The organism is Pseudomonas sp. PI1, assembly GCF_000812405.1.
GTDB lineage: Bacteria > Pseudomonadota > Gammaproteobacteria > Pseudomonadales > Pseudomonadaceae > Pseudomonas > Pseudomonas citronellolis.
This window is the reverse complement of the sequence record NZ_JWMC01000022.1, coordinates 1-55,341: the sequence shown is the minus strand read 5'-3', so window position 1 is coordinate 55,341 and position 55,341 is coordinate 1. Positions and strand designations below refer to the sequence as shown.

The 55,341-nt window shown below is 67.6% G+C and carries 55 protein-coding genes (1 of these 55 only partly in view); 21 read left to right on the top strand and 34 right to left on the bottom strand.

Translation table 11 applies throughout. From position 1 onward, the window contains the following. The 4 genes from hrpA to fadD2 form a co-directional block, all read right to left on the bottom strand. Positions 1-732 carry the 5' portion of an ATP-dependent RNA helicase HrpA gene (hrpA, locus tag RN02_RS09260; RefSeq protein WP_043314189.1) on the bottom strand. The gene continues 3,321 nt to the left of window position 1, outside the view, so 732 of the gene's 4,053 nt are visible here — the first part of the coding sequence; it begins with the start codon at positions 730-732; its stop codon lies beyond the left edge, outside the window. A gap of 140 nt (positions 733-872) precedes the next feature. Beyond that, on the bottom strand, positions 873-2,558 hold the full coding sequence (locus RN02_RS09255) for a methyl-accepting chemotaxis protein (protein ID WP_043314188.1): 1,686 nt from the start codon (positions 2,556-2,558) through the stop codon (positions 873-875). Positions 2,559-2,629: 71 nt separating this feature from the next. Then, positions 2,630-4,315: a long-chain-fatty-acid--CoA ligase FadD1 gene (gene fadD1, locus RN02_RS09250; protein ID WP_009618515.1), complete on the bottom strand. Its 1,686-nt coding sequence runs from the start codon at positions 4,313-4,315 to the stop codon at positions 2,630-2,632. A gap of 337 nt (positions 4,316-4,652) precedes the next feature. After that, entirely contained in the window at positions 4,653-6,341 is a 1,689-nt protein-coding gene (gene fadD2, locus RN02_RS09245) for a long-chain-fatty-acid--CoA ligase FadD2 (protein ID WP_043314187.1), read from the bottom strand. Between the two features lie 221 nt (positions 6,342-6,562). Here fadD2 and RN02_RS09240 point away from each other — a divergent pair, with 221 nt between their 5' ends. Further along, on the top strand, positions 6,563-7,513 hold the full coding sequence (locus RN02_RS09240) for an alpha/beta hydrolase (protein ID WP_009618519.1): 951 nt from the start codon (positions 6,563-6,565) through the stop codon (positions 7,511-7,513). After that, on the top strand, positions 7,510-7,980 hold the full coding sequence (locus RN02_RS09235) for a MaoC family dehydratase (protein WP_009618521.1): 471 nt from the start codon (positions 7,510-7,512) through the stop codon (positions 7,978-7,980). The genes RN02_RS09240 and RN02_RS09235 overlap by 4 nt, the downstream gene beginning before the upstream one ends. A 415-nt stretch (positions 7,981-8,395) precedes the next feature. On the opposite strand, the gene ccoM is transcribed toward RN02_RS09235, so the two are convergent. Continuing rightward, positions 8,396-8,506 carry a cytochrome c oxidase subunit CcoM gene (gene ccoM / locus RN02_RS34565; RefSeq protein ID WP_009618523.1) on the bottom strand — a complete coding sequence of 37 codons (111 nt, stop codon included), beginning with the start codon at positions 8,504-8,506 and terminating at the stop codon, positions 8,396-8,398. A 275-nt stretch (positions 8,507-8,781) separates the two neighbouring features. Next, entirely contained in the window at positions 8,782-9,339 is a 558-nt protein-coding gene (locus RN02_RS09225) for a class I SAM-dependent methyltransferase (protein WP_236695169.1), read from the bottom strand. A gap of 372 nt (positions 9,340-9,711) precedes the next feature. Here RN02_RS09225 and RN02_RS33190 point away from each other — a divergent pair, with 372 nt between their 5' ends. Further along, positions 9,712-11,187 carry a beta-galactosidase gene (locus RN02_RS33190; protein ID WP_152623738.1) on the top strand — a complete coding sequence of 492 codons (1,476 nt, stop codon included), beginning with the start codon at positions 9,712-9,714 and terminating at the stop codon, positions 11,185-11,187. A gap of 96 nt (positions 11,188-11,283) precedes the next feature. On the opposite strand, the gene RN02_RS33885 is transcribed toward RN02_RS33190, so the two are convergent. The 3 genes from RN02_RS33885 to RN02_RS09215 are packed head-to-tail and all read right to left on the bottom strand — an operon-like array spanning position 11,284 to position 12,384. Then, positions 11,284-11,445: a hypothetical protein gene (locus RN02_RS33885; RefSeq protein WP_009618525.1), complete on the bottom strand. Its 162-nt coding sequence runs from the start codon at positions 11,443-11,445 to the stop codon at positions 11,284-11,286. Between the two features lie 2 nt (positions 11,446-11,447). Then, positions 11,448-12,041 (bottom strand): alpha-ketoglutarate-dependent dioxygenase AlkB family protein, encoded by a 594-nt coding sequence (locus RN02_RS09220; RefSeq protein WP_043314186.1) that lies wholly within the window; start codon positions 12,039-12,041, stop codon positions 11,448-11,450. 49 nt (positions 12,042-12,090) lie between these two features. Beyond that, the gene (locus RN02_RS09215; RefSeq protein WP_043314185.1) at positions 12,091-12,384 is read right to left on the bottom strand and encodes a hypothetical protein; all 294 of its coding nucleotides are present in this window, start codon (positions 12,382-12,384) and stop codon (positions 12,091-12,093) included. A gap of 230 nt (positions 12,385-12,614) precedes the next feature. On the opposite strand from RN02_RS09215, the gene rapA reads away from it, so the two are divergent. Both rapA and RN02_RS09205 read left to right on the top strand, forming a co-directional pair. Further along, positions 12,615-15,470 carry an RNA polymerase-associated protein RapA gene (rapA, locus tag RN02_RS09210; protein ID WP_177331048.1) on the top strand — a complete coding sequence of 952 codons (2,856 nt, stop codon included), beginning with the start codon at positions 12,615-12,617 and terminating at the stop codon, positions 15,468-15,470. An 892-nt stretch (positions 15,471-16,362) separates the two neighbouring features. After that, positions 16,363-16,812, top strand: a complete 450-nt coding sequence (locus RN02_RS09205) for a universal stress protein (RefSeq protein WP_009620619.1) — start codon at positions 16,363-16,365, stop codon at positions 16,810-16,812. Positions 16,813-16,911: 99 nt separating this feature from the next. Here the strand turns inward: RN02_RS09205 and RN02_RS09200 are convergent, their stop codons facing one another. The 3 genes from RN02_RS09200 to RN02_RS09190 form a co-directional block, all read right to left on the bottom strand. Next, the gene (locus RN02_RS09200) at positions 16,912-18,576 is read right to left on the bottom strand and encodes a phosphoethanolamine transferase (protein ID WP_043314183.1); all 1,665 of its coding nucleotides are present in this window, start codon (positions 18,574-18,576) and stop codon (positions 16,912-16,914) included. 132 nt (positions 18,577-18,708) lie between these two features. Continuing rightward, positions 18,709-19,500: a hydroxypyruvate isomerase family protein gene (locus tag RN02_RS09195; RefSeq protein WP_043314182.1), complete on the bottom strand. Its 792-nt coding sequence runs from the start codon at positions 19,498-19,500 to the stop codon at positions 18,709-18,711. A gap of 11 nt (positions 19,501-19,511) precedes the next feature. Continuing rightward, positions 19,512-20,399 carry an NAD(P)-dependent oxidoreductase gene (locus RN02_RS09190; protein WP_043314181.1) on the bottom strand — a complete coding sequence of 296 codons (888 nt, stop codon included), beginning with the start codon at positions 20,397-20,399 and terminating at the stop codon, positions 19,512-19,514. Between the two features lie 169 nt (positions 20,400-20,568). Here RN02_RS09190 and RN02_RS09185 point away from each other — a divergent pair, with 169 nt between their 5' ends. From RN02_RS09185 to phnE, 4 genes are read left to right on the top strand one after another with little or no spacing between them, the layout of a single operon-like run. Then, the gene (locus tag RN02_RS09185; RefSeq protein WP_043272540.1) at positions 20,569-21,426 is read left to right on the top strand and encodes a putative selenate ABC transporter substrate-binding protein; all 858 of its coding nucleotides are present in this window, start codon (positions 20,569-20,571) and stop codon (positions 21,424-21,426) included. Further along, the gene (locus RN02_RS09180; RefSeq protein ID WP_043314180.1) at positions 21,423-22,226 is read left to right on the top strand and encodes a phosphonate ABC transporter ATP-binding protein; all 804 of its coding nucleotides are present in this window, start codon (positions 21,423-21,425) and stop codon (positions 22,224-22,226) included. Before RN02_RS09185 ends, RN02_RS09180 begins: the two co-directional genes overlap by 4 nt. Further along, positions 22,220-23,041 carry a PhnE/PtxC family ABC transporter permease gene (locus RN02_RS09175; protein ID WP_043314179.1) on the top strand — a complete coding sequence of 274 codons (822 nt, stop codon included), beginning with the start codon at positions 22,220-22,222 and terminating at the stop codon, positions 23,039-23,041. Before RN02_RS09180 ends, RN02_RS09175 begins: the two co-directional genes overlap by 7 nt. Then, positions 23,038-23,820 (top strand): phosphonate ABC transporter, permease protein PhnE, encoded by a 783-nt coding sequence (gene phnE / locus RN02_RS09170; protein ID WP_052267681.1) that lies wholly within the window; start codon positions 23,038-23,040, stop codon positions 23,818-23,820. Before RN02_RS09175 ends, phnE begins: the two co-directional genes overlap by 4 nt. Positions 23,821-24,008: 188 nt before the next feature. Here phnE and RN02_RS09165 read toward each other — a convergent pair whose 3' ends face one another. Further along, positions 24,009-24,374: a DUF5064 family protein gene (locus RN02_RS09165; protein WP_043314178.1), complete on the bottom strand. Its 366-nt coding sequence runs from the start codon at positions 24,372-24,374 to the stop codon at positions 24,009-24,011. 65 nt (positions 24,375-24,439) lie between these two features. Then, positions 24,440-24,757, bottom strand: coding sequence for a DUF2288 domain-containing protein (locus RN02_RS09160; protein WP_043272537.1), 318 nt, complete (start codon positions 24,755-24,757; stop codon positions 24,440-24,442). 304 nt (positions 24,758-25,061) lie between these two features. Here RN02_RS09160 and RN02_RS09155 point away from each other — a divergent pair, with 304 nt between their 5' ends. The 7 genes from RN02_RS09155 to vapC all read left to right on the top strand — a co-directional run bounded on the left by RN02_RS09155 (position 25,062) and on the right by vapC (position 30,770). Then, complete coding sequence (locus RN02_RS09155) at positions 25,062-26,183, top strand: branched-chain amino acid ABC transporter substrate-binding protein (RefSeq protein WP_009620634.1); 1,122 nt, start codon at positions 25,062-25,064, stop codon at positions 26,181-26,183. Positions 26,184-26,302: 119 nt separating this feature from the next. Further along, positions 26,303-27,223, top strand: coding sequence for a high-affinity branched-chain amino acid ABC transporter permease LivH (livH, locus tag RN02_RS09150; protein WP_009620635.1), 921 nt, complete (start codon positions 26,303-26,305; stop codon positions 27,221-27,223). Continuing rightward, a complete protein-coding gene (locus tag RN02_RS09145) occupies positions 27,220-28,473 on the top strand; it encodes a high-affinity branched-chain amino acid ABC transporter permease LivM (protein ID WP_043314177.1) in 1,254 nt (417 codons plus the stop codon). Before livH ends, RN02_RS09145 begins: the two co-directional genes overlap by 4 nt. Beyond that, a complete protein-coding gene (livG, locus tag RN02_RS09140; RefSeq protein ID WP_009620637.1) occupies positions 28,470-29,237 on the top strand; it encodes a high-affinity branched-chain amino acid ABC transporter ATP-binding protein LivG in 768 nt (255 codons plus the stop codon). The genes RN02_RS09145 and livG overlap by 4 nt, the downstream gene beginning before the upstream one ends. A gap of 3 nt (positions 29,238-29,240) precedes the next feature. Beyond that, positions 29,241-29,942 carry an ATP-binding cassette domain-containing protein gene (locus RN02_RS09135; protein WP_009620638.1) on the top strand — a complete coding sequence of 234 codons (702 nt, stop codon included), beginning with the start codon at positions 29,241-29,243 and terminating at the stop codon, positions 29,940-29,942. 184 nt (positions 29,943-30,126) lie between these two features. Beyond that, positions 30,127-30,357 (top strand): type II toxin-antitoxin system VapB family antitoxin, encoded by a 231-nt coding sequence (vapB, locus tag RN02_RS09130; protein ID WP_009620639.1) that lies wholly within the window; start codon positions 30,127-30,129, stop codon positions 30,355-30,357. Then, entirely contained in the window at positions 30,357-30,770 is a 414-nt protein-coding gene (gene vapC / locus RN02_RS09125) for a type II toxin-antitoxin system tRNA(fMet)-specific endonuclease VapC (protein ID WP_043314176.1), read from the top strand. The genes vapB and vapC overlap by 1 nt, the downstream gene beginning before the upstream one ends. 440 nt (positions 30,771-31,210) lie before the next feature. Here vapC and RN02_RS09120 read toward each other — a convergent pair whose 3' ends face one another. Both RN02_RS09120 and RN02_RS09115 read right to left on the bottom strand, forming a co-directional pair. Beyond that, positions 31,211-31,900 (bottom strand): GntR family transcriptional regulator, encoded by a 690-nt coding sequence (locus tag RN02_RS09120; RefSeq protein WP_043272533.1) that lies wholly within the window; start codon positions 31,898-31,900, stop codon positions 31,211-31,213. 64 nt (positions 31,901-31,964) lie between these two features. Continuing rightward, a complete protein-coding gene (locus RN02_RS09115; RefSeq protein ID WP_043314175.1) occupies positions 31,965-32,699 on the bottom strand; it encodes an SDR family NAD(P)-dependent oxidoreductase in 735 nt (244 codons plus the stop codon). Between the two features lie 152 nt (positions 32,700-32,851). On the opposite strand from RN02_RS09115, the gene RN02_RS09110 reads away from it, so the two are divergent. Together RN02_RS09110 and RN02_RS09105 are read left to right on the top strand one after the other, a co-directional pair. Continuing rightward, positions 32,852-33,916: a phosphotransferase gene (locus RN02_RS09110; protein WP_043314174.1), complete on the top strand. Its 1,065-nt coding sequence runs from the start codon at positions 32,852-32,854 to the stop codon at positions 33,914-33,916. Continuing rightward, complete coding sequence (locus RN02_RS09105) at positions 33,913-35,235, top strand: aspartate aminotransferase family protein (protein WP_043314173.1); 1,323 nt, start codon at positions 33,913-33,915, stop codon at positions 35,233-35,235. Before RN02_RS09110 ends, RN02_RS09105 begins: the two co-directional genes overlap by 4 nt. Positions 35,236-35,248: 13 nt before the next feature. Here RN02_RS09105 and RN02_RS09100 read toward each other — a convergent pair whose 3' ends face one another. The 3 genes from RN02_RS09100 to RN02_RS09090 all read right to left on the bottom strand — a co-directional run bounded on the left by RN02_RS09100 (position 35,249) and on the right by RN02_RS09090 (position 37,243). After that, a complete protein-coding gene (locus RN02_RS09100) occupies positions 35,249-35,707 on the bottom strand; it encodes a hypothetical protein (RefSeq protein WP_043314172.1) in 459 nt (152 codons plus the stop codon). Between the two features lie 23 nt (positions 35,708-35,730). Next, positions 35,731-36,213: a glycine zipper 2TM domain-containing protein gene (locus RN02_RS09095; protein ID WP_043314171.1), complete on the bottom strand. Its 483-nt coding sequence runs from the start codon at positions 36,211-36,213 to the stop codon at positions 35,731-35,733. 115 nt (positions 36,214-36,328) lie between these two features. Next, entirely contained in the window at positions 36,329-37,243 is a 915-nt protein-coding gene (locus RN02_RS09090) for a LysR family transcriptional regulator (protein ID WP_043314170.1), read from the bottom strand. Positions 37,244-37,345: 102 nt separating this feature from the next. Here RN02_RS09090 and RN02_RS09085 point away from each other — a divergent pair, with 102 nt between their 5' ends. After that, entirely contained in the window at positions 37,346-37,945 is a 600-nt protein-coding gene (locus tag RN02_RS09085) for a short chain dehydrogenase (RefSeq protein ID WP_043314169.1), read from the top strand. A gap of 328 nt (positions 37,946-38,273) precedes the next feature. On the opposite strand, the gene RN02_RS09080 is transcribed toward RN02_RS09085, so the two are convergent. Further along, positions 38,274-38,672 (bottom strand): DUF488 domain-containing protein, encoded by a 399-nt coding sequence (locus RN02_RS09080; RefSeq protein ID WP_043272526.1) that lies wholly within the window; start codon positions 38,670-38,672, stop codon positions 38,274-38,276. A 97-nt stretch (positions 38,673-38,769) separates the two neighbouring features. On the opposite strand from RN02_RS09080, the gene RN02_RS09075 reads away from it, so the two are divergent. Continuing rightward, positions 38,770-39,438 (top strand): COG3650 family protein, encoded by a 669-nt coding sequence (locus RN02_RS09075; protein WP_043314168.1) that lies wholly within the window; start codon positions 38,770-38,772, stop codon positions 39,436-39,438. Between the two features lie 9 nt (positions 39,439-39,447). Here the strand turns inward: RN02_RS09075 and RN02_RS09070 are convergent, their stop codons facing one another. The 9 genes from RN02_RS09070 to RN02_RS09030 form a co-directional block, all read right to left on the bottom strand. After that, on the bottom strand, positions 39,448-40,545 hold the full coding sequence (locus RN02_RS09070) for a PLP-dependent cysteine synthase family protein (protein ID WP_043314167.1): 1,098 nt from the start codon (positions 40,543-40,545) through the stop codon (positions 39,448-39,450). 19 nt (positions 40,546-40,564) lie between these two features. Beyond that, a complete protein-coding gene (locus RN02_RS09065; RefSeq protein ID WP_043314166.1) occupies positions 40,565-41,467 on the bottom strand; it encodes a DMT family transporter in 903 nt (300 codons plus the stop codon). 359 nt (positions 41,468-41,826) lie between these two features. Next, on the bottom strand, positions 41,827-42,156 hold the full coding sequence (locus tag RN02_RS09060) for a Na+/H+ antiporter subunit G (RefSeq protein WP_043314165.1): 330 nt from the start codon (positions 42,154-42,156) through the stop codon (positions 41,827-41,829). After that, a complete protein-coding gene (locus RN02_RS09055) occupies positions 42,153-42,422 on the bottom strand; it encodes a K+/H+ antiporter subunit F (protein WP_043272521.1) in 270 nt (89 codons plus the stop codon). The genes RN02_RS09060 and RN02_RS09055 overlap by 4 nt, the downstream gene beginning before the upstream one ends. Beyond that, the gene (locus RN02_RS09050) at positions 42,407-42,907 is read right to left on the bottom strand and encodes a Na+/H+ antiporter subunit E (protein ID WP_043314164.1); all 501 of its coding nucleotides are present in this window, start codon (positions 42,905-42,907) and stop codon (positions 42,407-42,409) included. The genes RN02_RS09055 and RN02_RS09050 overlap by 16 nt, the downstream gene beginning before the upstream one ends. Continuing rightward, positions 42,904-44,403, bottom strand: a complete 1,500-nt coding sequence (locus tag RN02_RS09045) for a monovalent cation/H+ antiporter subunit D (RefSeq protein ID WP_043314163.1) — start codon at positions 44,401-44,403, stop codon at positions 42,904-42,906. Before RN02_RS09045 ends, RN02_RS09050 begins: the two co-directional genes overlap by 4 nt. Continuing rightward, on the bottom strand, positions 44,400-44,732 hold the full coding sequence (locus tag RN02_RS09040) for a Na+/H+ antiporter subunit C (RefSeq protein WP_009620662.1): 333 nt from the start codon (positions 44,730-44,732) through the stop codon (positions 44,400-44,402). The genes RN02_RS09045 and RN02_RS09040 overlap by 4 nt, the downstream gene beginning before the upstream one ends. Then, positions 44,732-47,527, bottom strand: coding sequence for a monovalent cation/H+ antiporter subunit A (locus RN02_RS09035; RefSeq protein ID WP_043314162.1), 2,796 nt, complete (start codon positions 47,525-47,527; stop codon positions 44,732-44,734). Before RN02_RS09035 ends, RN02_RS09040 begins: the two co-directional genes overlap by 1 nt. Positions 47,528-47,741: 214 nt before the next feature. Next, positions 47,742-48,206, bottom strand: coding sequence for a glycine zipper 2TM domain-containing protein (locus RN02_RS09030; protein ID WP_009620666.1), 465 nt, complete (start codon positions 48,204-48,206; stop codon positions 47,742-47,744). 185 nt (positions 48,207-48,391) lie between these two features. Between RN02_RS09030 and RN02_RS09025 the strand changes: the two genes are divergently transcribed. Continuing rightward, complete coding sequence (locus RN02_RS09025; protein WP_009620668.1) at positions 48,392-48,628, top strand: hypothetical protein; 237 nt, start codon at positions 48,392-48,394, stop codon at positions 48,626-48,628. Here the strand turns inward: RN02_RS09025 and RN02_RS09020 are convergent. The 5 genes from RN02_RS09020 to RN02_RS09000 form a co-directional block, all read right to left on the bottom strand. Beyond that, positions 48,613-49,752 (bottom strand): glycerate kinase, encoded by a 1,140-nt coding sequence (locus RN02_RS09020; protein ID WP_043314161.1) that lies wholly within the window; start codon positions 49,750-49,752, stop codon positions 48,613-48,615. The two genes, RN02_RS09025 and RN02_RS09020, sit on opposite strands and share 16 nt — an antisense overlap. A gap of 401 nt (positions 49,753-50,153) precedes the next feature. Next, complete coding sequence (gene pdxH / locus RN02_RS09015; RefSeq protein WP_043314160.1) at positions 50,154-50,801, bottom strand: pyridoxamine 5'-phosphate oxidase; 648 nt, start codon at positions 50,799-50,801, stop codon at positions 50,154-50,156. An 83-nt stretch (positions 50,802-50,884) separates the two neighbouring features. Next, the gene (locus RN02_RS09010; protein WP_043314159.1) at positions 50,885-51,673 is read right to left on the bottom strand and encodes an OmpA family protein; all 789 of its coding nucleotides are present in this window, start codon (positions 51,671-51,673) and stop codon (positions 50,885-50,887) included. 264 nt (positions 51,674-51,937) lie between these two features. Beyond that, positions 51,938-53,083, bottom strand: a complete 1,146-nt coding sequence (locus RN02_RS09005; RefSeq protein WP_043314158.1) for an EstA family serine hydrolase — start codon at positions 53,081-53,083, stop codon at positions 51,938-51,940. 107 nt (positions 53,084-53,190) lie between these two features. Beyond that, the coding region (locus RN02_RS09000) for a beta-galactosidase (protein WP_052267680.1) at positions 53,191-55,341 on the bottom strand (2,151 nt) is incomplete at its 5' end.

Here is a 55,341-nt window from a genome sequence, read left to right as displayed (position 1 = left end):
GACTTCGACAATAGGCGCGTCCCCGAAGTGCTTGGAGAAGCGCTCCAGGTCGATAGTCGCCGAGGTGATGATCAGCTTCAGGTCCGGCCGGCGCGGCAGCAGGGTCTTGAGGAAGCCGAGCAGGAAGTCGATGTTCAGGCTGCGCTCGTGGGCCTCGTCGACGATGATGGTGTCGTAGCGCTCCAGGTAGCGGTCGTGCTGGGTCTCGGCCAGCAGGATGCCGTCGGTCATCAGCTTGACCAGGGTGCTGTCGTCGCTCTGGTCCTCGAAGCGCACCTGGTAGCCCACCAGCGAACCCAGCGGCGTGCCGATCTCCTCGGCCACCCGCGTGGCGACGCTGCGCGCGGCCAGGCGGCGCGGCTGGGTGTGGCCGATCAGGCCGTGGCTGCCGCGGCCCAGTTCCAGGCAGATCTTCGGCAGCTGGGTGGTCTTGCCCGAGCCGGTCTCGCCGGCGATCACCACCACCTGGCTCTTCAGCAGCGCGGCCTTGATCTCGTCGCGCTTGGCGGCGATCGGCAGGCTGTCGTCGTAGCGGATCGCCGGGACGCTGGCGCGGCGCGCCTCGACCTTGGAGCAGGAAGCCTGGAAGCGCTCCACCCATTGCGCCAGCTTGCCGTCGTCGGGGTGCTTGCGCAGTTCGTGGAACTGCCGGCGCAGGCGGTGGCGGTCGCGGATCAACGCGTGGTCGAGGCGTTGCAGGAGCTGTTCGGGGCTGGGCGTTACGTCGGTCATCGGCTGCGCTGGCGTCTGTGCGAAAGGCGGCCGCGCGCCTGGCGGCGGCCGCTTCCGGAAAGGGGCAAAGACGGGATTGTCGCAGAGTAACGCCCCGCGTCGCCACGCCCAGTGCGTGGCGGCGGGGTTTCAGGCGCGAATCAGATGCGGAACTGGCCGACCAGCTGGCGCAGGCGCTCGCCCAGGCCGCTCAGCTCGCTGGCGGTGCGCGCGCCCTGCACGGCGTCCTCGGCCACCCGGTCCACGCCGTCGGCGATCTGGTGCACGCTGCGGTTGATCTCCTCGGCCACCGCGGTCTGTTCCTCGGCGGCGCTGGCGATCTGCGCGTTCATCGAGTTGATGGTGCCGATCAGGTTGGCCATGGCGTCCAGCGACTGCCCGGCCTGGTCGGCCTGGCTGCGGGTGCGCCCGGCCATCTCGCTGGCGCGCTGCATGGCCTGCACGGAACCGGCGGTGGTGGCCTGCAGGCGGTCGATCATCTGCTGGATCTCGCCGGTGCTCTGCTGGGTACGGCTGGCCAGCGCGCGCACTTCGTCAGCGACCACCGCGAAGCCGCGCCCGGCCTCGCCGGCGCGGGCCGCCTCGATGGCGGCGTTGAGCGCCAGCAGGTTGGTCTGCTCGGCGATGGAGCGGATCACTTCCAGCACGCCGACGATGCCGCGCACGTCCTGGCTGAGGGTGTCCAGGGCCTCGCTGCTGCTGCTCACCTCGCCGGCCAGGTCGTTGATCTGCGCCACGCACAGGTCCACCTCGCGCTTGGCCGCCTGGCCCTCGCGGTCGGTGTCGCGGGCGGCGTCGGCGGCGCGCTGGGCGCTGCGCGCCACTTCCTGGGCGGCGGCGGTCATCTCGTTGATCGCCGTGGCCACCTGGTCGGTCTCGCTGCGCTGGCCGGCCATCGCCTGCTCCGAGCGCTGCGCCTGCTGGGCGACGTTGCCGACCAGCCCGGACAGTTGCCCGGTGGTGCCGGCCACCTGCTGCACCAGGGTGTGGATCTTCTCGACGAAGCGGTTGAACGACTGCGCCAGCTCGCCCAGTTCGTCGCGGCTTTCCACCGGCAGGCGGTGGGTCAGGTTGCCGTCGCCGGCAGCCATGTCGTCGAGGTTGGCCTTGACCCGCAGCAGCGGGCGGACGATGGCGTTGCCGGTGGGCACCGCCACCAGGGCGATGATCACCAGCAGCGCCAGGGCCGAGCCGATCATCAGCGTCAGCAGGCTGTTGATCTGCCCGTGCAGTTGTTCGCGGGCCTTGGCCACGTCTTCCTCGATGTCGTCCAGGTTCAGCGAGGTGCCGAACACCAGGTTCCACTTCGGCAGGTACTGCGCGTAGCCGATCTTCGGCACGACGGCGCTGTTGCCCGGGCGGGTGAAGCTGTAGTGCACGTAGTGGCTGTCGTCCTGGCCGGCGCGCACCAGCTCGCGGATGGCGTAGACGCCGTTGGGGTCGCGGAAGCTGCTGAAGTCTTCGCCGATGCGCTCTTCGCTGGTGCCCTGGAAGACGCGCACCGAGCGGGTGTCGTAGCCCCAGAAGTAGCCGCCGTTGCCGTAGGCCAGGCGCTTGAGCAGCGCCACCCCGGCCTCGCGCGCCGCCGCATCGCCTTCGGCCGCGGCCTGGTACTGCGGGCCGACCGCCGCCAGGGCGACGTCGACGAACTGCTTGAGCTGGACCTGGCGGTCTTCGATCAGGCTCTGGCGGATCTGCTCTTCCTGCTGGCCGGACAGCCGCTGCAGCGCCACCAGGGTCACGGTGCAGAGCACCAGGGTGAGGATCAGGATCGGGAGTAGCGCCAGGCTCAGGACCTTGGCGCGCAGGCGCAGGGAGGGAATCACGGTGGCAGCCTCCATAGGCAGGGGCGACGGCATCAAAAAACCCGCCGTGGGGCGGGTTTCTTGTTATCGGCTCAGGCCTGGGCCTTCTTTAGCTCCTGGTCGCGCAATTCGCGACGGAGGATCTTGCCGACGTTGGTGGTCGGCAGGCTCTCGCGGAACTCCACGTACTTCGGACGCTTGTAGCCGGTCAGGTTGTCGTGCATGTGCTTGACCACCTGCTCCTTGGTCAGGGTCACACCCGGGCGCGGCACCACGAACACCTTGATCACCTCGCCGGAACGCTCGTCCGGCACGCCGATGGCGGCGCACTGCAGCACACCCGGCAGGGTGGCGAGGACGTCTTCCAGCTCGTTGGGGTACACGTTGAAGCCGCTGACCAGGATCATGTCCTTCTTGCGGTCGACGATGCGCATGTAGCCGTCTTCCTGGATGATCGCCACGTCGCCGGTGCGCAGCCAGCCGTCCTTGTCGAGGATCTCGTCGGTGGCCTCCTGGCGCTGCCAGTAGCCCTTCATCACCTGCGGGCCCTTGACGCACAGCTCGCCGCGCTCGCCCAGGGGCAACTCGTTGCCGGCGTCGTCGACGACCTTGCACAGGGTCGACGGAACCGGAATGCCGATGGTGCCGATCTGGATGTTCTGGAACGGGTTCACCGACACCACCGGGCTGGTCTCGGTCATGCCGTAGCCTTCGCAGATGGAGCAGCCGGTGACTTCCTTCCAGCGCTCGGCCGCGGCCTGTTGCAGGGCCATGCCGCCGGAGAGCGTCAGCTTAAGGCTGGAGAAGTCCAGCTTGCGGAACGCCTCGTTGTTGCACAGGCCGACGAACAGGGTGTTCAGGCCGACGAAGCCGGTGAACTTCCACTGCGCCAGTTCCTTGGAGAAGGCGTTCAGGTCGCGCGGGTTGGTCACCAGGATGTTGTGGTTGCCGGTGAGCATCATCGCCATGCAATGGAAGGTGAAGGCGTAGATGTGGTACAGCGGCAGCGGCGCGATGAGGATCTCGCAGCCTTCGTTGAGGTTGGCGCCCATCAGTGCCTTGCACTGCAGCATGTTGGCCACCAGGTTGCGGTGCGTCAGCATGGCGCCCTTGGCCACCCCGGTGGTGCCGCCGGTGTACTGCAGCACGGCCACGTCGTCGCTCTTCGGCGAGGACTCGCGCACGCTCTTGCCGCGGCCCTTGGCCAGGGCGTCGTTGAGCTTGACGGCGTTGCCGATGTGGTAGGCCGGGACCATCTTCTTGACGTACTTGACCACCGCGTTGATCAGCAGGCGCTTGAGCGGCGGCAGCAGGTCGGCGACCTCGGTGATGAGCACGTGGCGGATGCCGGTGCGCGGCAGCACTTCCTCGGCCAGGTGGGCCATGTTGGCCAGGCACACCAGCGCCTTGGCGCCGGAGTCGTTGAACTGGTGTTCCATCTCCCGCGCGGTGTACAGCGGGTTGGTGTTGACCACGATGAGGCCGGCGCGCATGGCGCCGAACACCACGATGGGATATTGCAGGACGTTGGGCAGCTGCACCGCGATGCGGTCGCCCGGCTGCAGGTCGGTGTCGTTCTGCAGGTAGGCGGCGAAATCACCGGAGAGGCGGTACAGGTCGCCGTAGGTCAGGGTCTTGCCAAGGTTGCTGAAGGCAGGCTTGTTGGCAAAGCGTTGGCAGGACTCCTTGAGCACCGCGAGGATGTTCGGGTACTGGTCGGCATTGATCTCGGCAGCGATACCTGCTGGGTATTTGTCCTTCCAGAAATTGTCGATCATGGAAGCCCACTCCTAAGCAACAGCTTATCTTTACCGCGTACGCGGTTCTTTGTTGTGTTTGTGCCGCTTTCCCCGGGTCGGGGAGCGAAAAGCGGGCCGAGATTAACAGCTTTGCCAAAACCCGACCAGCACCAAACACAGCCTACCCAGTCATAAAAATGACCAAGAGCAGGTAAATCGGTCACAACCCGCCCATCGGTCGGAAAAGCCCGTGCCAGAAGGGCTGCGGCCTTGTTGGATTGTCTGACAAAGACACTGCCGGGGAAAGCGAGACGAAAAAAACGGAGGCGGGTCGGCGGACCAGCCTCCGTTCGGAGGGTTGCGAGGGCTGATGCGGTCAGGCGCTTTCGCGCAGCTCGCGGCGGAGGATCTTGCCCACCGGGGTCATCGGCAGGGCCTCCTTGAGGACGATCTGCTTGGGCACCTTGTAGCCGGTGAAGTTCTCCTTGCAGTAGGCCTTCAGCTCCTCCACCGTCAGACCCGGCTCACGGGCCACGACGAAGAGTTTGACGGCCTCGCCGGAACGTTCGTCCGGCACCCCGACCGCGGCGCAGTTGGCCACCTTCGGGTGGGCCATGACCACGTCCTCGATCTCGTTGGGGTAGACGTTGAAGCCGGAGACGATGATCAGGTCCTTCTTGCGGTCGACGATGCGCACGAAACCGTCCGCGTCGATCACCGCGATGTCGCCGGTGCGCAGCCAGCCCTCGGCGTCCAGCACCTCCTCGGTGGCCTCCGGGCGCTGCCAGTAGCCCTTCATCACCTGCGGGCCCTTCACGCACAGCTCGCCGCGTTCGCCCAGGGGCTGCTCGTTGCCCTCGTCGTCGATCACCTTCAGCGCGGTGCCCGGCACCGGGATGCCCACGGTGCCCAGGCGCGCCAGCTCGCCGTAGGGGTTGGTGCTGACCACCGGCGAGGTCTCGGTGAGGCCGTAGCCCTCGACCACGGTGCAGCCGGTGGCGGCCTTCCAGCGCTCGGCGGTGGCCGAGACCAGCGCGGTGCCGCCGGAGTTGGTGACCTTGAGGTTGGAGAAGTCCAGGTCCTTGAACTCCGGGTGCTCCATCAGCGCCACGAACAGGGTGTTCAGCCCCAGCAGCGAGGAGAAGCGCCACTTCTTCAGCTCCTTGATGAAGCCGGGGATGTCCCGCGGGTTGCTGATCAGCACGTTGTGGTTGCCGTTGTGCATCATGCACATGCAATTCGCGGTGAAGGCATAGATGTGGTACAGCGGCAGCGGCGCGATCATCACCTCGCCGCCCTCGTTCATCAGCGGGCGGCCGTCGGGGCCGTGCTGCGACAGGCAGGCGTCCACCTGCAGCATGTTCGCCACCAGGTTGCCGTGGGTGAGCATGGCGCCCTTGGCCACGCCGGTGGTGCCGCCGGTGTACTGCAGCACGGCGAGGTCCTCCAGGCCGACCTTGACCGGCTGCAGCGCATGGCCGCGGCCCTGGCGCAGCACCTCCTTGAAGGGCACCGCCTGGGGCAGCCGGTAGTCCGGGACCATCTTCTTCACGTACTTGACCGCGGCGTTGACCAGCAGGCCCTTGAGCGCCGGCTGCAGGTCGCCCATCTGCGCCTCGATCAGGTATTCGATGCCGGTGTCCGGCAGCACTTCCTGCACCAGCTTGCCGAACAGGTTGACGTAGACCAGCGCCCGCGCACCCGAGTCCTTGAACTGGTGGCGCATCTCGCGGGCGGTGTACAGCGGGTTGGTGTTGACCACCACCAGGCCGGCGCGCAGGGCGCCGAACACGGCGATGGGGTATTGCAGGATGTTGGGCATCTGCACGGCGATGCGCTCGCCGGGCTTGAGGTCGGTGTTGCGCTGCAGGTAGGCGGCGAAGGCGGCGGACAGGCGGTCCAGCTCGGCGTAGGTGAGGGTCACGCCCATGTTGCTGAACACCGGGCGGTCGGCGAAGCGCTTGCAGGAGCGCTCGAACACTTCCACCACCGATTTGTAAGCGCCCAGGTCGAGCTGGCTGGGCACGCCGGCGGGACGTTTGTCGTTCCAGAATTCCGCTTGCATTGGCTGTTGTCCTCTTTATTACCTGCAAGGCTGTTCCCGGCCGGCTCCCTCGGGCATCCGGCGCAGGGGCATCCGTCGCAAAGTAGCAGTTGCCCGGTGCAGCGCAAATACTTCGGCCGTTCCCATTTACTTCGTGAATCTTGCGCCACCGCCGGCGGGATGCTGCGCGGCGCCAGGCGCTGCTAGAATGCCGCCACCCCGAGCCGGCACAAGGATTGCCCATGCCGTACGCCGCCTACTGGCTGACCGCCAGCGACCAGACCCCGCTGTACACCCACCATTGGACCGCAGACGCAGCCAAGGGCGTGGTGATGCTCTCCCATGGCATGGCCGAGCACGCAGGGCGCTACGCCCGCCTGGGCGAGGCGCTGAACGCCGCCGGCTGGTCGCTGCTGGCCATCGACCAGCGCGGCCACGGCCGCACCGCCGAGCACGGCGACCTGGGCCACTACGCCGACCAGGGCGGCTGGGGCAAGGTGGTGGGCGACCTGCTCAGCCTCAACCGCCACGCGCGCGAACAGCACCCCGGCCTGCCGGTGGTCCTGCTCGGCCACAGCATGGGCAGCTACATCGCCACCGCCTACCTGCTGCAGCACAGCGCCACGCTGCAAGGCGCGGTGCTCTCCGGCTCCAACTACCAGCCGATAGCGCTGTACCGCGCCGCGCGCCTGGTGGCCCGCTTCGAGCGCTGGCGCCAGGGCCCGCTGGGGCGCAGCGCGCTGATCGAGTTCCTCTCCTTCGGCTCGTTCAACAAGGCCTTCAAGCCCAACCGCACGGAATTCGACTGGCTCAGCCGCGACACTCGCGAGGTGGACAAGTACATCAGCGACCCGCTGTGCGGCTTCCGCTGCAGCAACCAGCTGTGGCTGGACCTGCTCGGCGGCCTGGAGGACATCACCCCGGTGCAGCACCTGGCGCGCATCGACAAGGCCCTGCCGCTGCTGATCATCGGCGGCGAACGCGACCCGGTCAGCCAGGGCAGGCGCCTGCGCGACCTGGCCGCGGCGCTGGGCCGCGCCGGGCTGCGCGACGTGCAGACGCAGATCTACCCCGAGGCCCGCCACGAGTTGTTCAACGAGACCAACCGCGACGAGGTCACCCGCAACCTGATCGCCTGGCTGGACGGAGTCCTTTCCGCAGGCCAAGGCGCGAACCACGAGGAAAAGCCATGACCCAGGTGCAGAACGTTCCCTACGCCGAGCTCGAAGTCGGGCAGAAGGCCAGCTTCCAGCGCCCGGTCGGCGAGCGCGACATCCAGCTCTTCGCCGAAGTCTCCGGCGACCGCAACCCGGTCCACCTGGACGCCGACTACGCCGCCACCACCCTGTTCAAGGAGCGCATCGCCCACGGCATGCTCAGCGGCGCGCTGATCAGCGCGGCGATCGCCACCACCCTGCCCGGCCCGGGCACCATCTACCTGGGCCAAAGCCTGCGCTTCACCCGCCCGGTGAAGATCGGCGACGTGCTCGACGTGGAACTGGAAGTGCTGGAAAAACTGCCGAAGAACCGCGTGCGCATCGGCACCCGCGTGCTCAACCAGAACGGCGAGGCGGTGGTGGAAGGCGAAGCCGAGGTGCTGGCGCCGAAGCAGAAGCTGGACATCGAACTGCCGGCGCTGCCGCCGATCACCATCGGCTGATCCGCGCCCACAAAAAAACGCCGCTTTCCCCGGGGAAAGCGGCGTTTTTCATTGGCCAACCGTAGGGCGCATAACGCCTAGGGCGTTATCCGCCGCCTGGCCCTGGTCTCCGGCACCTTCGGGGCCAACCTTGGCATCGACTGTGGCCCCGGCGTATCGGCGGATAACCGCGAACGGTTATGCGCCCTACTCTTCAGGGACGCACGGTCGTAGCCGACTGCGCCGAGATGCTCTTCGTAGGATGGGTTGAGCCTGCGAAACCCATGCGGTCGTGGCGATGGATATCGCTTCGCTCAACCCATCCTACGACGGCGTTTCTCCTGCCCTACCCGGCCCCATGAAAAATCGCAGGCAAAAAAAACGGGCGACCGAAGTCGCCCCAAGTGCCTTGCGTGCTCTGTGATCGGGAAGGAGATCAGCCCTTCTTGTGGCTGTCCTTCCAGATGAAATATCCGACTCCACCGCAGAACAGGACCATCAGACCAACGGTGACAATGCCGGCGAGAACCACTTCGTCGATGAACATGATGCTGGCCTCCTGATTCCCTGTGCGTTTTGAAGATGGGCTCAGGTTAGCGTCGGCCGGGGGCGCGATATTGACCTGGATCAATGGCCGCAAAGCCCCGGTTCACGGGGCTTCGGATAACTGATCCAGATCAAGTTTGAAGGTAACCCGGGTGCGGTGCGTAGACGCGTAGAGCTTGGGATCGCGGGGTGATGTCAGAAGCCCAAAAAAATACCTGTAGGTACCTCCCGGCCCAGCGAAACGCTTGACCGGCAGGTTCTTGTCCGATTGGACTCTCAGAATTGCGCACGGAGGTAGTGCCGGAAATCACAATGCTCGCCATCCTCCCGGGTGAAGGAGTCGACCTTGAACCCCTGGGCCCCTAGGAGCTTCAGCACATTGACCAACTGGTCATGATTGAAGATCTGCGTATGTCCCGGCGCCGGCACGCCGCGAGAATCAGTGATCAGCAGTAGCTCACCGCCCTCTTCGAGTCGCGAGACACAATCTATCAGGAAGCTGATCCAGTCTCCGGTGTGGTCCAGTACATTCGAGCACACAACGAAATCGAAGCGTTCCACGATATCCGCGACCGGGGTATCGATGTAGAGCACCGCCCCCCGCTGCCCGAGGGACGAGAAATCGAGATTCGATGCGTAAAGCGCCATCAGTGAATCTTGGGAGACGACCGACACGCCTTCCAACTTCTCGAAGAACCCCATGGGGCCACAACCTACCTCCAGCACACGGCCCTCAAACCCCTGATAGGCATAGTCGCTCCCAGCTTTGGTGAAACCCATGTTGCCGAGCAACCACATGGCGTCCCTGTGCCGGACCTCCTGAATTTCACTCACGGATAGATGCCTGTGGGGCCACTGGTTGCGCCAGAAGTCCAACTCGTATCTTTGAGACTCCGGCCAGTTCGACGGGTCCGCTGATACCACAGATTCAGCCCCTCCATTCCGGGCAACTACGGAAATGTCATCGCTCATACAACCCCCTACCTCACACGACTATGTTCCAGGGAATTTTTACTCCCCCATGAAAGCCACAAGACAATATAAGAAAGCCAACAGGAACACCCCGAAAGCAGACGAGGGAAAATTCCTCACAACACTAGGAAAAATCCTAAAACCAAAGATGCATCTCAAAAGCTAAATTCAAAATGGAGACAGAAAACAAAGAACTAGAGCGCATGAAAAAAATACATTATCGTATTAGCACTGATGCCAATCATATTCCATGCGAACACACACTCCGCAATTAAGCCTAAACTTTCAACTCAGACAGAATACGGATTCACCAGCGGAATCGATTTACACAAACCAGGAGGAATGGCCGCAGCCCGCAGGATGATAGACAGACTTTCATCTCACGACATTAGATGGTTAAGAATGAGCTTAAATATTAATGTAAAGCTCTACCAGAACCCCACAAAAATAACATTCAACGAATACGAATGGAAACCCTACATAGAGTTATATGAGTACGCAAGGTCCAGAAACATGAAAACAATAATAACCACTTATCCAGCCTATGAGCTAGCACAACAAAAACTAGCAACCAACGAATTCCTACAATCGGTAAAATACCAATACAAGCGTTTAACCCTGTCTTTCCCTCAGGCTGATGTTTGGCAAATTTACAACGAAGCCAACACTCACCATAAAGATGACTACCTCAGTGTCTGTAGGTTCGAAGAGTTCGCTTGCATAGGTAACGTCCCAACACGACTGCCTGCCGACTACATGAATTCTCTTTATCAAACAATAGCAATAGCAAGAGAAGCGATAAAAGAGATATCTCCAAACTCAAAAATCACAACAAACGCGGAAAATGGAAGCGCCCATTCAATTGAGTACATGCAAAGACTGAAGCGCACGCTAGATATCTATTCATTCGACCTGTATCCTGACGACTATGACCACTCCAGAAATTTCCCAAGACTAAAAAACAACCTAAGCCTTCTAAAACGAGAGTTCGGAGACGGACTCTGGATAGCGGAAACAGGAAGACCCTCTGCTCAAGGTAATTGTACTTACCGCATGTCTGATGCCAGAAAACAGCATCTCTTTCTGCTAGACCTCATTCCCGCCATTGCAGAACTCGGAATTCGTAACGTCAACCTATACGAATATCAAGACAAAGATATCGACTGGTATAGCGAATGTGAAAAGCATTTCGGCATCACCGACAAGCGGGGAATCGACAAACCCGCCTCCCCTTCCATTTTAAAGCTAACTCAACTTTACTCTTACATGCCTCTGAATGCACAGACTGAAACGTCTAGCAAGGGGCTAAAAGCTCTCTTTAATTCCTTCCAAGACTCATTTGGCCGAGCGCCTACCCTATGGGAAGCCTACGGAATTTCTTACGATGGCTGGCTAGCAACAATAATCGATAAGAACCTGACCTACGAGAGCTTAAACCTTGAGCATGAAAACTGGCTAATGAGCCAGCCCGGAGCAGACGAAAGGAAAGCAGTTGTAAGTAGATCTTATCAGGTAGCCTTTGGTCGCCCACCAAAAGCCGAAGAAACAAAATGGGCAAATGCGAACTTCAGGAACTACCGATCAATCCTCAACTCCCATATGAATTGGATAGGCTCTTACAATGGAAGAGCCGAGCGCATTGACATAGTCAGGCGCTCATATAAAGCCGTACTCAATCGGGAGCCAATTAGCTCAGAGATCTCAGAGTGACTTTCGATACCACCTAAAACCTATGCCGAGCTTATTGAAGAGCATAGAAACTGGATGGATTACAACGTCAACTAAGATGAAAGACATCACCACGCATCAGCGCTTCTTCGGCTTGCCCTTGCCCTTCTTGCGTGCCTTGCCCAGCGGCAGGGCCTGCTCGAAGGCCTTGCGCACTTCCTGCAGGCGCTTCTCGTGGACGTCGTGGATGCGCTTGTCGCGCTCGGCGTTGAAGTCGATCAGCTTGTCGTCGTTGCTCATGATCAGGCATGCACCAGGCGGAAAGTCAGGTTCAGGCGGGGGGCGACCGGGCGCCGCGTCTTGGCCACCTGATGCTGCCAATAATGCTGCGTTGCGCCGGACATGACCAGCAGGCTGCCGGAATCCAGTTGCAGGGAGTGTTCGATGGCCGCGCGGCCCTTGCGGCGCAGGTCGAAGCGCCGCGTGCCGCCGAGGTTCAGCGAGGCCACCAGCGGGTTGCGGCCCAGCTCCGGCTCGTCGTCGCTGTGCCAGCCCATGGAATCCTGGCCGTCGCGGTAATAGTTGAGCAGCACGCCGTTCAGGCGCTGGCCGACCTCGGCCTGCACGCGCTCGCGGATTTCCGCCAGCAGCGGCGTCCACGGCAGCGGCCGGTGGACCAGGCCGGAATAGCGGTAGCTGGCCTCGGCGTCGCCGTACCAGGCCAGCAGGCGCGGCACCGGGTAGTCGCGGCCGTGCAGGTGCACGCGGGGCTGTTCCCAGGGAGTGTGCTCGACCAGCTCGGCGAACCAGGCCGTGGCGCAGGCTTCATCGCACCAATGCGGGATCAGGCGCAGCTCTGCGTGTTCGAGGTGGATGGGCGCGTCGGCGAAGAGCATGGCGGTGACAGGAGGCAGGTCGGAAAGAACAGCTTACTACGCGGCGCGCTCAGACCTCGATGTCGATCCACACGCCCTTGCGCGGCGCCTCGCCCAGGCCGTCGTCGGCGGGCTCCTCCGGTGCCTCGGGCTCAGCCTCCTCGCCCTGCGCCTGCTGCCGGCGCCGCTGGTGCTGCGGGTACTCTTCCTCCGGCGTCATTTCCGCCGGGCGGCGTTCCAGGCCCACGGCGGCATCGCCCGTGGCAGGAACCACCGGCGCCACCGGGGCGACGTCCGGGCGCGAGCGCGCCGGGTCCTGCTGCGCGGTGACCGGCAGTACGTCGCTGGGGATCGGCGGGATCATGGCTGTCGCTGGCTCCTCGCGGGCTTCAGGTTGTCGGTTGGCGGCGGCAGGCGCCGGGGCCGTCGCTACACTTCACGGAACAATCCGCATCCATCCCGGTCCTGGCCGGCGGCGCGGAGCCGGCGCAGGCCCATCGCCCCCCGAGGCGGCGATGCCACCCGGCCGCTGCGTGCGAACGGGCGTCGCTGAAAGCCGCGTGTTCCGTTACCATAGCCGGCTTTTTGCGGGAGGTGTCCATGGCGCAGTATCAACCGGGTCAACGCTGGATCAGCGACAGTGAAGCAGAATTGGGGCTGGGCACCATCCTGGCGCTCGACGGACGGCTGCTCACCGTGCTCTATCCGGCCACCGGGGATACCCGCCAGTATGCCGAACGCAACGCCCCGCTGACCCGCGTGCGCTTCGCCCCGGGCGACGAGGTGACGCACTTCGAAGGCTGGAAGATGACCGTCCGCGAGGTCGAGGAGGTCGACGGCCTGCTGGTCTACCACGGCATCAACTCGCACAACGATGCCAAGATACTCCCGGAAACCCAGCTGTCCAACTTCATCCAGTTCCGCCTGGCCAGCGACCGCCTGTTCGCCGGGCAGATCGACCCCATGCCCTGGTTCGCCCTGCGCTACCACACCCTGGAACACCGCACCCGCCTGCTGCAATCCTCCCTCTGGGGCCTGGGCGGCGCCCGCGCCCAGCCCATCGCGCACCAGCTGCACATCGCCCGCGAGGTCGCCGACCGCATCGCCCCGCGCGTCCTGCTGGCCGACGAAGTGGGCCTGGGCAAGACCATCGAGGCGGGCCTGGTGATCCATCGCCAGCTGCTCTCCGGGCGCGCCAGCCGCGTGCTGATCCTGGTGCCGGAGAACCTGCAGCACCAGTGGCTGGTGGAGATGCGCCGGCGCTTCAACCTGGAAGTGGCGCTGTTCGACCGCGAGCGCTTCGCCGAAAGCGACGCCAGCAACCCCTTCGAGGACAGCCAGCTAGCCCTGGTGGCCCTGGAGTGGATCCGCGCCGACGAGCGCGCCCAGGACGCCCTGTGCGCCGCCGGCTGGGACCTGCTGGTGGTCGACGAAGCCCACCACCTGGTCTGGCATCCGGAGCAGGCCAGCCGCGAGTACCAGCTGGTGGAAACCCTGGCGCAGATCATCCCCGGCGTGCTGCTGCTCACCGCCACCCCGGAACAGCTGGGCCTGGACAGCCACTTCGCGCGCCTGCGCCTGCTCGACCCGGACCGCTTCCATGACCTGGAGGCCTTCCGCCGCGAGAGCAGCCAGTACCGCCCGGTCGCCGAGGCGGTGCAGGAACTGATCGACCAGGGCCGCCTGTCCCCCGCCGCGCGCGAGGCCATCCATGGCTTCCTCGGCGCTGCCGGCGACGAGCTGCTGGCCGCCGTCGAGAGTGGCGACGACGACGCCCGCGCGCGCCTGATCCGCGAACTGCTGGACCGCCACGGCACCGGCCGCGTGCTGTTCCGCAATACCCGCGCCGCGGTGCAGGGCTTCCCCGAGCGCCAGCTGCACAGCTACCCGCTGCCGAACCCGGTGGAATACATGGAGCTGCCGGTCGGCGAACACCCGGACCTGTACCCGGAAGTGAGCTTCCAGGCGCAAGTCGACGACAACACCGACGAGAACGCCCGCTGGTGGCGCTTCGACCCCCGCGTGGAATGGCTGATCGACACCCTGAAGATGCTCAAGCAGTTCAAGGTGCTGGTGATCTGCGCCCACGCCGAGACCGCCCTGGACCTGGAAGACGCCCTGCGCCTGCGCTCGGGCATCCCGGCCACGGTGTTCCACGAGGGCATGAGCATCCTCGAGCGCGACCGCGCCGCGGCCTACTTCGCCGACGAGGAATTCGGCGCCCAGGTGCTGATCTGCTCGGAAATCGGCAGCGAAGGCCGCAACTTCCAGTTCGCCCACCACCTGGTGCTGTTCGACCTGCCGGCCCACCCGGACCAGCTGGAACAGCGCATCGGCCGCCTGGACCGCATCGGCCAGCGGCACACCATCCAGATCCACGTGCCGCACCTGGAGAACAGCCCGCAGGAACGCCTGTTCCAGTGGTACCACCAGGCGCTCAACGCCTTCCTCGCCACCTGCCCCACCGGCAACGCCCTGCAGCACCGCTACGGCCCGCGCCTGGTGGAACTGCTCGAAGGCGGCGACGACGACGCCTTCGCCGCCCTGCTCGAAGAAGGCCAGGCCGCGCGCCTGGCCCTGGAAGCGGAAATGCACAGCGGCCGCGACCGCCTGCTGGAGCTGAACTCCGGCGGCGCCGGCGAGGGCGAGGCGCTGGTGGAAGCGATCGAGGAACAGGACGACCAGTTCGCCCTGCCGATCTACATGGAGAAGCTGTTCGACACCTACGGCATCGACAGCGAGGACCACTCCGAGAACGCGCTGATCCTCAAGCCCAGCGAGAAGATGCTCGACGCCAGCTTCCCCCTGGGCGACGACGAGGGCGTGACCGTCACCTACGACCGCGCCCAGGCCCTGGCCCGCGAGGACATGCAGTTCCTCACCTGGGAGCACCCCATGGTGCAGGGCGGCATGGACCTGGTGCTGTCCGGCTCGCTGGGCAACACCTCGGTGGCGATCATCAAGAACAAGGCGCTCAAGCCCGGCACCGTGCTGCTGGAGATGCTCTTCGTCAGCGAGGCGGTGGCCCCGCGCAAACTGCAGCTGGGGCGCTTCCTGCCGCCGGTGGCGCTGCGCTGCCTGCTCGACGCCAACGGCAACGACCTGGCCGCCCGGGTAGCCTTCGAGACGCTGCACGAGCAACTGGAAAGCGTGCCGCGCGCCAGCGCCAACAAGTTCGTCCAGGCCCAGCGCGACGTGCTGGCCAAGCAGTTCGCCATCGGCGAGGCCAAGATCGCCCCGCGCCACGCCGAGCGCGTGGAGAAGGCCCGCCAGCAACTGGTGGCGAGCCTGGACGAGGAACTGGCGCGCCTGACCGCGCTCAAGCAGGTCAACCCCAGCGTGCGCGACAGCGAGCTGGAAGCCCTGCGCACCCAGCGCGACGAGAGCGTCGCCCTGCTGGACAAGGCCTCGCTGCGCCTGGAGGCGATCCGCGTGCTGGTCGCCGGCTGATCCGCGCCACGCCAAAGAGGCCGCCCCGGGAAACCGCGGCGGTCTTTTTCATGCCTGCCCAATTGGCGTCACCCCGTAGGAGCAACTGTCTTGCCGGCTGCGCCGAGGTGCTCTTCGTAGGATGGGTTGAGCTTGCGAAACCCATGCTGCCATGGCGATGGGTATCGCTTCGCTCAACCCATCCTACGGGGCTTCCCCACCCCCGCCATTCCCAATGTAGGAGCGCGCCCTGCGCGCGAAATCGCGGGCAGGGCCCGCTCCTACAGGTCGCCGGGAAGCATGGCATGCCTCCCCGTAGGAGCGGACCTTGTCCGCGATAGCCGGACGATCCGGTGCGATTCGCGGATGAGATCTACGCTGCCCCACCCACGCCATTCCCAATGTAGGAGCGCGCCCTGCGCGCGAAATCGCGGGCAGGGCCCGCTCCTACAGGTCGCCGGGAAGCATGGTATGCCCCCCCGTAGGAGCGGATCTTGTCCGCGATAGCCGGACATCCCGGCGCGATTCGCGGATGAGATCCGCGCTGCCCCACCCACGCCATTCCCCTGTAGGAGCGCGCCCTGCGCGCGAATCGCGGGCCGGGCCCGCTCCTACAGGTCGCCGGGAAGCACGGCATTCCTCCCCGTAGGAGCGGACCTTGTCCGCGATAGCCGGACATCCCGGCGCGATTCGCGGATGAGATCCGCTCCTACGCTGCCCCACCCACGCCATTCCCATGTAGGAGCGCGCCCTGCGCGCGAAATCGCGGGCAGGGCCCGCTCCTACAACTCAGGCATTCCCCTCCCACCGCCGGCACATCCGCCCTCACGGTCTACTATTGACGCTGCGCAAGGGAATCCACCCCGGGGAGAGCTAGAGTTTTCCCACCAAGCCACTCATTGAGGGATACATCATGTACGAGCGCATTCTGGTAGCAGTGGACGGCAGCCCGGTTTCCGACCGCGCGCTGGGCGAGGCGGTCAAGCTGGCGCAACTGACGGGCGGCGAGCTGCGCGTCATCACCATCGTCGACAGCCCGCTGCGCCACTTGCCCGACTATGCCGTCTACTACAACCCCGAGCCGCTGCGCGAAGCCGCGCTGAAGGCCGCCGACGACGTGCTGGCCAAGGCCCGCGAGCAGGTCGGCGACAAGGTCAAGGCGAAGTTCGACCGTGTGTGCCAGGAGCGTGCCAGCGAGGAAGTCGCCGAGCGTATCGAGCTGGAGGCCGAGGACGCCAAGGCCGACGTGATCGTCATGGGCACCCATGGCCGCCGCGGTGTGCGCCGGCTGATGCTGGGCAGCGTGGCCGAGGGCCTGCTGCGCGTCAGCAACCGCCCGGTGCTGCTGGTCCGCGACAAGTAAGTCCAACCCCTATGAAAAAGGCCGTGCGGGATGACCCGCACGGCCTTTTTTTCGCCTGAAGCGCCCCTGTAGGAAAAGCGGAAGGCTACGGCATCGGCATCATTCGCCCGCCGCCACCGCGTTGCCGCGGCAGGAGTGGAAGATGTCCAGGCCGGGCTGATACAGGCTGGTGCGCACGTCCAGCAGGCCGAGCACCGAGTGGAACAGGTTGTCGTGGCTCAGGTCCTGCTCGTCGCGCTTGCCGGCCAGGCAGCCGCGGTCGATGCCCAGGTCGCGCAGAGTCGAGGGGCCGAACCACATCACCATGGGCACGTGGGTCTGCGCCGCCGGGGCGATGGCATAGGGCGCGGCGTGCAGGTACACGCCGTTCTCGCCCAGCGACTCGCCATGGTCGGAGACGTAGAGCATCGAGGTGTCGTACCTGTCGCTGTTCTTCTTCAGCAGCTCGATGACCTTCGACAGGAAGAAGTCGGTGTAGAGGATGGTGTTGTCGTAGACGTTCACCAGCTCGTCCTTCGAACAGCTGCCCAACTGGTTGGTGCGGCACACCGGCTTGAAGCGCTCCATGTCCGCCGGGTAGCGGTCGTAGTACTCCGGGCCGTGGCTGCCGTCGGCGTGCAGGACGATGATGGCGTTGTCCTTCAGGCCATCGATATACGCCTGCAGGTCCTGCAGCAGGGCCTCGTCCAGGCAGCGGTTGCCATCGCAGAACGGCCCGGGCTGGTTCTTCGGGATGTCGCGGTGCGGCACGCGCAGGCAGGTGCCCTTGCAATCGCTGTTGTTGTCCAGCCAGAGCACCTGCAGGCCGGCGCGCTGCAGCACGTCCAGCAGGCTCTCGTAGGTCTTGCCCTTCTTGTCGCTGTAGTCCTCGCGGGGGAACCTGGAGAACATGCAGGGCACCGAGACCGCGGTGGAGGTGCCGCAGGAATGCACCTGGGTGAAGTTGAGGATATCCAGCTTCGCCAGCTCCGGGTTGGTTTCGCGGGCGTAGCCGTTGAGCGAGAAGTGGTCGGCCCGCGCGGTCTCGCCGACGACGAAGACGAACAGCGACTTCTTCGCCCGTTGCGCGGCCTTGGCGCTCTGCACCGCGTCCTCGCCGATCTTCTGCACCACCAGGTCGGCCTTCTTGATGCCCAGGCGCTGCTTGCCGTACTTGCTCACGGCGTAGATGTAGTTGGTCGGATTGATGAAGTGGGTCAGCTTGTCTTCCTCGCGGAAGATCGGCGCATAGGTGGAATAGAAGCTACCCACCATCACCGCCACTGCGGCCACGCAGGCGAACACCACCAGCACCTTGTTCAGCAGCCCGCGCAGGAACGGCTTGTAGGCCACCGGCAACGCCCAGACCAGCGCCGACGGCAACGCCCCGAGCAGCAGCAGGTAGGCCACCAGCCGGCCGCTGAACAGCGCCTCGGCCTCGCCCGGGTTGGTCTCGAAGACGTTCTGCACCATCACCGTGTCGATGGCGATGCCGTAGCTGTTCATGAAGTAGGCCGCGGCGGCCGAGCACAACGCCACCAGGGTCAGCGCCGGCTTGAGCAGCGGGCGGAACGACACCAGGGTCAGCAACAGGGTGAAGGCGGCCCAGAGGAAGACGCCGAAGGAAGCGAAGAAGGCGATGCGGTACGCCCCCTGCAGCGGCACCAGGCCGTCCAGGGCCTTCCAGGTGGCGAGGTTGTAGAACAGCACCAGGGCCAGGGAAAACAGCAGGACCAGGCGGTTGGAACTGATGGTGGGTAACAGGCGGCGGTTGCCCTCGGACATCGAGGCACTCCTTGACTGGGTGCAGCGGAAAGAACGGCATCGCCCGCCGTCGCGGCGGGCGCGCCGAATCTACTGATCAGTTAGTCAAAAAAGTGTCAAATTTGCCACTGAATCGATACAACGTTTGTCGGCTCAGGCCGATTGCAGACGTTCCCGCCAAGCCGGCAACCAGCCCAGGCCAGCGCTGATGGCGCCGACCGGGCGGTATTCGGCGCCCAGCCAGCCGGCGTAGCCCTGGGCCCGCAGGGCCGCCAGCGCCGGCTCGAAGTCCAGTTCTCCGCTGCCCGGCTCGCCGCGCCCGGGGGCGTCGGCGAACTGCACGTGGCCGATATGCCCTTGCAGCTGGCGCACGCAGTCGGCCAGGTCCAGGCCCATGCGCGCCATGTGGTAGAAGTCCAGCTGCGCCGCCAGGTTCGGGTGGCCGACGCGCGCCAGCATGTCCAGCAGATGCTGCGGGGTGTTGAGCAGGAAGCCGGGCATGTCGTGCAGGTTGATCGCCTCCATCAGCACCGCGACGCCGCGCCCGGCGAAGGCCTCGGCGGTCTGCCGCAGGTGTTCGGCCAGCAGCGCCAGCGCCTGCTCGCGTTCGACGCCCTCGGCCAGGCGCCCGGCCAGCACGTTGATCTTCTGCGGCCGCAGCACCTCGGCGTACTCCAGGGCCTGGCGCAGCCCGGCGGCGAACTGCGCCTCGCGCCCTGGCACCGCGGCCAGCCCGGCGCCGCCCTGCATCAGGTCGCCGGCCGGCAGGTTGAACAGCACCAGCGGCATGCCACTGCGCTGCAGCTCGGCCTGCAATGCCGCGGCCGGCACCTCGTAGGGAAACTGGATCTCCACCCCGGCGAAACCGGCCTCGGCGGCGGCGCGCACGCGCTCCAGCAGCGGCAGCTCGGTGAACAGCAGGGACAGATTGGCGCAGATCGGCATGGCGGCTTTCCTCAATCGCGGGGTTGGCGGTACTGCTCGACCAGGGTGGCCGGGTCGTGCGCCAGGTGGCCCTGGCTGCCGTGCAGGCGCATCAGCTGCGCGGCCAGGCCGCTCATGGGCGTGGCCGAGCCCTGCTCGCGGGCCAGCTTGACCGCGGTGTCCAGGTCCTTGAGCAGGGTGCGCACGTGCCACTTGACCGGCTCGAAGCGGCTCTCGGCCATCTGCGGGGCGAGGATCTGCAAGGGCTTGGAGTCGGCGAAACCGCCGGCCAGGGCCGGAGCGATCAGGCTGGCGTCGACCCCGGCGCTCTCCGCCAGGGCCACCACTTCGGCGATCACCAGGGCGTTGCAGGCGACGATCATCTGGTTGCACACCTTGGTCACCTGGCCGGCGCCGACCTCGCCCATGCGCGTCAGGCGCTGGCCGAGATGGGCGAGAACGGGGCGGACGCGCTCGATGTCCTCCACCCGGCCGCCGGCCATGATCGCCAGGCTGCCGGCCTCGGCGCCCGGGGTGCCGCCGGAAACTGGCGCATCGACCCAGCGCATGCCGCTGCGGGATTCGAGTTCGGCGGCCATCTCGCGGGTGGCGGCCGGCTCCAGGCTGGAGAAGTCCACCAGCAACTGCCCGGGCTTCGCCCCTTCGACGATGCCGCCGGAGCCGAACACCACCTCGCGCACGGCGGCGGTGTCGGCCAGGCAGAGCATGACGATCTCGGCATCCGCGCACAGCTGCGCAGGGCTCTGCGCGGCGCGGGCGCCCTCCCCGGCCAGCAGCTCGCGCTTGGCGGCGGAGCGGTTCCACACGGTCAACGGGTAGCCGGCAGCCAGCAGGCGGCGGCTCATGGGCACGCCCATCAGGCCGAGGCCGGCGAAGGCGATGGAGGGCAAGGCAGACATGGCTGGCTCCTGTCGGGCAAAATAGCGGGCACGGGGACGGCCATCTTAACCGTCCACCGCCGCCTTCGCCGAGCCTGCGAGCCCGCCGCCGTGGTCATTTCCACGCGCACCGGCAGACCGCCACTATACTTCCCAGGCTTTTTCCGCTATTGAACCGGAGACTGCTCCCATGCTGAAACGCACCCTGGCGCTCGCCGCCTGCTTTGCGCTGTCCCTTTCCGCCAGCTTCACCCAGGCCGAAACCCTGAAGGAACTCAAGGTCTCGGCGATCCCCGACGAAGCCCCCACCGAGCTGCTGCGCAAGTTCAAGCCGCTGGGCGAATACCTGCAGGAACGCCTGGGCATGCCGGTGAAGTTCATCCCGGTGTCCGACTACGCCGGCGTGGTCGAGGCCCTGGCCGCCGACCGCCTGGACATGGCCTGGCTGGGCGGCTTCACCTTCGTCCAGGCGCGCCTGAAGACCGGCAACGCCATCCCGCTGGTGCAGCGCGAGCAGGACCAGCAGTTCACCAGCAAATTCATCACTGCCGATGCCAACGTGAAGTCGCTGCAGGACCTCAAGGGCAAGACCTTCGCCTTCGGCTCGGTGTCCTCCACCTCCGGCAGCCTGATGCCGCGCTACTTCATGCAGAAGGACGGCATCGTCCCCGAGCAGTTCTTCTCCCGCGTGGCCTACTCCGGCGCCCACGACGCCACCGTGGCCTGGGTCCAGGCCGGCAAGGTGGACGCCGGCGTGCTCAACGCCTCGGTGTGGCAGAAGCTGGTGGACGCCGGCAAGGTCGACACCGACAAGGTGAAGGTCTTCGCCACCACCCCGACCTACTACGACTACAACTGGACCGTGCGCGGCAACCTCGACCCGGCCCTGGCCGAGAAGATCAAGCAGGCCTTCCTCGACCTCGACCCGAGCAAGCCGCGCGACAAGGCCATCCTCGACCTGCAGGCGGCCAGCCGCTTCATCGAGACCAAGCCCGAGAACTACAAGGGCATCGAGGAGTCGGCCCGCGCCGCCGGCCTGTTGAAGTGAGCCTGCGCCTGACCGGCGTGGAGCACCAGCACGCCAACGGCCAGCGCGCCCTCGCCGGCATCGACCTGAACGTCGAGGCCGGCGAGCGGGTGGCGATCATCGGCCCCTCGGGCGCCGGCAAGACCACCCTGCTGCGCGTGCTGGCCACCGCGCTGAAGCCCAGCCATGGCGAGATCGAACTGCTCGGCAGCCAGCCCTGGCGCTTGAGCAGCTGGGCCCGCCAGCGCCTACGCGCGCGCATCGGCCTGATCCACCAGGCGCCGCCGCTGCCGCCGCGCCAGCGGGTGGTCAACGCAGTGCTGGCCGGGCGCCTCGGCCAGTGGCCGCTGTGGAAGAGCCTGGCCAGCCTGCTCTACCCGCTGGACATCGACGGCGCCCGCGAGGCCCTGCGCAGCCTGGACCTGGCCGACAAGCTGTTCCAGCGCTGCGACCAGCTTTCCGGCGGCCAGCTGCAGCGCGTCGGCATCGCCCGCGCGCTGTACCAGCAGCCGCAGCTGCTGCTGGCCGACGAGCCGGTCTCGGCGATGGACCCGGTGCTCGCCGGGCACACCCTCGACCTGCTCACCCGCGAGGCCGCCAACCGCGGCCTGACGCTGCTGGCCAGCCTGCACGCCGTCGACCTGGCCCTGGCGCACTTTCCGCGCATCGTCGGCATCCGCGACGGGCGCATCGTCTTCGACAAGCCGGCCGCCAGCGTCAGCCCGGACGACCTGCAGCAGCTCTACGCCAACGAGCAGCTGAGCCTGGATGCCCCGGCGCCGGTCGAGCCCCTGCACGTGGTGCAGATCCCGCGATGCTGAAACCCCGCGACCCCGCCGCCCTGCCGCGGCTGCTGCTGACCGTCCTGGCGCTGCTGTTGCTGTGGCCCGGCCTGCGCCTGAGCGAACTGGACATCCCCGGCCTGTTCAGCGGCGACAATGCCCGCACCATGGCTGGCTTCCTCGCCGGCTTCTGGCCCCCGGCCCATGATGCCGAATTCCTCGCCATCCTCGGCCGCGCCACCCTGGAAACCCTGGCCATCGCCACCGCCGGCATGGCCCTGGCCTGGCTCATCGCCTTCCCCGCGGCGCTGCTGGCCACCCGCGCGCTGTCGCTGTCCGCCCTGCCCCGCGGCGGCCTGCCGGCCTGGTGGGCGCGGGCCCTGCGCTGGCCGGTGCGGCTGCTGCTGATCGTGCTGCGCAGCATCCCGGAGATCGTCTGGGCGCTGCTGTTCGTCCGCGCCGTCGGCCTGGGCCCCACCGCCGGCGTCATGGCCATCGCCATCACCTACGGCGGCATGCTCGGCAAGGTCTACGCGGAAATCTTCGAATCGGTGGACCCGCGCCCCACCCGCGCGCTGCTGCTGGGCGGCGGCTCGCGGCTGGGCGCCTTCGCCTACGGCCTGCTGCCCCAGGCGGCGAGCGAGATGATCTCCTACACCGTGTACCGCTGGGAGTGCGCCATCCGCGCCTCGGTGGTCATGGGCTTCGTCGGCGCCGGCGGGCTCGGCCAGCAGGTCGACCTGTCGCTGCGCATGTTCGCCGGCGGCGAGGTGGCGAGCATCCTGCTGACCTTCCTGCTGCTGGTGCTGGGCGCCGACCAGCTCAGCCGCTTCCTGCGCCGGAGGCTGGAATGAACCGCGCCCGCGCCGGCCTCTTGCGCGCCATCGGCTGGAGCCTGGCGATCCTCCTCGCGGTGGTGGCCTCCTTCGTCTACCTGCAAGTCGACAGCGACGGCCTGCTCAGCGGCGAAGGCCTGCGGCAGATGCTCGGCTACGCCCGCGACTTCTTCCCGCCGGACCTGTCCGCCACGCACCTGAGCGCGGTGGGCCGCGGCGCCCTGGAAACCCTGGCCATGTCGGCCCTGGGCACATTGCTCGCGGCCGTGTTGGGGATGCTCTTCGCGCTACCGGCCGCCGGCCGCTTCGGCGCCGCCGCGCAGAGCCTGGCGCGCTTCGTTCTCAACGCCCTGCGCGCAGTGCCGGAACTGGTGTGGGGCGCGCTCATGGTGCTGGCCGCGGGCCTGGGCCCCAACGCCGGCACCCTGGCCCTGGCCCTGCACACCGGCGGCGTGCTCGGCCGGCTGTTCGCCGAAGCCCTGGAAAACACCCCGGCCGAACCCGCCGAGGCCCTGCGCCTGGGCGGCAGCGGGCGGGTCGCGGCCTTCGCCTACGGCACCCTGCCGGCGGTCTGGCCACAGCTGGTGGCCTACATCCTCTACCGCTGGGAGAACAATATCCGCATGGCCAGCGTGCTCGGCTTCGTCGGCGCCGGCGGCCTGGGGCAGATGCTCTACTTCAGCCTCAGCCTGTTCCAGCAGGCCCAGGCGGCCACGGTGATCCTCGCCATGCTGGTGCTGGTGCTGGGCGTCGACACCCTCAGCGCCTGGGCGCGGCAGCAGTGGGTCAGCGCCTGACAACCTACGGCGTTATCCGCCGAATCGCGGACGGAGTCCGCTCCTACCGCATGAGCGAGCATGGCTTTCGTAGGATGGTGTTTCTCCTGCGCCTTGCGGGAGACGCCGTCCGCGGTTACCGGTGGCAACCCAGCGGTTTCGCGCCCATGAAAAAGCCCGGCACACGCCGGGCTTCTTCGTATCGTGGCTCACTCGCCGCCATGGAGCACCTTGTCCAGGTCCACCGGATCCCCCGGATGGGTCCCCAGCTTGACGCGGATGTCCTCGAACATCGCATCGTATTCCTTGTGGATGCGCACGATCGGCCCGAAGCGCGGGTGCAGGCCATGCTTCTGCGCAATGCGGGTGGCATCGCTGGCGAAGTTGAAGGCCTGGTCCTTGGGCATGTCGAACTCTTCCTTGAAGGCATTGCCGTCGATGCTGCCGTCCATGGTGAAGTGGACGTAGGCGCCCTTCTCGGCGTCGTGGCGAATCTCGTAGTACAGGTTGATATCCAGCGCCTGCTGGTCAAGGCCCGGCAGGGCGTGGAGATGCAGGTGACCAGGCTCGAACATGACGTGACTCCTTGCAGTGGTCACGCAAGTCTAGCTCGCCTGCGGGCAACGCAAGCCGCCCCGGGTCAATGCAGCGTGTTTTTTTCCGCACGCTCCTGAACCAGCACCCAGGGCGCCACCACCACCGCCCACAGCTGCGGGTCGCGCTCCAGGAAGTCGCGGGCGCGGGCCTCGTCGACCCGCGCCAGGTCGCCGCTGGCCAGCCAGGCGGCGACCTTCTGGCGGTCGTCCTCGGCCACGGCCTGCGCGGCCTCCACCAGGTCGACGGCCTCGCCCACCTGCAGCAGGGCGCCGCGGGCGAAGAACGGCTGCAGCTCCTGCCAGGAAATCATCGCGGTCTCGCCGAGCAGCTTGGCATAGAGGGTGCTAGTTTGTTCAGTCATGGTACTCACCGGGAAATCAGGCGGCGCCATGATACCGCCCGGTCGTCGCCAGGCAAGTTTCCCGGGAGTTGCGCGGGGGTGGATGTGACCAAAGGAGGGCTACTGGCACAACGCCGTTTTTCTATACGTTTGTTTCGTCTTTGCGACATGGGGCGAAACGCCCCGCCGCCAGCGGCTTTTCAAGCGGCGAAGCGGCACTCTACACTGTACCGGTACAGTTGCCGGCGGCTTCCCCCGGGCGCAAAGCCCGTCGAACCGCGGCCACGAACCACAAGAACGAAAACACAAGAAAGAGTGGAGCATTATGAAAAAGGGTACCCAACGTCTTTCCAAACTGTTGACCGCCATGGCCCTGGCCGGCGTCGCCAGCTATTCGATGGCCGCCGATACCATCAAGATCGCCCTGGCCGGTCCGGTGACCGGTGCGGTCGCCCAGTACGGGGAGATGGAGTTCGTCGGCGCCAAGATGGCCATCGAACAGATCAACAAGGCCGGCGGCGTCGACGGCAAGCAGCTCGAAGGCGTGGTCTACGATGACGCCTGCGATCCGAAGCAGGCCGTGGCGGTCGCCAACAAGATCGTCAACGACGGCGTCAAGTTCGTCGTCGGCCACCTGTGCTCCAGCTCCACTCAGCCGGCCTCGGACATCTACGAGGACGAAGGCGTCCTGATGATCTCCCCGGCCTCCACCAGCCCGGACATCACCAGCCGCGGCTACAAGCTGATCTTCCGCACCATCGGCCTGGACAACATGCAGGGCCCGACCGCCGGCAAGTTCATCGCCGAGCACGTCAAGCCGAAGATCGTCGCGGTCATCCACGACAAGCAGCAGTACGGCGAAGGCATCGCCACCGCGGTCAAGAAGACCCTGGAAGACGCCGGCGTGAAAGTCGCCCTGTTCGAAGGCATCAACGCCGGCGACAAGGACTTCTCCTCGCTGATCGCCAAGCTCAAGCAGGCCAAGGTCGACTTCGTCTACTACGGCGGCTACCACCCGGAACTGGGCCTGCTGCTGCGCCAGACTTCCGAGAAAGGCCTGAAAGTCGGCTTCATGGGCCCGGAAGGTGTCGGCAACAAGGAAATCTCCGCCATCGCAGGCCCCGCTTCCGAAGGCCTGTACGTGACCCTGCCGAAGTCCTTCGACCAGGATCCGAAGAACCAGGCCCTGGTCGCCGCCTTCAAGGCCAAGAACCAGGACCCGAGCGGCCCGTTCGTGTTCCCGGCCTACGCCGCCGTGCAGGTCATCGCCGACGGCATCAAGAAAGCCGGCAGCGAAGACACCGAAAAGGTCGCCGCCGCCCTGCGCAGCAACACCTTCGACACGCCCACCGGCGCCCTGGCCTTCGACGAGAAGGGCGACCTGAAGAACTTCAACTTCGTGGTCTACCAGTGGCACAAGGACGGCACCAAGACCGAAGTCAAATAAGGTCTGCCGCCTGAGGTCCAGAGCCCACTGCGCCCGCAGTGGGCTTTGTTTATTCCGCGTATTCCGGGGGTCCGTCGCGCCACAAGCGCCGCTTCACGCGACGCCCGAGGAGTTAGGTGATGCCTGAGCTCTATCACTACCTGCAACAGCTGGTCAACGGCCTTACCGTTGGCAGCACCTATGCCCTGATCGCCATCGGCTACACCATGGTCTACGGCATCATCGGCATGATCAACTTCGCCCATGGCGAGGTCTACATGATCGGCTCGTACGTAGCCTTCATCGTGATCACCGGCCTGGCCATGATGGGGATCGTCAGCCTGCCGATCGTCATCTTCTGCACCTTCGCCGCCGCCATCATCGTCACCAGCGCCTATGGCTACAGCATCGAACGGATCGCCTACCGCCCGCTGCGCGGCAGCAACCGGCTGATCCCGCTGATCTCGGCCATCGGCATGTCGATCTTCCTGCAGAACGAGGTCCTGCTCGCCCAGGACTCCAAGGACAAGGCCATCCCCAACCTGCTGCCGGGGAACTTCGTCTTCGGCGATCCCACCTACGGGGTGACCGTCTCGTACATGCAGGTGCTGATCTTCATCGTCACCCTGCTGGCCATGTACGGCCTCAGCCTGTTCATCTCCCGTTCCCGCCTGGGCCGCGCCTGCCGCGCCTGCGCCGAGGACATCAAGATGGCCAACCTGCTGGGGATCAACACCAACAACATCATCGCCCTGACCTTCGTCATCGGCGCCACCCTGGCCGCCGTGGCCGCGGTGCTGCTGGGCCTGCAGTACGGCGTGATCAACCCGAACATCGGCTTCCTCGCCGGCATCAAGGCCTTCACCGCCGCGGTGCTCGGTGGCATCGGCAGCATTCCGGGCGCCATGCTCGGCGGCCTGGTGCTGGGCGTCGCCGAAGCCTTCGGCGCCGACGTGTTCGGCGACCAGTACAAGGACGTGGTGGCCTTCAGCCTGCTGGTCCTGGTGCTGCTGTTCCGCCCCACCGGTCTGCTCGGTCGTCCGGAGGTGGAGAAGGTATGAACAAGCGACTCAAGACAGCTTTCTTCAGCGCCCTGCTGGTGCTGGCGGTGGCCTACCCGATCCTCGGGGTGAAACTCAGCGTCATCGGCATCGGCCTGCAGCTGGAAGGCGTCAGCCCCAGCACCCTGTGGACCATCGCCGCGTGCGCCGTGGCCATGTTCGTCTGGCAGCTGGTGCGCGATCGCTTCAGCTTCAGCCGTGGCCGTACCCTGCACCTGGGCGAGAACAACTTCCTGTACCGCTCGCTGACGCAGCCTTCGGTGCAGCGCAAGGTGATCATCGTGATGATCCTGGTCGCCCTGGCCTGGCCCTTCTGGGGCTCGCGCGGGGCGGTGGACATCGCCACCCTGGTGCTGATCTACGTGCTGCTGGGCCTGGGCCTGAACATCGTGGTGGGCCTCGCCGGCCTGCTCGACCTGGGCTACGTCGGCTTCTACGCCGTGGGCGCCTACAGCTACGCGCTGCTCTCGCACTACTACGGCCTGGGCTTCTGGACCTGCCTGCCGATCGCCGGGGCGATGGCCGCGCTGTTCGGCTTCCTGCTCGGTTTCCCGGTGCTGCGCCTGCGCGGCGACTACCTGGCGATCGTGACCCTGGGCTTCGGCGAGATCATCCGCGTGCTGCTGCGCAACCTCACCGGCCTGACCGGCGGCCCCAACGGCATCAGCAGCATCGAGAAGCCGACCCTGCTCGGCCTGACCTTCGAGCGCCGCGCCCCCGAGGGCATGCAGACCTTCCACGAGTTCTTCGGCATCGCCTACAACTCCAACTACAAGGTCGTGTTCCTCTACCTGGTGGCGCTGCTGCTGGTGCTGCTGGTGCTGTTCGTCATCAACCGCCTGCTGCGCATGCCCCTGGGCCGCGCCTGGGAAGCGCTGCGCGAAGACGAGATCGCCTGCCGCGCGCTGGGCCTGAACCCGACCATCATCAAGCTCTCCGCCTTCACCCTCGGCGCCTGCTTCGCCGGCTTCGCCGGCAGCTTCTTCGCCGCGCGCCAGGGCCTGGTGACCCCGGAGTCGTTCACCTTCATCGAGTCGGCCACCATCCTCGCCATCGTCGTCCTCGGCGGCATGGGCTCGCAGCTGGGCGTGATCCTCGCCGCCGTGGTGATGATCCTGCTGCCCGAGCTGATGCGCGAGTTCAGCGAATACCGCATGTTGATGTTCGGCGCCATCATGGTGCTGATGATGATCTGGCGTCCGCAGGGCCTGCTGCCGATGCAGCGCCCGCACCTGGAGTTGCGTAAATGAGTCGACCGATTCTTGAAGTATCCGGCCTGACCATGCGCTTCGGCGGCCTGCTGGCCGTCAACGGCGTCGCGCTCAAGGTCGAGGAAAAGCAGGTGGTCTCGATGATCGGCCCGAACGGCGCCGGCAAGACCACCGTGTTCAACTGCCTGACCGGCTTCTACCAGCCCACCGGCGGGCAGATCCTGCTGCGCGGCGAGCCGATCCAGGGCCTGCCGGGCCACAAGATCGCCCACCGCGGCGTGGTGCGCACCTTCCAGAACGTCCGCCTGTTCAAGGAAATGACTGCGGTGGAGAACCTGCTGGTGGCCCAGCACCGGCACATCAACACCAACTTCTTCGCCGGCCTGCTGAAGACCCCCGGGTTCCGCCGCGCCGAGGCCGAGGCGCTGGACTACGCGGCGCACTGGCTGGAAGTGGTCAACCTCAAGGATGTCGCCAACCGCCCGGCCGGCACCCTGGCCTACGGCCAGCAGCGCCGCCTGGAGATCGCCCGCTGCATGATGACGCGCCCGCAGATCCTCATGCTCGACGAGCCGGCCGCCGGCCTCAACCCGCGCGAGACCGAGGACCTCAAGGCGCTGATCGCCATGCTGCGCGCCGAGCACGGCGTGACCGTGCTGCTGATCGAGCACGACATGAAGCTGGTGATGAGCATTTCCGACCACATCTACGTGATCAACCAGGGCACGCCCCTGGCCGACGGTACCCCGGAGCAGATCCGCGACAACCCGGACGTGATCAAAGCCTATCTGGGGGAGGCCTGAGCCATGCTGAAGTTCGACAAGGTCTCCACCTTCTACGGCAAGATCCAGGCCCTGCACGAGGTCAGCCTGGAAGTGCAGCAGGGCGAGATCGTCACCCTGATCGGCGCCAACGGCGCCGGCAAGTCGACCCTGCTGATGACCCTCTGCGGCTCGCCGCGGGCGGCCTCCGGCAGCATCAAGTACCTCGGCGAGGAACTGGTCGGCCAGGAGTCCTCGCACATCATGCGCAAGAGCATCGCGGTGGTCCCCGAAGGCCGCCGGGTATTCGCCCGCCTGACCGTCGAGGAAAACCTGGCCATGGGCGGCTTCTTCACCAGCAAGGGCGACTACCAGGAGCAGATGGACCGCGTCCTGGGCCTGTTCCCGCGCCTGAAGGAACGCTTCAGCCAGCGCGGCGGCACCATGTCCGGCGGCGAGCAGCAGATGCTCGCCATCGGCCGCGCGCTGATGAGCAAGCCCAAGCTGCTGCTGCTCGACGAACCGTCCCTGGGCCTGGCGCCGATCATCATCCAGCAGATCTTCGACATCATCGAACAGCTGCGCAGCGAAGGCGTGACCGTCTTCCTCGTCGAGCAGAACGCCAACCAGGCGCTGAAGCTCGCCGACCGCGGCTACGTGCTGGAGAACGGCCACATCGTGATGCAGGACACCGGCGCCAACCTGCTGGTCAACCCCAAGGTACGCGACGCCTACCTGGGGGGTTGAGCCTCTTGCGGCAAGAGAAAACGGCCCTTCGGGGCCGTTTTTCTTTGGTTCTTCGCAGGATGGTTTGAGCCCTGGCGATGGGTATCGCTCCGCTCAACCCATCCTACGATTGAAGCCTGGTATATCCCGTTGACATATCCCAAGTTCGCCTTACCATGGAACCTCCCCTTCCCGGAGGCCGAGCATGGAACAAGGCGCCGTATTCCAGAGCAACCGCAGCCAGGCCGTGCGCCTGCCCAAGGCCGTCGCGCTGCCTGAAGACGTGAAGCGCGTAGACGTCGTGGCCATCGGCCGAACCCGCATCCTCACCCCGGCCGGGGAGAGCTGGGACAGCTGGTTCGACGGCGAGAACGTCAGCGCCGACTTCATGAGCGAGCGCGAGCAACCGGCGGAACAGGAACGCGAGGGGTTCTGATGCTGAAGTTCATGCTCGATACCAACATCTGCATCTTCACCATCAAGAACAAGCCGCAAGTCGTTCGCGAGGCCTTCAACCAGCACCATGGGCAGTTGGCGATCAGTTCGGTGACGCTGATGGAACTGATATACGGCGCCGAGAAGTCCTCCATGCCGGAACACGACCTGGGCATCGTCGAAGGCTTCGCCGCACGCCTGGAAGTGCTCGACTACGACGGCAACGCGGCGGCCCACACCGGGCAACTGCGCGCCGAACTGGCGCGAATCGACAAGCCCATCGGCCCCTACGACCAGATGATCGCCGGGCACGCCCGTTCCCGCGGGCTGATCCTGGTCAGCAACAACCTGCGCGAATTCGAGCGAGTGCCGGGGCTGCGCCTGGAGGACTGGACTGCGGCCCCATCGCCTTAGGTGCCGCAGCGGAATCTGTTCGCGAGCAAGCTCGCTCCTACGAAAAGCCGTGCACGCCTGTAGCGTAGGAGCAGGCCCTGCCTGCGAATCGCGCGCAGGGCGCGCTCCTACATTGGAATGGCATGACCGAAAAGGCCGGCGCGCGGCCATGCATGGCGATGGGTATCGCTTCGCTCAACCCATCCTACGACTGCGCCCTCTGCGGAGCTGCGAAAACGGCAGGATGAAACCTCCCTCCCCGGTCGCACGGACAGCCCCCTCTCCCTTCAGGGAGAGGGTTGGGGAGAGGGAGCGGAGTCAATCCGAAACACAGTTGCCGCCGGTAAACACCGTTCGCGAGTAGGAGCGGACCTTGTCCGCGATAGCCGGACCCACCGGCGCGGTTCGCGGATGAGATCCGCTCCTACGCTGCCCCACCCGCGCCATTCCCATGGGGGGATTCACCCCGCCGCCCGCGCCTCGTCCTCTTCGCGCTGGGCGAGGAACTCCAGCATCTTCTGACTGCCATCGGTGAGGTCGGCGCAGATGGCCACTCGCGCCGCGGCACCATCGCCTTGCTGCAGCGCGTGCAGCACCTCCCAGTGGTGCTCCACCGCCATGCGTTCGTTGAAGCTGCCGTAGGTCCGCGCGATCAGCGGCCCGGTGCGCATCCACAGGCTGTCGAGGAAGCCCTTGAGCAGCGGCATGCCGGCGATCTCGGCGAGGGCGAAGTGGAAGGCCTGGTTGAGCTTGAGCGCCGCCACCAGGTCGTCGGCGTGGATGGCCGCGAGGTTGTCGCGGATGTTCTTCTCCAGCATCGCCAGTTGCGCGGGCGTGACGCGGCTGGCCGCGGTCTCGGCGGCCAGGCCCTCCAGGGCCACGCGGATGCTGCGGATTTCCAGGTACTGCTCGCGGCTCAACACCGGCACGCGGATGTCCCTTGGCGTGCGCAGCACCAGGGCCTGCTCCTTGGCCAGTTGCAGGATGGCGTCGCGCACCGGCGTCACGCTGGTGCCCAGCTGCTGCGCCAGGTCGCGGATGCGCAGGCGGTCGTCGGGCTGGAAGCGTCCGGTGATCAGCGCCTCGCGCAGCAGCGCGTAGACGCCGCTGCCCAGGTAGGCGTGGTTGAGGCCGTCGATGGGATAGTTCATGGGCTCCTCGTGCTATTCCGGGCGCGATGATGCGGCGGTCGCCGGCGAATTGCCAGCCACCGGCTCAGACGTGCTGGCCGCCGTTGACGTGGATTTCCGCGCCGTTCACATACGAAGCTCCCTGGGTGCACAGGAAGTGGATCAGCGAGGCGACCTCCTCCGGCTTGCCCAGGCGGTGCATGGGGATGTCGCGCTCGACGATCAGTTCGGTGCCCGACGACAGGATCGAGGTGTCGATCTCCCCCGGCGCGATGGCGTTCACCCGCACGCCGTGGCGGCCGAAGTCGTAGGCCATCTCACGGGTCAGCGCCGCCAGCGCGGCCTTGGACGAGGCGTAGGCGACGCCGGCGAAGGGGTGCACCCGCGAGCCGGCGATGGAGGTGACGTTGATGATGCTGCCCTGGGCCGCCTTCAACTCCTCGAACAACCCGCGGGCCAGCAGCGCGGTGGAGAACAGGTTGACGTTGAACACCTTCAGCCAGGTGCCGTAGTCGCTCTCCAGCACACCCATGCGCTGGCCTTCCGGGCCCTTGGGCGAAATGCCGGCGTTGTTCACCAGGGCGTCCAGTCGGCCGCCGAGCTTCTCGCGGATGGCTGGCAGGGCGGCCTCGACGCTGGCGATGTCCTCGAGGTCCAGGTGGATGTGGTTGAGCAGCCCCTCGGCCCAGGGGCATTCGGCCACCCAGTCCTGGCGCGAGGCGGTGAACACCCGCCAGCCGGCGGTGTTGAAGTGCTTCACGGTGGCGTGGCCGATGCCGCGGCTGGCGCCGGTGAGCAGCAGGGTCCTGGGTTCGCTCATGTGCGTGTCCATCCATTCGGGCTTGCGGAGTGCGTTCGATGATGACGCAATCGGCCACCGAATAAAATATGATGCATCATATTTTCTTTATGCTTTAATGGCCGCCAGCCCCACAAGAACGACAAGCACGACAAGAACCGGAGCCCCCGCGCATGCCGCTGACCGCCCTCGCCCACGATCCCCTGCTGGAAGCCGCGCCCGCCCAGGTCACGCCGGACCAGGCCGCGGCCATCGCCCGCGACTGCTTCGGCCTGGAAGGCCCGCTGCAACGCCTGGCCGGGGAGCGCGACCTGAACTTCCAGATCGGCGCCCACGACAGCGCCAGCCGCCTGCTCAAGCTGTCCCACCCGCTGGAGGACCCACAGGTGGTGGACTTCCACAACCGCGCCCTGCTGCGCGTCCAGCAGGCCGACCCGGACCTGCCGGTGCAGCGCGTCTATCCGGCCCTCGACGGCCAGTACCAGACCTGGGTGGAAGTGGACGGCCAGCGCATGCTGGCGCGGCTGATGTCCTTCGTCGAAGGCCTGCCGCTGCACCGCGTGCCCCAGCGCTCGACGGCGCTGCGGCGCAACCTGGGCGAAGCCCTGGCGCGCCTGGACCTGGCCCTGCACGGCTACCAGCACCCGGCCTCCGGCCACGAACTGCTCTGGGACCTGCAGCACGCCCAGCGCCTGCGCCCGCTGCTGCGGCACATCGACGATGAGGAACTGCGCGCCCTGGTCGAGCGCGCCCTGGACAACTTCGAGGAACACGCCCTGCCGCGCCTGCCGACGCTGCGCGCCCAGGTGATCCACAACGATCTCAACCCGCACAACGTGATAGTCGACGCCGCGCACCCCGAGCAGTTGCGCAACATCCTCGACTTCGGCGACATGGTCCATGCCCCGCTGGTCAACGACCTCGGCGTGGCCGCCGCCTACCAGCTGGGCAGCGAGGGCGACGTGCTGGCCCCGGCCCTGGAGTTCATCGCCGCCTATCACGCGCGCAACCCGCTGCTGGAAGCCGAGCAGGACATCCTCTGCGACCTCATGGCCACCCGCCTGGTGCTCACCCTGGGCATCACCGCCTGGCGCGCCAGCCTGCACCCGGAGAACCGCGACTACATCCTGCGCAACGCCCGCCAGGCCCGCGCCAGCCTGCAGGGCCTGGCCGGGCTGTCCCGATCCGAGGCGCGCGAACGCATCGCCCGCGCCTGCCACGAGGAGTCCCCCGCATGACCATGACCAATGGCTACAGCCCGGCCGACGCCGAGCGCCTGAGCGACAAGGAACGCAGCCTGATCGAGCGCCGCGAGCGCCTGCTCGGCCCGGCCTACCGGCTGTTCTACGAGCGCCCGCTGCACACGGTGCGCGGCGAGGGCGTGTGGCTCTACGACGAGCAGGGCCGGCGCTACCTCGACGCCTACAACAACGTCGCCTCGGTCGGCCACTGTCACCCGCGGGTGGTCGAGGCCATCGCCCGCCAGGCGGCGCTGCTGAACACTCACACGCGCTACCTGCAGGAAGGCATCCTCGACTACGCCGAGGACCTGCTGTCCACCTTCCCCGCCGAACTCGGCCAGGTGATGTTCACCTGCACCGGCAGCGAGGCCAACGACCTGGCCCTGCGCATCGCCCGCCACCACACCGGCGGCAGCGGGGTGATCGTCACCCGCTTCGCCTACCACGGCGTCACCGGCGACATTTCCGAACTCTCGCCGGCATTGGGCAGCGGCATCACCCTGCCCGCCCACGCGCGCACCGTGCGCGCGCCGGACGCCTACCGGCTGGGCGCGGAGAACGTCGCACGAATCTTCGCCGAGGACGTGCGCGCCGCCATCGCCGACCTGCGCGCCAACGGCATCGAGCCCGCCGCGCTGCTGGTGGATGGCATCTTCGCCAGCGACGGCGTGTTCGCAGGCCCCATCGGCGTCCTCGCCGAGGCGGTGGCCGTGGCCCGCAGCGAAGGCCTGCTCTACATCGCCGACGAAGTGCAGAGCGGCTTCGCCCGCACCGGCGAACGCATGTGGGGCTTCCAGCGCCACGGCGTGCAGCCGGACCTGGTCACCCTGGGCAAGCCCATGGGCAACGGCCAGCCCATCGCCGGCGTGGTCGCCCGCCCCGAGGTACTGGAAAGCTTCGGCCGCAGCGTGCGCTACTTCAACACCTTCGGCGGCAACCCAGTGAGCTGCGCCGCCGGCCAGGCGGTGCTCGACGTGATCCGCGAGGAAGGCCTGCAACAGCGCTCGGAACGGCTCGGCACCTACCTGCGCGAAGGCTTTCAGCGCCTGGCCCGGCGCCACGAACTGATCGGCGACGTGCGCGGCGCCGGGCTGTTCCTCGGCGTGGAGCTGGTCGCCGACCGCGCCAGCAAGGCCCCGGCCGCCGCGCAGACGCGCCGGGTGGTCAACGCCATGCGCGAGCGCGGCGTGCTGATCAGCGCCGCCGGCCCGCAGGAGAACATCCTCAAGATCCGCCCGCTGCTGGCCTTCGAGCAGGAACACGCCGACCTGCTGATCGACACCCTGGACGCCGCCCTGGCCGAAACCGCCGGCTGAACGGGGCGCGCCGCTACAGGTGCACCCCGAGGTTGAGCATCCCGGCCGAGTTGCCCAGCACCACGAACTCGCTGGCGAAGCGGCCGACCTGGGCGCCGACCGAGGGAATGACGGCCGGCGCCACGCCGTAGCGGTTGAGCGGGATCTTGTCGCGGTACTCGCCGCGGTAGCCCTGGATGGCGCCGCCGGTGACCTTGAAGTAGAACGGCGAGTCGTCCAGGTCGAAACGCTTGCCGGCGTAGACGTAGTTGGAGCGCTGGCGGAACGAGTTGCGGAAGGTCGCGCCGCCCCACACCCAGCCATCGTCGCGGTTGCGCTCGACGCCGATCAGGTCCTGGTGGTTGTTGTGTTGCGGGTCGTGGTTCCAGTGCCGGGTGAACACGCTGGTCTGCAGGTACCAGGAATCGCCCTCGCCGGCCCAGGCGGCGGGCGCCAGCAGCAACGCCGCCAGCAGGATCAGTGCCTTGTTCATGACTGTGCCTCCTGCACGGCGGCTCAGAGCGTCACGCGGCTGGCGCCGTTGACGCTCATGATGCGAACGCGGTCGCCAACGCGGAAGCGCTGGCCGGCATCCACCGCCTGGACGTAGGCGCGGGACATGCCGTCGTCCTCGCGGACCACGATTTCCACGCCCTGGGTACGCGTCAGGCCCTCTTCCAGCGCCGAGCCGGCGGCCCCACCGGCGACGCCACCGAGGACGGTGGCGATTGCGGCGCCACGGCCACCCCCGATGCCGCTGCCGGCGATACCGCCAACGGCGGCGCCGGCCAGGGTGCCGATCGGCGTCCTGGTGCCTTCGATCTGCACCGCGCGCAGGGATTCGATGGTGCCCATGCGCACGCTCTGCACCGCGCGGGCATCGGCGCGGGAATAGCTGCTGCCGGACAGGTTCGAGGCACAGCCGGACAGCACCAGGGCGCTGCCGACGAAGGCGGCGAGCAGCAGGGAGCGGGAGGCTTTCAAGGTCGGGTTTTTCATGCTCGGGTCCTCGCGGACGGTCACTAAGGGAATGGACAAAGCCTATTCCCTCGTCACTGAACACCCCCTGAACTCCAGCTGAACCCGCACTGAACGAAGCTGAACGAAGCCGTTTTCAGCCCTGAAGTTGCAGCAGACGCTGGCGGGCGCGCTCGAACCAGGCCAGCAGGTAGTCCACCAGCAGTTGCGTGCGCCGCGGCAGCCCGCCCTGGTACGGGTGCACCAGGAACACCGGCGTGCTGCGCGTCTGGTAGTCGCGCAGCAACCAGCGCAGGCGGCCGTCGGCCAGTTCGTCCTGGAGCATGTAGGACGGCAGCCGGGCGATGCCGACGCCGGCCAGCGCCGCCTTCTTCAGCAGGGTGTAATGGTTGCTCGCCAGCACCCCGCCGACCTCCACGCGGAACAGCTCGTGCTGGCGCTGGTACAGCCACGGTCCGGGGCCCGGGTAGTGGGTGTTGAGCAGGCAGTTGTGCCCGGCCAGGTCCGCCGGCCGCTGCGGTTCGCCGTGGGCGGCGAGGTATGCCGGGGTGGCGCAGGTCAGCTCCTGCAGGGCGAACAGCGGATGCGCCACCAGGCGCTCGTCGCCGCCGACGCCGGAGCGGATCGCCAGGTCGAAGCCCTCGGCCACCAGGTCGCGGCGCTCGTTGGCCAGGTCCAGTTCCAGGCGGATGCCCGGATGGATGCGGGAGAACTCCACCAGCCAGGCGTCGAAGAAGGTCTCGCCGAGGGACACCGGCACGCTCATGCGCACCGTGCCGCGCGCCTCCTCCTGCAACCGCGCCACCGCCTGCCGCGCCCGCGCCGCCTGGGCGTTGAGCGCCTGGGCCTCGGGCAGCAGCGCCTGGCCGGCGGCGGTCAGCGCCAGGCTTCGCGTCGTGCGGTGCAGCAGGGTCACGCCCAGGGCCTGCTCCAGGGCGCTGATGCGCTTGGACAACTGCCCCTTGCTGCAGCCCAGGCGCTCGGCGGCGCGGGTGAAGCTGCCGCATTCCAGCAGCACGGCGAAGGCCGAGAGGTCTTCCAGTTCGCCCATGATTGTTTCCCCACGAAAACGACAGGTTGCCGATTACCCCGGTTATCTCAACAAAATACGTCCCTAGACTGGCTCCGTCACCCACTCACTCCCGGAGTCAGCATGAAGATCATCCTCGTCGGCGCCAGCGGCACCCTCGGCCAGGCCGTGGCCAGCGAACTGGGCCAGCGCCATGAGATCGTCCGCGTCGGCCGCAGCAGCGGCGACCTGCGGGTGGACATCACCGACAGCGCCTCGATCCGCGCCCTGTTCGAGCAGGTGGGCCCCTTCGACGCCCTGGTCAGCGCCACCGGCAAGGTGCGCTTCGCCCCGCTCGCCGAGATGGGCGAAGCCGAGTACGCCGTCGGCCTGAAGGACAAGCTGATGGGCCAGGTCAACCTGGTGCTGATCGGCAGCCGCTACGCCAACGACGGCGCCTCCTTCACCCTGACCACCGGCATCCTCAGCGAGGAGCCGATCCGCCAGGGCAGCTCGGCAACCCTGGTCAACGCAGCGGTGGAAGGCTTCGTGCGCAGCGCCGCCATCGAACTGCCGCGCGGGCAGCGGATCAATGCGGTGAGCCCGAACGTGCTGGTGGAGTCGATGGCGGGCTACGGGCCGTTCTTCCGCGGCTTCAAGCCGGTGCCGGCGGCGGATGCGGCGCTGGGGTTCGCGCGGAGTGTGGAGGGGGCGGAGACGGGGCGGGTCTACAAGGTTTGGTGAGTGGGGGGCGGCTGGCTACTTGCTACTTGTAGGAGCGAGGGGGACGCCTAGTTCTTGCTCGCGAACAGAGTTACCCGGTGGCTTCGGTGTTTGGGGTTGACGCCGTCCCCTCTCCCCAGCCCTCTCCCTGAAGGGAGAGGGGGCTTGTCCGTGCCGAGAGAGGGTCAGGTTTCAGCCGGTAGCTTTCGGTGTTACCGGCTAACTCCAGAACATCCGTGTCTGCCCAACGGTCCCCTCTCCCTTCAGGGAGAGGGTTAGGGAGAGGGCGCTCTTGAGGATTCGAGCAAGAACTAGGCGTCCCCCTCGTTCCTACGAAAAGCCAACCCCCTCACTCCTTCTTCCCCGCATAACACACCGGCGAACTCCCCTCCCCCACCCTTTCCATCTCGTCCTCGAGAAACTCCGCCAACACCCGCGCATTGTTGTGCTCGGTATCCTTCGCGCCATAGAGCAGCGTCAGCTCGCCCTTGCCGGCGATGCCCAGCAGCTTCCACCAGTGCTCCGGATGCGCCGCCAGTTCGGCGTGGTAGGCGCGGCGGAATTCCTCGAACAGGCCGGGATCGTGGTGGAAACGCTGGCGCAGCTCGGTGGACGGCGCCACGTCCTTGAGCCATTCGTCCATGTGCAGCTCCTCCTTGCTGATGCCCCTGGGCCAGAGCCGGTCCACCAGGACCCGGTAGCCGTCCTCCGCGGCCGGAGCCTCGTAGGCGCGCTTGTAGCGAATCATCGGATGCCTCCTTTTGCGACTGTCCCTACCACTGTAGCCCTTGAGCAGGTGCCATTGGCTCGGTAACGTGGGCGCATTTTTCCGGGAGCCCTATCTCATGCGCCAAGCCCGTCTCTTCCTCTATGCCCTGCTGCCCCTGTTCGCCGCCTGCCAGGTGTGGAAGCCCGAGCCCACCCGCCAGGATGCGCCGACGCGGGTACAGGGCGAGGTCACCCGCGAGGACGGCGGCCTGGTGCTGCGGCCGTGCAACGAGCAGCGCCGCTTCAACCTGGTGGACGGCGCCGACAGCGCCGTGGCCCGCGAGTCCCGCGACCTGTTCGCCGACGGCGCCGGCAAGCTGTTCATCGACGCCCGCGGTGCCTATTCCGGCGGCCAGGCCAGCAACACCGACGGCAAGTTCGAGGTGCGCTCGCTGTACCGCCTGCAGAACGAGGGCCATGGCTGCGACGACCCCAACTTCAGGCAGACCATCGTCCAGGCCGGCGGCAACGAGCCGGGCTGGAGCGTGATGGTCAACGCCCAGGGCCTGCTGCTGCAGCGCCCGGGGCAGCCGGACCAGGTGCTGCCCTACGTGGTGGAAAGCGTGCCCGGCGGCAGCAGCAGCTATTCCACCGAGGCCAACGGCGAGAAGCTGGAGCTGTGGGTGGCCCCGGCGCGCTGCGTCAACAGCATGAGCGGCGCGGTGAACAACCTCACCGCCGAGCTGCGCCTGGACGACAAGGTCATGCGCGGCTGCGCCTACCCCGGCGCCGCCTACCAGGAATAAACCGGCCCGTCACAACCCCAGCGCCGGCAACGCCTCCGGCAGTGCGCTGCCCTGCTCCACGCAGGCGCGCACCGCGTCGATCATCGGCTCCAGCTGGAAGCCCTGCTGGATCAACCACAGCGGGTCGTAGTAGCTGGTCGCATAACGTTCGCCGCCGTCGCAGAGGATCGCCACGATCGAACCGGACTCGCCGCGATCGAGCATGCTCCGCGCCGCCAGCAGCGCGCCCACCAGGTTGGTCCCGCTGGAGCCGCCGACGCGCCGGCCCAGGCGCTGCGCCAGGTAGTGCATGGCCGCCAGCGACCAGGCGTCGGGCACCTTGACCATGGCGTCGAGCACCGCCGGCAGGAAGGACGCCTCCACCCGCGGCCGGCCGATGCCCTCGATGCGCGAGCCGCAGTCCAGGGTCAGGCTGCGGTCGCCCGTGCGATAGGCATCGAAGAACACCGAGCGCTCGGCGTCGGCGCAAAGCACGCGGGTCTGGTGCCGGCGGTAGCGGGCGAAGCGCCCGAGGGTGGCCAGGGTGCCGCCGGTGCCGGGGCTGGAGACCAGCCAGGCCGGCTCGGGGAAGCGCTCGTGGCGCAGTTGCTGGAAGATCGACTCGGCGATGTTGTTGTTCGCCCGCCAGTCGGTGGCGCGCTCGGCGTAGGTGAACTGGTCCATGAAGTGCCCGCCGCTCTCGCGGGCCAGGCGCTCGGACTCGGCGTAGATCTGCGTGGGGTCGTCCACCAGGTGGCTGCGGCCGCCGTAGAAGGCGATCTGGGCGATCTTCTCCTTCGAGGTGCTGGCCGGCACCACGGCGATGAAGGGCAGCCCCAGCAGGCGCGCGAAGTAGGCTTCGGAGATCGCCGTGGAGCCACTGGAAGCCTCGATCACCGGCGCCCCCGGCTTCAGCCAGCCGTTGCACAGCGCATAGAGGAACAGCGAGCGCGCCAGGCGGTGCTTGAGGCTGCCGGTGGGGTGGCTGGATTCGTCCTTGAAGTACAGGTCGATGCCGGGCAGGCCCGGCGCCTCCAGGGGGATCAGGTGGGTGTCGGCGCTGCGCTGGAAGTCCGCCTCGATGATGCGGATGGCTTCGCGGGTCCAGTCACGGATGTCGATGGACATGGGGCGGTTCCTCGTTCGGTCAGTCGAGCACCCCGGCGGGCGCGGGCGTGGCGCTGCGCCACTGGCTGAGGGCGACGCCGGCGAACACCAGGCCGGCGGCCAGCAACTGCTGGCCGTTCAGACGCTCGCCCAGCAGCAGCCAGGCGAATACCAGGGTGAACACCGGGATCAGGTTGATGAAGCCGGTGGCCTGGCTCGCCGGCAGCCGGCTGACGCCGAAGTTGTACAGGCCGTAGGCGCCGACGGTGACCACGCTGCCCAGGTAGACCAGGGCGAACAGCCCCTGGCCGCTGGGCGCCGGCGGCACGCCGGAGCTGAGGGCAGCCAGGGGCAGGAAGAACACCGAGCCGATGAAGGCCTGCATGGCGGTCAGGATGAAGGGCGAGTAGCGCGCCGACAGGTGCTTGAGCAGCAGGGTGTAGCCGGTGGCGCAGACCATCGCCAGCAGTTCGAAGAAGTTGCCCAGAAGCGGCTGAGGCGCGTGCTGGTCAGGCTCGCCGGCGAGGGTCAGCCAGAGCGCGCCGAGCACCGCCAGGGCGAAGCCGGCCCAGGTGTTGCGGGCGATGCGCTCGTGCAGCAGGAGGAAGGCGCCGACCGCCACCAGCAACGGCAGCAGCGCGGTGATCATCCCGGCCTGGGCGGCGCTGGTGTACTGCAGGGCGAAGGATTCGCAGACGAAGTACAGGCACGGCTCGCACACCGCCAGGCCCACCAGGTACTTCCAGTCGCCCGCCTGGTAGTCCATCCGCCCGCGCCAGCGCCAGGCAGCGAGGAAGATCAGGCTGCCGATGGCCATGCGGGCGAAGATCACCCACATCGCCGGCCATTCGGCGAAGGCCAGTTTCAGCGCGATGAAGGAACTGCCCCACAACGCCATGGCCAGGACCAGGCATGCCAGGGCGAAGGGCCGGGACTGCTGCACGGGACGCTCCAGGAAATGAATCCCCGCAGTATAGAAGCGCGCCGCGGGTGGCCGACAGGCACAGCGCCGGGGGAAAACTGTAATGGCCCGCGCCAGCGTCTCTCCCGCCCGTAGGCGCGGACTCCGTCCGCGATTTCGCGCGCAGGGCGCGCTCCTACAGGGAATGGCGTGGGTGGGGCAGCGTAGGCGGATCTCATCGCCGGAACCTCCGGCTATCGCGGACAAGGTCCCTACCCCCTCCGGCAAGCACGAGACCCGTAGGATGGTGTTGAGCGAAGCGATACCCATCAGCGCAACCGCATGGGTTTCGCCAAGGCTCAACCCATCCTACGAAGAGCACCCCGGCGCAGCCGGAAGCCCTACTCCCAAGGCTCCCCGCGGGTACGCGGGGTGCGCGGCAGGCGCGCCTGCATGGCGGCCTTGGCCAGCAGGTGGGCGCTGACCGGCGCGGTGATGAACAGGAACAGGGTGATCAGCACCTCGTGCAGGCTCACACCGTTGCCGCTGGTGCTGAAGTACAGCAGCGAGCCCAGCGCCACGCCGCCCACGCCGAGGGTCGAGGCCTTGGTCGGCGCGTGCAGGCGCGTGTAGAAGTCCGGCAGGCGGTACAGGCCCACGGCGCCGAGCAGGGCGAACAGGCTGCCGCCCAGCAACAGCGCGCTGACGAGGATTTCCACCAACAGGCTCATTCGATGATGTCTCCACGCAGCAGGAACTTGCACAGCGCCACGGTGCTGACGAAGCCCATCACCGCTATCAGCAGCGCCGCTTCGAAGTACAGGCCGCTGCCGCTCCACAGGCCGTACAGCAGGATCAGCGCGATGGCCTCCACCGACAGGGTGTCCAGCGCCAGGATGCGGTCAGCCGCGCTAGGCCCGCGCACCAGGCGCGCCACCGTCAGCAGCAGGGCCAGGGCGATCAGCGCCAGGCACAGCGGGATCACGTAGGCGAGCATTCGAACACCTCCTTCAGCGGCGCCTCGTAGCGCGCCTTGATGTCCGCCACCAGGGCCTGCGGGTCGGGCACGTCCAGGCCGTGCACCAGCAGGCTGCGGCGGTCGGCGCTGAGGTCGGCGGAGACAGTGCCGGGGGTCAGGGTGATGACGCTGGCGAGGATGGCGATGGGCAAGTCCTCGCGCAGCTCCAGCGGCACCTCGACGAAGCCCGGCTGCAGCTTGCCGGTGGGCCCGAGCACCAGGCGCGCGACCTGCAGGTTGGCCACCACGATGTCGTACAGCACCAGGCCGATGAAGCGCAGCAGCAGGCCCGGGCGGCGGATGCGCAGCGGCGCCAGCAGCATGTCGCGGCACAGCAGCGGCAGCGCCAGGCCGAGCACTGCGCCGAGCAGCCAGTGGCCGAAGGAGAAGTCGTCGACCAGCAGCACCCAGCCCAGCAGCAGGCACAGGCTGAGCAGCGGATGCGGCAGCAGGCGGCGGATCATGCGCCACCTCCGGCCAGGATCGCCCGGCGATAGAGGTCGACATCCAGCAACTGCTCGGCGGTGGCCTGCAGGTAGGCCTGCAGCGGCTTGGCGAACAACACCAGCAGCACCGCCGAGGCCAGCAGCGCCACCGCAGCCAGCAGGCGCAGCGGGTCACGCTCGGCGTTGCCGAGGACGCTGCGCCCGGTGTTCCAGAACAGCGTGCTGCCGGCGCGGCTGAGGGTCACGGTGACCAGCAGGCCGCTGCCCAGCACCACAGCCCACAGCGCCAGCGCCTCGCCGCCGCTGGCCGAACGCAGGATCAGCAGCTTGGCGAAGAAGCCGGAGAACGGCGGCAAACCGGCTACCGCGATGGCGCCGACGAAGAACAGCGCGCCCAGCAGCTGCGGCTGCAGCAACGCCGGGCCCTGCACCAGTTGCCCGGCCTTGTCGCCGCGCTGGCGGGCGATCAGGTCGGCGAGCAGGAACAACCCGCCCACCACCCAGGTGCTGTGCAGCAGGTAGAACAGCAGCGCCGCCAGGGACTGCGCCGAGCCCAGCGCCAGCACCGCCAGTTGGGTGCCGGCGGAAACCACCACCAGGTAGGCCAGCAGGCCCTGCAGACGGGTGGCCGCCAACGCCCCGAAGGTGCCGACCAGGATGCCGGCCAGGGCCAGCGGCCACAGCCAGGCCTGGGCCAGGTTGGCCAGCTCGCCGGCGTGGTCGCCGAAGATCAGCGTGTACACCCGCAGGATCGAGTAGATGCCCACCTTGGTCATGATCGAGAACAGCGCCGCCACCGGCGCGCTGGCTTCGGCATAGGCCCGCGGCAGCCAGAAGTACAGCGGCAGCAGCGCCGCCTTGAGGCCGAACACCACCAGCAACAGCAGCGCCGCCGCGCGCACCAGGGGCGCGTCGGCCGCGCCCAGCTGGGCTACGCGGACGGCCATGTCAGCCATGTTCAGGGTGCCGGTGACGCCATAGAGCGTGCCCACGGCGATCAGGAAGAACGCCGAGCCCACCAGGTTGAGCACCACGTAGTGCACCCCGGCGCGCACCCGCCCTGCCCCGCCGCCGTGCAACAGCAGCGCGTAGGAGGCGATCAGCAGGATCTCGAAGAACACGAAGAGGTTGAACAGGTCGCCCGTGAGGAAGGCGCCGTTGAGGCCGAGCAGCTGGAACTGGAACAGCGCGTGGAAGTGCTTGCCGCGGCGGTCGTCGCCGCGCAGCGCATAGACCAGGGCGAAGCTGGCCAGCACCGCGTTGGCCAGCAGCATCAGCGCGCTCAGGCGGTCGAGCACGAGGATGATGCCGAACGGCGGCTGCCAGTTGCCCAGGGCGTAGAACTGCACCTGGCCGCCGGCGGCCTGTTGCAGCAGCAGCGCGGCCAGCGGCAGCAGCGCCAGGGTAGCCAGCAGCGAGATGCCCCGCGCGGCGCGCGAGGCGTGGCCGACGAGCAGCAGCAGGCAGCCGGCGAACAGCGGCAGCAGGACTGGCGCAATCAGCAGGTGATTCATTCGCCGTCCTCCCGCGCCTTGCCATCGACGTGGTCGTCACCGGTCTCGGCCAGGCCGCGCAGGGCCAGGACGATGACGAAGGCGGTCATGGCGAAACCGATGACGATGGCGGTCAGCACCAGCGCCTGGGGAATGGGGTCGCCGGGGTTGGCCACCTGGCCCAGCACCGCCGGCTCGCCGGCCAGGCGGCCCATGGCGAAGAGGAACAGGTTCACCGCATAGGAGATCAGGGTCAGGCCCAGCACCACCGGGAAAGTGCGTGCCCGCAGCAGCAGGTACACGCCACTGGCGGTGAGCAGGCCGAGGGTGATGGCGAACAGCGCTTCCATCAGCGGGCCTCCTTGGCCGGCGCCGGCTGCGGCGGCGCGTTCAGCTCGCCGAGGCCGGCGAGGATCAGCAGGGTCGCGCCCACCACCGTAAGGTAGACGCCCAGGTCGAAGAGCATGGCCGTGGCCAGCTCGAACTCGCCCACCAGTGGCAGCTGGAAGTGGCCGAAGGACGAGGTCAGGAAGGGATAGCCGAAGGCCCAGCTGCCCAGGCCAGTGAGGCCGGCGACGAATACGCCCAGGCCGGCCGTGCGCGAGTAGTTCAGCGGCAGGCGGGTATGCACCCAGCGGCTGCCGCAGGCGATGTACTGGAGGATCAGCGCCACCGCGGTGACCAGCCCGGCGATGAAGCCGCCGCCCGGCAGGTTGTGCCCGCGCAGGAAGATGAACACCGCCACCAGCAGGGCCAGCGGCAGCAGCAGCCGGGCCAGGGTGGCGAGGATCGGCGGGTGGACGTCGGCCGACCAGGCCAGGCCCTCGGCGTCGCGGGCGCGGCGCGGCAGGCGCAGGCCGTCGAGCAGGGCAAAGATGCCCACCGCGGCGATGGCCAGCACGCTGATCTCGCCCAGGGTGTCGAAGCCGCGGAAGTCGACCAGGATGACGTTCACCACGTTGTGCCCGCCGCCGCCGGAAACGCTGTGCTGCAGGTAGTAGCCGGCGATGCTGTCGTAGGGCCGGCTGAACACCGCGTAGGCCAGCAGCGCCACCATCACGCCGCAGGCCAGCGCCACCAGGAAGTCGCGCAGGCCACGCAGGCTGCTGCTTTCCTTCGGCGTGCGCTGCGGCAGGTAGTAGAGCGCGAGCATCAGCAGCACCATGGTCACCACTTCCACCGCCAGCTGCGTCAGCGCCAGGTCCGGCGCAGCGAAGCGGGCGAAGGCCAGGGCCACCAGCAGCCCGGCGATGCTCAGCAGCACCAGCGCCACCAGGCGCTGGCGGTGGAACACCACGGTCAGCGGCCCGGCCAGGGCCAGCAGCGCCAGGCACAGGGCGGTGACGGCATCGACCTCGACGAAGGCGCGGCTGCCGGCCAGCGCGGGCAGGCCCGCCAGGCCGGCGCAGACCACCACCACCGCGGCCAGCAGCAGCCAGAGCACGTAACGTTGCAGCGAACCGTTCTCCAGCAGCCCGGTGAGCCCACTGGAGAAGCGTACCAAGCGCTGCACCTGCGCCTCGAACACCGCCTTGGCATCCACCGCCGGCAGGCCGGCGAACCAGGCGAACAGCGGCCGCCGCTGCAGGTACAGGGCGATGCCGCCGACCAGCGCGATCAGGCTCATCGCCAGCGGCGCGTTGAAGCCGTGCCAGATCGCCAGGCTGTAGGCCGGCAGCGCGCCGTTCAGGCTCGCCGAGGCGGCCGCCGACAGCAGCGGCGCCACCGTCCAGGCCGGGGCCATGCCCACCAGCAGGCACAGGCCCACCAGCACCTCCACCGGCACCTTCATGTAGCGCGGCGGCTCGTGGGGCGTCTTCGGCAGGTCGACCGGCTCGCCGTTGAAGAACACGTCGTGGATGAAGCGCACCGAATAGGCCACCGAGAACAGCGTGGCCACGGTGGCAAGGGTCGGGATCAGCCAGTTGAAGGCGCCGGCCATGTTCTGCGAGAGGGTCTCGCCGAAGAACATCTCCTTGCTGAGGAAGCCGTTGAGCAGCGGCACCCCGGCCATGGACGCGGAAGCCACCATGGCCAGCACCGCGGTGTGCGGCATGTACTTCCACAGGCCGTTGATGCGGCGCATGTCGCGGCTGCCAGTCTCGTGGTCGATGATCCCCGCGGCCATGAACAGCGAGGCCTTGAAGGTGGCGTGGTTGATGATGTGGAAGATCGCCGCGACGTTGGCCATGGGCGAATCCAGGCCGAAGAGCAGGGTGATCAGGCCCAGGTGGCTGATGGTCGAGTAGGCCAGCAGGCCCTTGAGGTCGTTCTGGAACAGCGCCAGGAAGGCGCCCAGCAGCAGAGTCGCCAGGCCTGTCAGGCCGACCAGGTAGAACCACAGGTCGTTGCCGGCCAGCGCCGGGTACAGGCGCGCCAGCAGGAACACCCCGGCCTTGACCATGGTCGCCGAGTGCAGGTAGGCCGACACCGGCGTGGGCGCCGCCATGGCGTGGGGCAGCCAGAAGTGGAAGGGGAACTGCGCCGACTTGGTGAACACGCCCAGCAGCACCAGCACCAGGATCAGCGGGAACAGCGCGCTGGCCTGCAGCACCTGGCGCGCGGCGAGCACGTCGCTCAGCTCGAAGCTGCCCACCACCTGGCCGATCAGCAGGATGCCGGCGAGCAGCGCCAGGCCCCCGCCGCCGGTAACCGCCAGGGCCATGCGCGCGCCGCGGCGGGCGTCGGAGCGGTGGCTCCAGAAACCGATGAGCAGGAACGACGACAGGCTGGTGAGCTCCCAGAACACCAGCATCAGCAGCAGGTTCTCGCTGAGCACCACGCCGAGCATGGAACCCATGAACAGCAGCAGGAAGCCGTAGAAGCGCCCGGTGGGCTCGCGCTCGGAGAGGTAGTAGCGGGCGTAGAGGATCACCAGCAGGCCGATGCCGAGGATCAGCAGGGCGAACAGGAAGCCCAGGCCGTCCAGGCGCAGGCTGAGGTTCAGGCCCAGCTCCGGCAGCCAGTCGTAGCGCGCCAGCAGGCGCTCGCCGCCGAGCACGCCGCGTTGGCCGAACAGAATCCCCAGGCCCAGCAAGGGCGCGACGGCCGCCGCCGCGGCGCAGGCGTTGCGGCCCAGGCGCTCGAACAGCGCCGGCAGGCAACAGCCCAGGAAAGGCAGCGCGATCAACAGCGCCAGCATCATCACCTTCTCCTTAATCCTTCAGACATGGCTGACTTACCAGGAAAGCCATGGAACCGGGCGATTATCCATATCTATCGAATGCGCGTCTTGGATAGAACTATTACGAAAGGCTGGGCGCGGGAAAAAGCGCTACCCGGAAACGATAGCGCGCGACACCGGAAACCGGTGTCGCGCGCCAGGAAAGGCCGCCGCCCGGGTGGGCAGAGCGGGCCGATCAGTGGGAGACGCGGCTGGTGCCGTTGACGGTCAGGATGCGTACGCGCTCGCCGACGCGGAAGATCGCGCCCTGGTCGACTTCCTGCACGTAGGCGCGGGAGCTGCCGTCGTCTTCGCGGACGGTGATCTCCACGCCCTGGGTGCGCGTCAGGCCCTCTTCGGTGGCCGCGCCCAGCAGGCCGCCGGCCACGGCGCCGATGATGGCGGTCACGTAGCTGCCCTTGCCGCCACCGATGGCGCTGCCGCCGATGCCGCCCACGGCGGCGCCCGCCGCGGCGCCGATCGGCGTCTTGGTGCCCTCGATCTTCACCGGACGCAGGGCTTCGATGGTGCCCCAGCGCACGTTCTGCACGGTGCGGGCCTCGTCACGGCTGTAGGTGTCGCCGGTCAGGCTGGACTGGCAGCCGCCGAGGGCCAGGGCCACTGCAGTGAAACCGGCGAGCAGGAAGGCGGATTTACGCATACGGGAACCTCCGGATAGATATGTGAATATTAGACTCTGCCGCGCCACTTGCTGTCACGCCGGCCAGGTCAAAGTTTTCGTTCGATTCAGCCGCCGTACAGCTTCGTCCTACAGCTGCGGCAAAAGCGCGCGTTCATTCCCCCACCCCGCCTGGGGTAAGGTCAGCATCCCCACGAGGAAGGCCCATGGACTACTTCATCATCGTCGTCACCACCGCCGCCGGCCTGTACTTCCACTGGTGGCTGTTCGTGCGCATCCGCCGCTGGATGGACCGCGACCTGGCGCTGTCGCTGGCCGGCGACGACCCGCACAAGCGCGAGTACCTGCTGCAGTGCCTGCAACTGGCCCGCGACGAAGGCGTGTCGCGCAGCGAGCTGCCGGCCTGGCTACAGCGCGCCGCCGACGACTATCGCGCCGGCTGAGCCAGGCTCCACAGCCGCGCCAGCTCCTCGGCGCGCGCCTCCAGTTCGCCCGCGGCGCCGGCCATGGCCTCGGCCAGGCTGATCGGCCCCGGGACCAGGCTGAAGGCCGCGGCGATGCCCGCCTCGTGCAGGCGGCCATAGCCCTTGCCCAGGCTGCCGGCCAGGGCGATCAACGGAACCCCTGCCTCCCGTGCCAGCCGAGCCACGCCGATGGGCGTCTTGCCGTGCAGGCTCTGCTCGTCCAGGCGGCCCTCGCCGGTGATCGCCAGGTCCGCGCCCCGCAGCGCCTCGGCGAGGCCGGAGACCTCGGCCACCAGTTCCACGCCGGGACGAAAGCGCGCCCTGAGGAAGGCCCGTGCGGCGAAGCCCAGGCCACCCGCCGCGCCCACACCGGGGAACAGGCTATGGTCCTGGCCGAGGGTGAGCGCGGCGACTTCGGCGTAGCGCGCCAACGCGGCATCGAGCTGGCGGACCTGCTCGGGGCTGGCGCCCTTCTGTGGGCCAAACACCGCCGAGGCGCCCTGCTCGCCGCACAGCGGATTGTTCACGTCGGCGGCGACTTCCACTTCGACCCCAGCCAGGCGCGGGTCCAGGCCCGCCAGGTCGATCGCATGCAACCCGGCCAGCGCCGCGCCACCGTCGCCCAGGGGCTCGCCGCGTTCGTCGAGGAAGCGCACGCCCAGGGCTTGCAGCAGGCCCATGCCGCCGTCGTTGGTGGCGCTGCCGCCGAGCCCGAGGATGATCTTGCGCGCGCCGGCCTCCAGCGCCGCGCGGATCAGCTCGCCGGTGCCGTAGCTGGTGGTGCGGGTGGCGTCGCGCTGCTGCGGGGCGACCCAGTGCAGACCGCTGGCGGCGGCCATCTCGATCACCGCGGCGCCCTCCTCCAGCCAGCCCCAATGGGCCTGTACCGGCGCGCCCAACGGCCCGCGCACCGCACATTCGCGGCGCTCGCCGCCGGTGGCCGCCAGCACCGCATCCACAGTGCCCTCGCCGCCATCGGCCATGGGCCGCAGCAATATCTCGTCGAGCGGCCGCGCCCGCGACCAGCCCCGCGCGATGGCGGCGGCGACCTCGGGGGCGGACAGGCTTTCCTTGAAGGAGTCGGGGGCGATGACGAGTTTCATGGGTGAGTCCGTGGGCAAGGCGAGAGGAGGAATCCTACACCGCATTACCCAGGGTTTCCCCGTAGGGCGCATAACGCCTACGGCGTTATGCGCCGCTTGACCTTGGCCGTATCCCACTCGGACTCATGCCGGAGCGCTCTTCGTAGGATCGAGGGGGACGCCTAGTTCTTGCTCGCGAATGAGCCCCGCAGCGAAGTCTGTTCGCGAGCAAGCTCGCTCCTACGAGAAGCCGTGCCCGCCGGGCCCTGCCCGCGAATCGCGCGCAGGGCGCGCTCCTACATGGAAGGGCGCGGAGCTTTGTACGAGCCGCCGTAGGATGGCGTTGAGCGAAGCGATACCCATCACCGTGACCGCATGGGTTTCGCAAGCTCAACCCATCCTACGAAAAGCACCGTGCGGGATCAGGGCGCCAGGCGCTCGCGCTGCCAGGCGCCGTCGACCAGGCGGTAGTTCAGGCGGTCGTGCAGGCGGCTCGGGCGGCCCTGCCAGAATTCGATGCGCTGCGGCAGCAGGCGGTAGCCGCCCCAGTGGTCAGGGCAGTGCGGGGCGACGTCCATGAAGCGCTTCTCGGTTTCCGCCAGCATCCGCTCCAGTTCCTCGCGACTGCCGATCACCCGGCTCTGCGGCGAGGCCCAGGCGCCCAGGCGGCTGCCCAGCGGGCGCACGCGGTAGTAGGCGTCGGACTCTTCCGGCGAAACCTTCTCCACCCGGCCTTCGATGCGCACCTGGCGCTCCAGCGCCGGCCAGAAGAAGGTCATGGCCGCGCGCGGGTTGGCCGCCAGTTGGTCGCCCTTGGCGCTGTCGTAGTTGCTGAAGAAGGTGAAGCCGCGGTCATCCAGCCCCTTGAGCAGGAGCACCCGGCAGTGCGGCTGGCCGTCGGCGTCCACCGTGGCCAGGGTCATGGCGTTGGGTTCGACCGGCAGCTGCTCGGTCTTCACCGCGTCCTCGAACCATTGCTGGAACAGTACGAAGGGCTCCGCGGGCGCCTGAGCCTCGTTGAGTCCGTCCCGGGTGTATTCGCGGCGCATGTCGACCAGGGTCTGGGCCATCGTCGTCTCCTCGAAAAAGCCAGTGCATTAGCTTAACCAGTGGCAGGCGAGATTGCTTGACCGGCGACAAGCGCCGCGCTGCTTCAGTTGCTCTGGGCGAGGGCCAGCAGACCGCCACGCGGGGTCAGCATGACTTCGACGCGGCGGTTCTTGGCGCGGCCGGCCTTGGTCTTGTCGTCGGCGATCGGTTGCGCGTCGCCCACACCCTTGTAGCGCAGGCGGTCGTTGCCCAGGCCGCTCAGGCGGAAGATCGCGGCGATGGCCACGGCGCGCTGCTGGCTGACCTTGTCGTTGGCCGCCTTGTCGCCGCTGCTGTCGCTGTGGCCGAGGATGAACACGCCGGCCTGCGGGTCCTTCTCGACGATCTTGGCGACGTTGGCCAGCGGCGCCAGAGTGATCGGCAGCAGCAGTTCCTGGCGCTTGGGATTGAAGGAGCCGTCCACCGGCGCGGTCAGCACCAGGGCGTTGTCGCGGCGCTCGACGCTGAACTTGCTGCCGGCCACGGCGGCGCGCACGGCGGCTTCGTGCTGGTCCAGCCAGGCCTTGGTGTCCTGGGCGCTGGGCGCGGCCACCGGGTTTTCCGCCTTGGCCTGGGCCGAGGCGGAATCGCCGAAGGGCCACCACCAGTGGCCGCCGGCGGACTTGTCGGTGGCCGCGTCCACCTGGGCCACCACCGGCTTGGGCACCGCGGCGGGAGCCTTGGTCTCGGCCTGGGCGCTGGCTGCGCTGTTACCGAACGGCCACCACCAGTGGTTGCCGCCGTCGGCCTTGGCCTGGCTGGGCGCCGGCGCGGCGGCGTCCTGGGACTGGAAGTGGCTGCAGGCACCGAGGGTGACGCAGAGGGTCAGGGTGGAAAGCTTGAGCAGTCTCATGGGCGGAATTCCATTGGACGGTCTTGGGCAACAGGGACGGACACAAGTTAATGTCGCGAATCAAGATTCGAACATAACTTACTAAGGGAAATGGGTATTTTGCTCTTCAACTGACGAGCGGTGGAACCCCGGCCGTAGCAGCGGGGGAAAAACCGCGGCGAACCACGGCGCGGTTTCCCCATGAAGTCGCCATTCGAGCGGAGCCGCGGCGGAAGGTTCCGCCGCTTCGTCGGCCAGCCGCTGCGCGGCGTCTGGCCCGGGCTCCTACAGGCAGTCGCCGGCGATGCGCGCCAGCTTCTGCGCGCGCGGGTCCATCAGCACGTAGGGGCCGAGGGTGTTGGTGACGAAGCCGAAGGCCAGGCTGCGCTCGGGGTCGGCGAAGCCCACCGAGCCACCGGCGCCGGGGTGGCCGAAGGCCTGCGGGCCGAGGCCGTAGGTGGCGTTGGCCAGTTCCGGCTGGTCGAGCATGCAGCCCAGGCCGAAGCGGGTGCCGGTGAGCAGGGTGCGGTCCTCGCCGCGGGCGTGCTCGCAGGTCAGCTCGGCGAGCAGCGCGGCATCCAGCAGCTTGCCCTGCAGCAGGCCGTCGTAGAAACCGGCCAGGGCGCGGGCATTGCCGTGGCCGTTGGCGGCCGGCTGCTGCATGCGCCGCCACTCGGGCTTGTTGGTACTGGTGAGGATCGACGGCGGGTTGGTGAAGGCGCGGGTAGTCAGCGCGTTCGGCTCGCTCATCATTGTGCGCAGCAGGCGCTGCGCCGCGGCGTCGCCGAGGTTGCCCTTGGCCCGGGCGACGTGCGCCACGCGGGGGAACTCGGCGTCGTCCAGGCCGATGTGGAAGTCCAGGCCCAGGGGCCTGGCGGTGCGCTCGACGATGGCGGTGCCGGGCTCACGGCCATCCACCCGGCGGATCACCTCGCCGATCAGCCAGCCGTAGGTGATGGGCGCGTAGCCGTGCTCGCTGTCCGGCGTCCACCAGGGCGTTTCGGCGGCCAGCGCGGCGGTCATCGCCTGCCAGTCGTACAGCGCCTCGGCGGGCAGCATCTCGTGCAGCGCCGGCAGCCCGGCGCGGTGGCAGAGCAACTGGCGCACGGTGATGGCCTGCTTGCCGGCGGCGGCGAACTCCGGCCAGTAGCGCGCCACCGGGGCGTCCAGTTCCAGGCGGCCCTCGCCCACCAGTTGCAGGGCGGCCACCGCGGCGAAGGTCTTGGTGCAGGAGAACAGGTTGAGGATGGTGTCGGCCTGCCAGGCCTGGCCTTCGTCCTTGCCGGCGTTGCCGGCCCAGAGGTCCACCAGGGTCTCGCCGCCGACCTGGATGCACAGCGCGGCGCCTCGCTCCTGCGGGTCCTCGAAGAGCGCGGCGAAGGCGTCGGCTACGGGGGTGAAGCGGCTGTCGCAATGGCCTTGCAGGGTCATGGGGCACTCCGGGCTGTGGGCGAAAGACGCATTCTTCCAGCCCCCTGCCGGCTTGTGAACCCGACCAGGGTAGGGCCGCGGCCATCATGGCCGCGGCGAATGCCGCTCTATTGCACCGCCGGCGCTTCCGGCGCGGCGCTGGCGGTAGCGTCCGGATCGACCCGCGGGGTCGGTGCCTCGGGCGCCGCCTTGGCGGCGGCGCGGGCCTCTTCCAGCATGGTCTTCATCACCTGCTGGTTGCCCTTGCGCACCGCGTCGATGAAGCCGGCGAACGGCAGGTCGGTGATGCCGACCAGGCCGATGTGGCCGTTCTCGCCGTCGAGCAGGCGGCCGCTGGCGGGCTGGTCGAGGTACTGGAACCAGTGCGCGCCGACGATCTGCGGGTCCTTCACCGCGGCGGCGAGGAACTGCTGGTAGCGCTCGCCGCGCTGCTGCTCGTTGTACACCTCGGAAACCCCGCCCCAGAACGGCCCGCGGTCGCGGGAGCCGAAGTGGAACTCGCTGATCAGCACCGGCTTGTCGAGGCTGCGCACGTAGGCGGCGTCGTAGCCCTGCTGCGGCGTCGGCGCGTAGAGGTTGAAGCTCAGCAGGTCGCAATACTGCGCGCAGGAGGCCAGCGCCTCGGGGGTGTTCACCGCAAAGCGCCCGCCCAGCAGCAGGTGGTTGGGGTCGTGCCAGCTGAGGGAGTCGCGCAGGGTCTTGAAGTACTGGTCGGCGTACAGGCGCAGGAAGGCGCTGTAGTCCTGCTCGATGGCCGGGTGCTCGGCCTGCACTTCGGGGGCCTGGTAGCCCGGCGCGTCCAGGTCTTCCCAGGCGCCCAGCTCGACGCCCCAGGCTGCGGCCAGGGCCTCGTGCTCGTGGTACTTGTCCTTGAGCTGCTTGATGAAGGCGCGCTTGGCCGGGCTGTCGGTGGACAGCGCCAGGGTGCCGAAGGCCAGGGCGTAGCGGTTGCGCGGCTCGCTGCCCTGCCCGGCCCAGGCCAGTTCGTTGTCGGCGTAGTAGCCGAGCAGCCAGGGGTCTTCGCGGTGGTCGCGGGTGGCGATGGCGATGGCGCGCTCGGCGGCCATGGCGAATTTCGGGTCGAAGGGGTCGGGCATGGCGCCCCACCAGTCGTAGCCGGTGCTGACCGTGGCGTAGTCGCCGCCGATGGCCAGCGGCAGGCTGTAGGGTATCCGCGAGGCGCCGGCGAAGGCCGGCTGGCTCCAGTTGCCCAGGCCGTTGAAGCCCCAGGCGTCGAGGCGCGCCAGGGTGCGCTCCAGCCAGGCGTCGGCGGCCGGCTGGCCGCTCAGCCCGCCCGTGGCGCGGTAGCGGTTGGCGGCGTAGAAGTCGTACCAGCGGCCGTGGCCGAAGGCCCTGCCCTGCTGGGCGCCGACGCCGTCGCGGTCGTCGCTCTGGCCGTAGAAGTCGGCCAGCGGCTCGCCCTCGGCGGGCAGTTCGATGAACATGTATTCGCGGCCTTCGACGTAGGTCTGGCTGCTTTCGCTGTTCACCGTGTTCACGCCCAGGGACCAGTACGGGTGCCCGTCCGGCGTCACCAGCCACCAGCGGCCGTTGCGCTTTTCCGTGCGGAAGAAGCCGGTGGCCTGGAAGTCCGGGCCTTCCAGCAGGCCGCCGAAGGTGTCGGTGGGCTGCGCCTGGGCCTGCCATTTCTTCAGTTGCTCGCCTTCGGCCTTCCAGGCGTTGGCCAGTTGCTCGACACTCTTGACCTTCTCCGGCCAGTCGCTGCGGGTGGACTGGCCGTAGGCGTCGATGATGCCGGTGTAGGCCTTGCGCAGCTCGTCGCCGCCGGAACGGGTGCCGAAGCGACCGACGAGGATGTCCTGGGCCGCCTTCGGGGCGTTCAGGTAGAGGCGCACCGCGCCGACCTTGTTGCGCTGCAGCTCGCCGGTGACCACCGGGGCGACGATCACGCGCTGGCCGTCGAGGCTCATCGGCATCGGCACCCCGGCGCGCATGCCGAACAGCTGCGGCGCGGTGGCCTGCAGCGGCACCAGCAGGGTCTGTGCCGGGCCGGCGGGCAGCGCGACGCTGGCGTGCAGGCCGGGCGTGCCGTCGAGGTTGTCGATGTCGATCTCCAGGGTCAGCGCCCAGTCCATGGCGCTCTGGATGCGCAGACTCATGGCGTCGGCCCGCGACCAGTCCCAGCTGCCGCCGGCGGGCTTGAGGGTCAGCGTGGGGCGCGCCGCCGGATGGAACTTCACCCGCCGCAGGATCTCGCCCTCGGGCGTGGCCTCGGCGGTGGCGCCGGGCCGGGCGGC

Coding starts and splice junctions, on each gene's coding strand:
- fadD1 (WP_009618515.1), bottom strand. CDS start 4,315: ATGATCGACAATTTCTGGAAGGACAAATACCCAGCAGGTATCGCTGCC.
- fadD2 (WP_043314187.1), bottom strand. CDS start 6,341: ATGCAAGCGGAATTCTGGAACGACAAACGTCCCGCCGGCGTGCCCAGC.
- RN02_RS09240 (WP_009618519.1), top strand. CDS start 6,563: ATGCCGTACGCCGCCTACTGGCTGACCGCCAGCGACCAGACCCCGCTG.
- RN02_RS09235 (WP_009618521.1), top strand. CDS start 7,510: ATGACCCAGGTGCAGAACGTTCCCTACGCCGAGCTCGAAGTCGGGCAG.
- ccoM (WP_009618523.1), bottom strand. CDS start 8,506: ATGTTCATCGACGAAGTGGTTCTCGCCGGCATTGTCACCGTTGGTCTG.
- RN02_RS33190 (WP_152623738.1), top strand. CDS start 9,712: ATGCCAATCATATTCCATGCGAACACACACTCCGCAATTAAGCCTAAA.
- RN02_RS33885 (WP_009618525.1), bottom strand. CDS start 11,445: ATGAGCAACGACGACAAGCTGATCGACTTCAACGCCGAGCGCGACAAG.
- RN02_RS09220 (WP_043314186.1), bottom strand. CDS start 12,041: ATGCTCTTCGCCGACGCGCCCATCCACCTCGAACACGCAGAGCTGCGC.
- RN02_RS09215 (WP_043314185.1), bottom strand. CDS start 12,384: ATGATCCCGCCGATCCCCAGCGACGTACTGCCGGTCACCGCGCAGCAG.
- RN02_RS09205 (WP_009620619.1), top strand. CDS start 16,363: ATGTACGAGCGCATTCTGGTAGCAGTGGACGGCAGCCCGGTTTCCGAC.
- RN02_RS09200 (WP_043314183.1), bottom strand. CDS start 18,576: ATGTCCGAGGGCAACCGCCGCCTGTTACCCACCATCAGTTCCAACCGC.
- RN02_RS09195 (WP_043314182.1), bottom strand. CDS start 19,500: ATGCCGATCTGCGCCAATCTGTCCCTGCTGTTCACCGAGCTGCCGCTG.
- RN02_RS09190 (WP_043314181.1), bottom strand. CDS start 20,399: ATGTCTGCCTTGCCCTCCATCGCCTTCGCCGGCCTCGGCCTGATGGGC.
- RN02_RS09185 (WP_043272540.1), top strand. CDS start 20,569: ATGCTGAAACGCACCCTGGCGCTCGCCGCCTGCTTTGCGCTGTCCCTT.
- RN02_RS09175 (WP_043314179.1), top strand. CDS start 22,220: ATGCTGAAACCCCGCGACCCCGCCGCCCTGCCGCGGCTGCTGCTGACC.
- phnE (WP_052267681.1), top strand. CDS start 23,038: ATGAACCGCGCCCGCGCCGGCCTCTTGCGCGCCATCGGCTGGAGCCTG.
- RN02_RS09165 (WP_043314178.1), bottom strand. CDS start 24,374: ATGTTCGAGCCTGGTCACCTGCATCTCCACGCCCTGCCGGGCCTTGAC.
- RN02_RS09160 (WP_043272537.1), bottom strand. CDS start 24,757: ATGACTGAACAAACTAGCACCCTCTATGCCAAGCTGCTCGGCGAGACC.
- RN02_RS09155 (WP_009620634.1), top strand. CDS start 25,062: ATGAAAAAGGGTACCCAACGTCTTTCCAAACTGTTGACCGCCATGGCC.
- livH (WP_009620635.1), top strand. CDS start 26,303: ATGCCTGAGCTCTATCACTACCTGCAACAGCTGGTCAACGGCCTTACC.
- RN02_RS09145 (WP_043314177.1), top strand. CDS start 27,220: ATGAACAAGCGACTCAAGACAGCTTTCTTCAGCGCCCTGCTGGTGCTG.
- livG (WP_009620637.1), top strand. CDS start 28,470: ATGAGTCGACCGATTCTTGAAGTATCCGGCCTGACCATGCGCTTCGGC.
- RN02_RS09135 (WP_009620638.1), top strand. CDS start 29,241: ATGCTGAAGTTCGACAAGGTCTCCACCTTCTACGGCAAGATCCAGGCC.
- vapB (WP_009620639.1), top strand. CDS start 30,127: ATGGAACAAGGCGCCGTATTCCAGAGCAACCGCAGCCAGGCCGTGCGC.
- vapC (WP_043314176.1), top strand. CDS start 30,357: ATGCTGAAGTTCATGCTCGATACCAACATCTGCATCTTCACCATCAAG.
- RN02_RS09120 (WP_043272533.1), bottom strand. CDS start 31,900: ATGAACTATCCCATCGACGGCCTCAACCACGCCTACCTGGGCAGCGGC.
- RN02_RS09115 (WP_043314175.1), bottom strand. CDS start 32,699: ATGAGCGAACCCAGGACCCTGCTGCTCACCGGCGCCAGCCGCGGCATC.
- RN02_RS09110 (WP_043314174.1), top strand. CDS start 32,852: ATGCCGCTGACCGCCCTCGCCCACGATCCCCTGCTGGAAGCCGCGCCC.
- RN02_RS09105 (WP_043314173.1), top strand. CDS start 33,913: ATGACCATGACCAATGGCTACAGCCCGGCCGACGCCGAGCGCCTGAGC.
- RN02_RS09100 (WP_043314172.1), bottom strand. CDS start 35,707: ATGAACAAGGCACTGATCCTGCTGGCGGCGTTGCTGCTGGCGCCCGCC.
- RN02_RS09095 (WP_043314171.1), bottom strand. CDS start 36,213: ATGAAAAACCCGACCTTGAAAGCCTCCCGCTCCCTGCTGCTCGCCGCC.
- RN02_RS09090 (WP_043314170.1), bottom strand. CDS start 37,243: ATGGGCGAACTGGAAGACCTCTCGGCCTTCGCCGTGCTGCTGGAATGC.
- RN02_RS09085 (WP_043314169.1), top strand. CDS start 37,346: ATGAAGATCATCCTCGTCGGCGCCAGCGGCACCCTCGGCCAGGCCGTG.
- RN02_RS09080 (WP_043272526.1), bottom strand. CDS start 38,672: ATGATTCGCTACAAGCGCGCCTACGAGGCTCCGGCCGCGGAGGACGGC.
- RN02_RS09075 (WP_043314168.1), top strand. CDS start 38,770: ATGCGCCAAGCCCGTCTCTTCCTCTATGCCCTGCTGCCCCTGTTCGCC.
- RN02_RS09070 (WP_043314167.1), bottom strand. CDS start 40,545: ATGTCCATCGACATCCGTGACTGGACCCGCGAAGCCATCCGCATCATC.
- RN02_RS09060 (WP_043314165.1), bottom strand. CDS start 42,156: ATGAGCCTGTTGGTGGAAATCCTCGTCAGCGCGCTGTTGCTGGGCGGC.
- RN02_RS09055 (WP_043272521.1), bottom strand. CDS start 42,422: ATGCTCGCCTACGTGATCCCGCTGTGCCTGGCGCTGATCGCCCTGGCC.
- RN02_RS09050 (WP_043314164.1), bottom strand. CDS start 42,907: ATGATCCGCCGCCTGCTGCCGCATCCGCTGCTCAGCCTGTGCCTGCTG.
- RN02_RS09045 (WP_043314163.1), bottom strand. CDS start 44,403: ATGAATCACCTGCTGATTGCGCCAGTCCTGCTGCCGCTGTTCGCCGGC.
- RN02_RS09040 (WP_009620662.1), bottom strand. CDS start 44,732: ATGGAAGCGCTGTTCGCCATCACCCTCGGCCTGCTCACCGCCAGTGGC.
- RN02_RS09035 (WP_043314162.1), bottom strand. CDS start 47,527: ATGATGCTGGCGCTGTTGATCGCGCTGCCTTTCCTGGGCTGTTGCCTG.
- RN02_RS09030 (WP_009620666.1), bottom strand. CDS start 48,206: ATGCGTAAATCCGCCTTCCTGCTCGCCGGTTTCACTGCAGTGGCCCTG.
- RN02_RS09025 (WP_009620668.1), top strand. CDS start 48,392: ATGGACTACTTCATCATCGTCGTCACCACCGCCGCCGGCCTGTACTTC.
- RN02_RS09020 (WP_043314161.1), bottom strand. CDS start 49,752: ATGAAACTCGTCATCGCCCCCGACTCCTTCAAGGAAAGCCTGTCCGCC.
- pdxH (WP_043314160.1), bottom strand. CDS start 50,801: ATGGCCCAGACCCTGGTCGACATGCGCCGCGAATACACCCGGGACGGA.
- RN02_RS09010 (WP_043314159.1), bottom strand. CDS start 51,673: ATGAGACTGCTCAAGCTTTCCACCCTGACCCTCTGCGTCACCCTCGGT.
- RN02_RS09005 (WP_043314158.1), bottom strand. CDS start 53,083: ATGACCCTGCAAGGCCATTGCGACAGCCGCTTCACCCCCGTAGCCGAC.